Raw genomic sequence first — 56,496 nt, 5'->3', positions numbered from 1 at the left:
TTCAACGCTGGTTCTTGGCTCGTCTGCGTTTGCTGCCGATCTCGAAGACAACATGGACATCCTCAGTGAAAACCTGAAGGTGGTGCAGAAAACGGACAATGCGGCGGACATGAAAGACGCATTGACTAAAATGCGTGAAGCCGCGCTGGATGCGCAAAAAGCGACGCCGCCGAAGCTGGAAAGCAAAGCGGCAGACAGCGCCGAGATGAAAGACTACCGCCACGGTTTTGACGTGCTGCTCGGCCATATTGACGGCGCGCTGAAGCTGGCGAACGAAGGCAAAGTGAAAGAAGCCCAGGCGGCAGCCGATCAGTTTGTCGCGACCCGCAACACGTACCACAAAAAGTATCGTTAATTGGGTGCCTGAGCTGTACGTCCTCTCCCCGTATGCGGAGGCGCATGATGCGCCCCCGCATCGTTGCTCCCTACTTGCCGGAGCGACAATCCATCCGCGCTGTCACTTCAAGCGAGCCGTTACGAAAACGGATCTCGCACAGTGTTTTCCTCGTCACCAGCGTTAAGATGATTATTGTCAAAGAAATAATCATCAAAACCCCGATACTTGGGTTTCTGCGTTTCATGGATGCCTCCTTGCTTTTAAGCGGGCGAGGTAGCGAACTCCACGGTGTGACGTGTCGTTTCGAGCCCCCGCCCTGATTTTTTATCAGGCGGGGCTTTCCACTTTCCGTCCCATGCCTGAGACGGTCAGTCTCAAGCACCCGCCGCCACTCTAGCGGATCCCCATAAGAAAACCTTATCCACGTCACATTTCTACGAGCCTGCTCGTAATCTTTTCCACTCCGCTTACCAGACTAATGCCGCGTAATAGCGTGATATTCATCACGTAAATCCAGCGATTTATACAGATTCACCGCATTTATGTGGCACAGATCACTGCCGCTGCTCGCCTTTCCACTTCGAAGTGGAAAACAACTCGCTACAAACAATTCCCCCTCGACGTTAGTTTTATTCCAGAGCCATTAACGGGGTAAGACGAGTGATTAACGGAGCGGTAATGAACGACGTTGGGGAACAGGCGGTGCAAACAGAACAGCTCGCGAACACCATGCTTCAGCAGGTCTACGCCCTGCTGGCCCGGCACAACATCATTCCCAACGCGGTACAGGAGCAGATGCTGACCTCCCACGTTCGCGCAATGGCGCACCGGTCCGTGACCGGCGAGCCGCTGCCGGAGGTTGAAGCAGAGCTGTTCGACGAAATTTCACCAGATTCAATGCAACTCGCCCGTGAAGTGGTAGCGCAGTTCGGCAACCTTCCTGATGAAGAGGCCTGGCTGCTCTCCGTTCACTTCGAAGTCGCGAAAGACAACCTTTAAGGAGCAACACATGGAACAGATTACAGTCGTGATTGGCGATCGCCTGGGTAAAGGTCAGAAAGTGGCTGCGGGTGTGGAAAAAGCCGGCGGACGCGCGGTTGTCGTACCGGGCATGGCAGCGGATATGAAGCTCGGTGACGTGATGAAAGCAGAAAACGCCACCTTCGGGATCTCCTTCTGCGGCAGCGGCGGCGCGGGCGCCATCACCGCTCAGACCAAATATGGCTACAAGGCCAAATACGGCATGCGCTCCGTGGATGAGGGGGTGACCGCCATCAACGAAGGCTGCAACGTGCTGGGCTTTGGCTTTATGGATAAAGAAGAGCTGGGCGAGCGTCTGGTACAGGCGTGGCAGAAGAAATACGGCGCGTAAGCATGAAAGAACAGTTCACAACCACGGTGAGAGTGAAGGGGAAGGGCGACGCCAAAGCGCGCGCCTTTGCCGACGCCCTCAACCACGTTCAGGCTGCGGTGATGAAAGCCTCACCGCATATCTTACTGCGTATTGAGCCACAGGATGTGCAGGTTGTTCAGGCGCAAGAAGCGGTGCGAAAAGAAGCGTTTCTGTTCTTCTTTTTGCGCCGGGAAAGACGCACCTACAGCGTGGAGCTGGATGTGACCGTCAACGTGACCGCCATCAATCTCGACCAGGTGGATTTCGTCACGCAACGCTGATTATTCATAAAAGGGCAGACTGATGTTCTTAATTATATTAATAAAATCGCTCATCATTGGCGGCCTGGTTGGCGTCGGTGTTGGCGCCGGGGCTGCACGCATGTTTCATGCGCCTACCACTCAGGGTATGGGCGCGTTTCGTACGTTGGGGGAACTGAACTCCTGCGAAGGGGATCCGGCGTCCCACTTCTCCTTTGGGTTAGGTTTCTTCTTTAACGCCTGGGCCTCTTCCGTGGCCGCAGGTGCCTTCACACAGGACGTTGACCACCGCATCATCCCGAACTGGGGTGCTGCTGCACTGATGATTAAAAACCGTAACGTCGGTGAAACGCTGCATGACCCGCGCAAAATGGCGATTGCCTGCGGCATCATCGGCATGATTGTCGTGACCTTCCTTAACCTGACCGCCTCCTCCGTTCCGGCAGCGCTTCAGGTGACCGCCGTGAAGGTGCTGGTACCGGCGGCGAACCTGCTGGTCAACACCGTGATGCCGGTGATCTTCTGGCTGGCGGCCATCGACGCGGGTAAAAAATCGGGCTTCTGGGCCACCATCTTTGGCGGCGCGGCACAGCTGATCATGGGTAACGCCGTACCGGGTCTGGTACTGGGTATTCTGATTGGTAAAGGCGTTGAAGAGAGTGGCTGGAACCACGTCACCAAAGTGATGATGGCGGCGATCGTTCTGCTCTTCGTGCTGAGCGGCTTCTTCCGCGGCTTCGACATGAAGATGATCGAATCCTTCCATCTGACCGTGCCGAACTGGCTCGACATGATCCACAACTCGCTCAGCGGTAAATAACAGGAGCCTCTAAATGGAACAGAATAAAGGTTTTTGGTATGCCGACTGGTCGTTCCCGATCTTCGTTGGCCTGCTCTCCTCCGGCGTCTTTGCCGGGACGCACATGTACTACCTCTACGGCATCGGCGCGTTTAACGAAGTGGCCTTCGTGGCGATGCTGAAAGCGGGAATCGATACCGGCGTCTACGGCGCGGTGGCGGCATTTGGCGCGAGCTTCCTGTTCGCCCGTATTATCGAAGGGTCGCTGGTGGGTATTCTTGATATCGGCGGGGCGATCCAGACCGGCGTAGGCCTCGGCGTACCGGCGCTGCTGCTGGGCGCGGGGATCATGTTCCCGGTGACCAACTTCATTGCCGCGCTGATTACCGGCCTGGTGATTGGCCTGGCGATTGGCTACGTCATCATCCTGGCGCGTAAGTTCACCATCAATCAGAGCAACTCCACCTACGGCGCAGACGTGATGATGGGCGCGGGTAACGCCTCCGGCCGCTTCCTCGGGCCGTTGATTATCCTCAGCGCCATGACCGCCTCCATTCCAATCGGCGTCGGTTCCCTGGTAGGCGCGCTGCTGTTCTACATCTGGCAGAAGCCGATTACCGGTGGCGCCATCCTCGGCGCAATGATTTTGGGCTGGCTGTTCCCGGTCGCCCTTTAATACCCGCGGGCGCTTCGGTGCCCGCTTTATCAGGAGATCCTCATGTTTGATTTACTCCTGCGCCGTGCGCGCCTCGCCGACGATACCCTGACCGATATCGCCATCCAGGACGGGAAGATTGCCGCGACAGGCGACATTGATGCTCCCGCCCGCAAAACGGTTGAGCTGAACGGCGACGTGTTCGTCAGCGCGGGCTGGATTGACTCCCACGTCCACTGCTACCCGAACTCCCCGATTTACCATGACGAGCCGGACAGCGTGGGCATTGCCACCGGCGTCACCACCGTGGTGGACGCGGGCAGCACCGGCGCCGACGACGTGGACGATTTTTACGCTATCACCCGCAAGGCTTCCACTGAGGTGTTTGCCCTGCTGAACATCTCCCGCGTGGGGCTGATCGCCCAGAACGAGCTGGCCAACATGGCGAACATTGACGCCGATGCGGTGAAGCAGGCGGTGACGCGCCACCCGGATTTTATCGTTGGCCTGAAGGCGCGCATGAGCAGCAGCGTGGTCGGTGAAAACGGCATCACCCCGCTGGAGCGCGCGAAAGCGATTCAGAAAGAGAACGGCGACCTGCCGCTGATGGTGCACATCGGCAACAACCCGCCGAACCTCGATGAGATTGCCGAACTGCTGAGCTCCGGCGACATCATCACCCACTGCTACAACGGCAAGCCTAACCGCATTCTGACGCCCTCCGGCGAGCTACGCGCCTCCATTACGTCTGCGCTGAAGCGCGGCGTGCGCCTGGACGTCGGTCACGGCACGGCGAGCTTCAGCTTTGAAGTGGCGAAGCGCGCCATTGCGATGGGCATTCTGCCGCATACCATCAGCTCGGATATTTACTGCCGCAACCGCATCAACGGCCCGGTCGGCTCGCTGGCGAGCGTGATGTCGAAATTCCTCGCCATCGGCATGTCATTGCCGCAGGTGATTGACTGTGTCACGGCCAACGCCGCCGACGGCCTGCGCCTGACGCGCAAAGGCCGCATTCAGCCTGGCCTCGACGCCGATCTGACGCTGTTTACGCTCAAGCGCCAGCCGACGGTGCTGACGGATGCCGAAAACGACAGCCTACAGGCTGAACACATTCTGATGCCGCTTGCCGCGATCCGCGCGGGCAAGGGCTACATGACCGAACAAGGGAGCACGGAACATGCCTTCGATTTATGAGAAGTACAACTTAAAGCAGGTTATCAACACCTCTGGCCGCATGACGGCGCTGGGTGTCTCCACGCCGCGCCCGGAAGTGGTGCAGGCGGCGATGGACGGCATGAATCACTATTTCGAGATGAAGGATCTGGTCAATAAAACCGGGGAATACATCGCGAAGCTGCTGGAGGTGGAAGGGGCGACGGTGGTCTCCTGCGCGTCGGCGGGCATTGCCCAGTCCGTGGCGGCGGTGCTGGTGAAAGACAGCGACTGGCTGCTGGAAAACCTGCACGTCACACCGATTGAAAACAACGAAATCGTCCTGCCGAAAGGCCACAACGTGAACTTTGGCGCGCCGGTGGGCACCATGGTGGCGCTGGGCGGCGGCAAGCTGGTGGAGGCGGGCTACGCCAACGAATGCTCTGCCGATCAGCTGGCGGCGGCGATCACTCCGCGCACGGCGGCGATCCTCTACATCAAATCGCACCACTGCGTGCAGAAAAGCATGCTCAGCGTCGAGCAGGCGGCGGTCGTGGCGCGCAAGCACGATCTCCCGCTGATCGTCGATGCGGCGGCGGAAGAAGATCTGCACGCCTACTACCGCTCCGGTGCCGATCTGGTGATCTACAGCGGCGCGAAGGCGATCGAAGGGCCAACCAGCGGGCTGGTGATCGGCAAAACCCAGTACGTTGAGTGGGTGAAGCGCCAGACGGCGGGCATTGGTCGCGCGATGAAAGTGGGCAAAGAGGGTATCCTGGGCCTGACCTGCGCCATCGAACACTACCTGACGGCGACCAAAGAGAGCGGGGCCGAGATGGTGGCGAAGATGACGCCGTTTATCGACGCGTTGAACACCCTGAACGGCGTGACCGCTCGCGTGGTCTGGGACAGCGCCGGTCGCGATATCGCCCGTACCGAGATTAAGTTCGACGAAGCCGCTACGGGCGTCGGCACGGGCGATCTGGTGGCGAAGCTGAAACAGGGCGAATACGCCATTTACTTCCGTGGCTATAAGGCCAACGAAGGGATTATCGAGGCGGACGTGCGCAGCGTGAATGCTGACCAGCTGAACATCGTGTACCGCCGCATTAGCGAAGTATTAGGACAGGAGAAAAACGCATGAAACTGACCCCCAACTTTTACCGTGACCGCGTCTGCCTGAACGTGCTGGCAGGCTCAAAGGCCAACACCAGCGCCATTTACGAGGCGGCGGAAGGTCATGTGCTGGTGGGCGTGCTCTCCAAAAATTACCCGGACGTGGCGAGCGCGGTTGCGGACATGCGCGAATACGCAGCCCTGATTGATAACGCGCTCTCCGTGGGGCTGGGCGCGGGCGACCCGAACCAGTCGGCGATGGTGAGTGAAATCTCCCGCCAGGTGCAGCCGCAGCACGTTAACCAGGTCTTTACCGGCGTGGCCACCAGCCGCGCGCTGCTGGGGCAGAATGAGTCCGTGGTCAACGGTCTGGTCTCCCCGACCGGCACCGTCGGCATGGTGAAAATCTCCACCGGCCCGCTGAGCAGCAACGCGCCTGACGGCATCGTACCGGTTGAAACGGCTATCGCCCTGCTGAAAGATTTCGGCGGCAGCTCCATCAAGTACTTCCCGATGGGCGGCCTGAAATGCCGTGACGAATACCAGGCGGTGGCGGAAGCCTGCGCCCGTCACGACTTCTGGCTGGAGCCGACCGGGGGAATCGATCTGGAGAACTTCGAGGCGATCTTGCAGATCGCCCTGGATGCGGGCGTGAGCAAAATCATCCCGCATATCTACAGCTCGATTATCGACAAGGCCAGCGGCGACACGCGCCCGGAAGATGTGCGCACGCTGCTGGCGATGACGAAGAAGCTGGTTAAGTAGAACCTGCCCCTCACCCTAACCCTCTCCCACCGGGAGAGGGAACCTTTACCCCCTCTCCCTTTGGGAGAGGGCTGGGGTGAGGGGAAACAAACCGCACACACCCGAAGGAGCCACCATGCACACCCGTACCCTGCTTGTCGCTTCACTCTCTTTACTTGCTACCTCTGCAATCGCTCAAACCCAGTACGCCTGGGTGGGCACCTATAATCCGAACGGTGAAGGGCTGTACCGCTTTACCGTCGATCCGCAAACCGGTGCGCTGAACGATAAAACACTGGTGAGCAAACTGCCGAACGCCGCGCAGTTAACCGTCTCACACGACGGCAAAACGCTGTATCTGGCAAGCGAAGTGGAGCAGGGCGTGGTGCAGGCGCTGCGCATCGGTGATAACGGCGCGCTGAACGAGCTGAATCAGGTGTCCTCCGGCGGCGCGGGGCCGGTGTATCTTTCCCTGACGCCGAACGGCAAACATCTGCTGGTGGCAAACTACATCAGCGGAACTGTCGCGGTGCTACCCGTTAACGCAGACGGCAGCCTGGGCGATGCTACGGACACCCATCAGGACAAAGGCGAACCGGGCGCGGCGAAGCCGGAAGCTGCCGTCGAGGGCAGTTTCGCCATCAGCGATCATAACGGCCCACATGCGCACATGATCGCCGCCGATCCGGGCGGGAAATACGTTTTTTCCACCGATCTGGGGCTGGATCGCATCTATCAGTACCGTTTTGACGATCAAACCGGGAAGCTGACTCCGAACGATCCGCCATTTATCAGCGCCTCCTCAAAAGGGGCCGGGCCGCGCCACTTCGTCTTTACGCCGAAAGGCGATGCCCTGTGGCTGATTAACGAAGAGGCGTCTACGCTCACCCATTATGCGCTGGACAGTAATGGCAGGCTGAAAGAGGGTAAAACGGTTTCAGCCTTGCCGGACGGTTATAAAGGCACCAGTTTTGCTGCCGGGCTGGCGCTAAGCGCCGACGGGAAACAGCTGTATGTCGCTAACCGTTTGCATAACAGCATCGGGCACTTTACCGTAACGGCGGAGGGTACGCTGACGCATCAGGATGATGTCTGGACGCGCGGCGACTATCCGCGCACCCTGACGCTCGATAAGCAGGGTCGCTGGCTGTACGTCATGAACCAGCGCAGCGACAACATTACCCGTTTCCGCGTGGCGCCGGACGGCAAGCTGAGCGCCGAGCCAGACTATACCCCGGTCGGCAGCCCATCCCAGATGGTCATTTCACCCTGAGCAGTAAGAGGACAACGACGTGCGATTTCCGAACCAACGTTTAGCGCAACTTTTCGATCTGTTGCAAAACGAGACGCTGCCACAGGACGAGCTGGCGCAGCGGCTGTCGGTCTCCACGCGAACCGTCCGGGCGGATATCACCGCCCTGAACGCGCTGCTGGCCAGCCACGGCGCGCAGTTCATTTTGAGCCGGGGCAACGGCTATCAGCTCAAAATTAATGATGTGGTGCGCTATCAACAATTGCAGGCGTCCCACCCGCGCGCGCTGCGTATTCCGCGAACCGGACCGGAGCGCGTGCACTATCTGGTGGTGCGTTTTCTGACGTCAGCCTTTTCCCTCAAGCTGGAGGATCTGGCCGATGAGTGGTTCGTCAGCCGGGCCACGTTGCAGAGCGACATGGTGGAAGTGCGTGAGTGGTTTCACCGTTACAACCTGACGCTGGAAACCCGCCCGCGCCACGGGATGAAGCTGTTTGGCAGCGAGATGGCGATCCGCGCCTGCCTGACCGACCTTCTGTGGGAGCTGGCGCAGCAGGACAGCCTGAACCCGCTGGTGACCGACGTGGCGTTGAACGCGGGCGTGGCGGAAAAGATGGTGCCGGTGCTGCACGATGCGCTGACGCGCCATCACATTCGCCTGACCGATGAAGGCGAGCTGTTCCTGCGCCTGTACTGCGCGGTGTCGGTGCGGCGCATCAGCGAGGGGTATCCGCTGCCGGAATTCCACGCGGAAGACGTGGAAGAGAACGTGCGTGAGGCGGCGAAAGATATCGCGGTGGCTATCCAGGAGCTGGCGGGCAAAGCGCTGTCGCCGTCAGAAGAGAGCTGGCTGTGCGTGCACATTGCGGCGCGGCAGATCCAGGAGATCGCCCCCAGTGCCATTAACGCCGACGACGACGAAGCGCTGGTCAACTACATTCTGCGCTACATCAACACCCACTATAACTACAACCTGCTGAGCGATGAGCAACTGCATGCAGATCTGCTCACGCACATCAAAACCATGATTACCCGCGTGCGGTATCAAATCATGATCCCCAATCCGCTGCTGGATAACATCAAGCAGCACTACCCGATGGCGTGGGATATGACCCTCGCGGCGGTGTCGAGCTGGGGCAAATACACCCCGTATGTGATCAGCGAAAACGAAATTGGTTTTCTGGTGCTGCATATCGGCGTCGGGCTGGAGCGCCATTACAATATCGGCTACCAGCGCCAGCCGCGGGTGCTGCTGGTGTGCGACGCCGGTAACGCGATGGTGCGCATGATCGAGGCGGTACTTCAGCGTAAATATCCGCAGATTGAGGTGACGCGCACGCTCACCCTTCGTGAGTACGAGCTTGCCGATGCCATTGGCGAAGACTTCGTGATCTCCACCGCCCGCGTGAGCGAAAAATCCAAACCGGTGGTGATGATCGCCCCGTTCCCGACCGATTATCAGTTAGAGCAGATCGGCAAGCTGGTGCTGGTGGATCGCACCCGCCCGTGGATGCTGGAAAAATACTTCGACGCGGCCCATTTCCGCATTCTCGACAAGCCTGTCGACCAGCAAACGCTGTTCCGCGAACTGTGCGGGCAGCTTGAAGGGGAAGGTTTTGTCGGCGCGGAGTTTCTGGAATCGGTTATCGAGCGTGAAGCCATCGTCAGCACCATGCTCGGCGACGGCATCGCGCTGCCGCACTCCCTCGGGCTGCTGGCGCAAAAAACGGTGGTCTACACCGTGCTGGCGCCGCAGGGCATTCAGTGGGGAGATGAAACCGCTCATGTCATCTTCCTGCTCGCCATCAGCAAAAGCGAGTACGAAGAGGCAATGGCGATTTACGACATCTTTGTCACCTTCCTGCGTGAACGCGCGATGGCGCGCCTGTGCCAGTGCGAGAATTTTGCGGCGTTTAAGGCTGAGGCGATGGAGAGTTTGAGTCGGTTTTGACGTTCAGGCGGACAGAGGATATCCGCCTTCATTCAACGCAGATGATGCACAACCTGGTTGCTGCTGCCGCGCCAGATAAGCATAGGATCTTTTAGATCCTGCACGAACTTGCCGTCGACCAGGACGTTAATCAGATCCACCACTTCCATCTGCTGCGCATTCAGTTCATCCAGCTTATAGCCCGTCCAGACCCAGATGTCTTTTCCCGCGCACTCGCGGCGGATGCGTTTTACCAGCTTCAGGATCGCCGGCACGTTTTGCGGATGGAGCGGGTCGCCGCCGGAGAGCGAGATCCCCTGGCGTTTGATGCGCGTGTCGTTCAGGTCGTTGATGATGCGGTCTTCCATCTCAGCGGTAAACGGCATACCCGAGTTCAGGCGCCAGGTGCTTTTGTTGTAGCAGCCGGGGCACTCGTGAACGCAGCCTGATACAAACAGGGTACAGCGGGTGCCGGGGCCGTTGACGATGTCGACGGGGTAGTACTGGTGATAGTTCATCGCGAATAACCACGCCGGGTGGCGCTGCGCTTACCCGGCCTACAAAAGAGAGCGGTCCGTAGGCCCGGTAAGCGCAGCGCCACCGGGCATTAACGTGGCAGCGGATTACCCGATCTGCCCATTCCCCAGATGTTTCACCCTGCGCTTCACCTCTTCCTGCTTACCGGCGTTAAACGGACGGGCGTCCGGGCTGCCAAGGTAGCCGCACACGCGGCGGGTCACGGAGACGCGGGCTGCGTCGTGGTTACCGCATTTCGGGCAGGTGAAGCCTTTGCTGGTGCACTCGAACTCACCGGTAAAGCCGCACTCGTAGCACTCGTCAATTGGCGTGTTGGTTCCGTAGTACGGCACGTGCTGATAGCTGTAATCCCACACGTCTTCCAGCGCCTTCAGGTTATGCTGAATGTTCGGGTACTCGCCGTAGCAGATAAAACCGCCGTTCGCGATGGGCGGATAGGCCGCTTCAAAGTCGATCTTGTCGTACGGGTTCACCTTCTTCTCCACGTCGAGGTGGAAGCTGTTGGTGTAGTAACCTTTGTCGGTCACGCCTTCCACGATGCCGAACTCGGCGGTGTCCAGACGGCAGAAGCGATCGCAGAGGTTTTCGCTCGGCGTGCTGTACAGGCTGAAACCGTAGCCAGTTTCCTCTTTCCACTGGTCTACCGCATCGCGCAGGCGCTGCACAATCGCGATACCTTTCTCACGCAGGGCGTCGTTGTCATAGATGTGCTTGTCGCCAAACAGCGCGTTAATCGTTTCGTGAATGCCGATATAGCCAAGAGAGATCGACGCGCGACCGTTTTTGAAGATCTCCGACACATCATCGTCCGCCTTCAGGCGCACGCCGCAGGCTCCTTCCATATAGAGAATTGGCGCGACGCGGGCTTTCACCCCTTCAAGACGGGCGATGCGGGTCATCAGCGCCTTACGTGCCAGCTGTAAACGTTCATCCAGCAGCGTCCAGAAGGCCGCTTCATTCCCTTTAGCTTCCAGCGCGATGCGCGGCAGGTTCAGGCTGATGACGCCCAGGTTGTTGCGCCCGTCGTGGATCTGCTCGCCGTTCTCATCTTCGTACACGCCGAGGAAGCTGCGGCAGCCCATTGGCGTTTTAAACGAACCGGTGACTTTCACCACCTGGTCGTAGTTGAGGATGTCCGGGTACATACGCTTGCTCGCGCACTCCAGCGCCAGCTGCTTGATGTCATAGTTCGGATCGCCAAACTTGTGGTTCAGGCCGTCACGAATGGCGAACACCAGTTTCGGGAACACCGCCGTTTTACGGTTTTTACCGAGGCCGGAGATGCGGTTGCGCAGAATAGACTGCTGGATCAGGCGTGATTCCCAGCTGGTGCCGAGGCCAAACCCGAAGGTCACAAACGGCGTCTGGCCGTTGGCGGTGTGCAGCGTGTTTACCTCATATTCCAGCGACTGGAACGCGTCGTAGCACTCTTTCTCGGTGCGGGAACGGGCGTAACCGTCGGCATCCGGGATCTGCCACTCTTCCGCCGTTTTACGGTGTTTGTTGAAGCTCTCGGCCACGAACGGGGCCAGCACTTCATCGATGCGGTTAATGGTGGTGCCGCCATAGATGTGGCTCGCCACCTGGGCGATGATCTGCGCCGTGACCGCCGTCGCGGTGGAGATGGATTTCGGCGGCTCAATCTCGGCGTTACCCATTTTAAAACCGTGGGTCAGCATGCCTTTCAGGTCGATCAGCATGCAGTTAAACATCGGGAAGAACGGCGAGTAGTCGAGATCGTGATAGTGGATCTCACCGCGCTCGTGCGCAGACACCACGTCGCGCGGCAGCAGGTGCTGGCGGGCATAGTGCTTGGCGACGATACCGGCCAGCAGGTCGCGCTGGGTTGGGATCACTTTGCTGTCTTTGTTGGCATTCTCATTGAGCAGCGACGAGTTGGTTTGCTCCACCAGGCCGCGGATCTCCTGGTTCAGGCGACCGCGTTTCTCACGCTGGACGTCACGGTCGTGACGATACTCAATGTAGGCGCGCGCCAGCTGCTTGTACGGACCAGACATCAGCTGGTTTTCAACCGCGGTCTGGATCTCGTTGATATCCACCTGGCTGCGTTCATGCATCTGGCTGCTAACGACTTCTGCGACGGTGGCGCAGTAATCTGCGTCATCGACTCCCGCTGCTTTAGCTGCACGCAGAATGGCTTCTTTGATGCGCTCTGATTTAAACGGCACTTTACAGCCATCACGTTTCATCACATGCGGTGTCATGATCACTCCATTTTAAAAACAGGTTATCCACAAAGGTGGAGAAGTATTCACCGGACGTATTCCTCGCCGCGGCAAAGACTTCCCGCGTGCCCAGCTCGTGTTATCCACAATTCCGGCCAGCGTTCGCGCCGTCTTGTTGTTGGAATAGTAGACGATAAATACAAGATGTTGGGTCGGCGTGCATTTTAAGTGCTACATATAGTGATTTGCATCAAACAAGTTTGCGATTTTTTTGATGCAGAACAAAGTAAAAAGACGAGAGTACAAACGGCGGGCGCTGGGGCAATTGTAAAGACTCGAAGGAAAAATCTGATTAATTATTCAACAAAAACAAGCGCTCAGCAGAGCCTGTGCTGAGCGCTGCTCGATTAACTCACCCCGCAGGCCCAGCTCAACCCTGCCTGCAAAAAGGCTACGGTAACGATGCAGCCCAGTACCAACGGGATGAGAAGAGAGCTTTCGGGGGCATCGTCCTGTTTTTGAGAACCTTCATTACTCAGCGCAGACATCGCCTCTTCCCGCGTACGCGCCGCCAGCAATTGCTCACGCACCCGCTCATCCGTGAGTCTGCTGGTCAGCGTCGTCAGCAGGTGCATATGCGTACTGCCTGCTTCCGCTGGCGGAATGGCGAGCAGGAAAACCATCCTCACCTCTTCATCACCCTCCAGCCCCGGCCAGCATATCGGATCGTCAAAGAGCGCCAGACAAAATGCCGCCTGTTGCACCGCCTCGGTTTTACCGTGCGGGACGGCGAGCGCTTCACCCAGCGCGGTAGGGCCTTCACTTTCGCGTTGTAAAACGCTTTCGATAAATGCCTCTCGATCGTTGATGACATTCCGCCTGGCGAGCGGCTCGGTGAGCCAACGGATCACTGCTTCCGGCGTACGTTGGGGCGGGTTGATAAACACCAGATCGGGATGCGTCAATGCAAGCAAGTTCATATTAAACCTCAATCAAAAAATCGCAGGTTGCGGAGGGGAGGATCGCCGTTACCGGCTGCACGGACTCTTCCAGATAGTTGATCTGCCGTAACACTGCCAGACTTTCCGGGACGGGAGCCGGTTGTGTCCCGGCGTTAAATACGCGTAAGACGGTGCCATGCAGCAGCTGCGCATGGGGCAGAGCGGAAAGGATGAGCGGCTCCGGCAGGGTCATTAGCGAGAACTCTGCCGGAAGCCTGCGTTCGGGCAGACGCAACGAAAAGCGCTCAAGACGGTGATCGAGCGTGTGTAGCGTTTGCCGTTGGTAGGTGAAGGGCTGTCCAGCCGCCTGATTTTCCAGCTGGCGCAGCGTGAGGTGGTCGGCGTTGTCGGCCAGCGCGACGGTGAATGAAAAGCGCAACGGTTTCAGCAACTGGGCATCAGGAGTCTCAACCACCGTATTATTGATGCCGGAGGCCCGACCCGGTCGCCATTCGAGATCGCTGCGTCCGAGCACGCCCGTCGATTTAAACATCGTCAGGGCAATAGCAGCGGGTTCGCTGCCGATAATCTGAAATTCTTTCATGCCACGGCTAGTCACAACCAGCGCTTTACCCGGTTCCGTGACAGCGATAATGCCCTCGCTGGTTTCGATATCCACGGGCTTCTCGCGATAGCTTTCTTGCCAGTGTTCACCGTCATATCCCGTTTCGCGCTGGATGATTGCGAAGGGCTGTGAGGCGATAGCGTGACGGGTGTGAACATCGCTGCCGATCAGTAAACGTAGCCGGTGATCGCAGTGGCTGTTTTCCAGCGAAGCCTCGACATACAGATTCGGATCGTCGTGGCGTAATTCGCAGACCAGACGAATGGATAACGGCGTTCGGGCCGTATCCTGACGGCTGGCGAGATCCTGCGGAAGACGCATTGTGGCCTCGACGGTCAGCTTTTCGACAAGCGGCGTTTTTACGCCGTCGACGAGCGTAAAATGCGAACAGCGCGTCGGCGCGTCGCCCGCAAGCGGTGAGAAATCGTAGCTGTCGCCCGCGTCCGCGCAGTCTTCAAAGGTAAAGAAAGAGGGGATACGTCTGCCGCTGCGTTTGTCATGCAGGGTAAGCGTTCCGGCATCCAGCGACAGTCGATAATGCGCATTCTCAATCTCGCTGCCCTTTATCTTTTCAGACGCCAGGAAAGGCGCAGGGTCTTCTTCAACGTTAACGGTGAGATAGCCGATCGGCGGCAGAACCGGTGTCTTTACCGCAACGTGCCAGCGGTAATAAGGGAGAAGGGGCGTCTCGCACTCGCCCTCGGCGGTAAGGGAGATCGCCGTTCCGCCGGGCAGAATGTCTCTTTCCAGGACGTCGAAAGGGATGGGCTGCCCCTGATGCGTCAGGGCGATATTATCCGCCCGGCTATACAGTGTGGCTATCACCACGCGCTGCGTTGGGGTAGCCAGCGAGTTAAAAATCAGCAGGTCGCCATCCTGAACGCAGGCGGCGGCCAGGGTTTTCACCACCAGATTCCACAGGCTATGGCACAGCTGTTCGGTTTGTTCCATACGATGCAGAATGTCGCGGTTGGTGGCATCGCTATTACAGCCGCCAATGGAATCGTGGGCATGGTTTCGCAACAGCTTTTTCCAGAGGGTGTCGACTACCGCGAGGTTGACCGGAATCCCCTGGTGACGCGCCATTGCGATTGTCGGCTCCAGCTGTCGCAGGATGAATTGTTCAACCTCATCGTTTTTCTTTTTGATGTCGTAGCGCACGGAGCCGATCGTTTTATGGATGCGGGTGTAGCGCGGCGATTTCAGCTCTCCTTCCAGGAGCTCAAACTGTTCACGCTGCGCGCGAAGGGTTTCTACATAACGCTCCAGAGAGCTGATGAAGTAACGGTCCTGATCCGGGGACTGTGCGCTGGCGACCTCCAGGATTTTCGGCAGCGCCGGGTCGATGCTGACCTGATCGCCGCCGCAGGGCAGGAGCAGGTCGTTTAGACCGGCCCGTGAACGCAAAAGTGTGGTCATCGGGTAGATTTTTCTCCGGAGATGGGAGGCTTCCGAACGCATGTTTTTAGCCGCGCCATAACCGAGCGCCATCGCACAGGCGATGACGGTCGCACCTGAGGGTGCGCGCCAGAGGAACTGGCTGCTTTTGGCGTGCCTGTCGTGATCGATACCGCGCCAGAAGACGATATTGTCGATATTGCAGCCCTGCAAGATCGTGGGCATTTGCGCATTGTGGCCAAAGGTATCCGGAAGATACCCAACCTGCATCGCATGCCCCAGCGTCCGGGCAGAAAAAATGCCGTACTTCAGGTTGCGGATAATCGATTCGCCATGCACGTTATAGGTGTCCGTCTGGGTATACCATGGCCCTACGAAGATCCTTTTTTCTCTGACCAGCTTTTCCAGCCTGGCGCGATAATCAGGATTGATGGCGAGAAAGTCCTCCACTACCGCCATCTGTCCGTCAAGGTGATAGCAGGTGTAAGCGGAGTCCTGCTCCAGCGTGTTGATGACGTCCGCAAAATTATATGACGCCAGCACCATGCTGTCCTGACGGGTGAAATACCACTCCTGATCCCAGTGCGTATGGGCAATGACGTGGATCTGATTCATGACGTTCCCCTTATCTGGCGTTCTTTGGGCTGACATAGAGCACGCCCAGGGCGCAAATCAGTGCGCCAATAAAGACGCTCGCCAGGTAGCCCGCCACGTTGGTTGCCAGCGGCCAGCCCCAGACGGCTGGCAGAGGCAGCGTCTGCTTCACGCCAAGGGTAATGGCGACCAGCGCGCCGGCGACGGCACCGGTCATGAACACCGGGATCAGACGTGGGTTTTTCAGGATGAACGGGATCGCGCCTTCGGAGATCCCAATCACGCCCAGCAACAACGAGGTGCTACCGACGGTTTTCTCTTCCTGGCTAAAGACATCCGGTAATCCAAAGCGGCCGTTGAGGAACGCAGCAAAGCCGACGCCAATGGAGGGGATCACGATGGAGAGTTCGCGGGCGGTTAAATCAAACGTCTCGCTCATGCCATTCAGGCCGAGCGCGACCGAGCCTGCCGCCTTGTTGACCGGACCGCCCAGGTCGAACGCGGTGCCCGCGGCGATCATCGCGGAATAGAACCCGCGCCCGGTGTCACCTGCCGAGGTAAAAAAGACCACCATCAGCTGGTTAAGCGAGCCAAAAATCGGGTTAATCAAATATTCCATGACCATCACCAGCGTAATGCCGGTGATCAGCGGGACGAGCAGCATGGTTTTAATGGTGGTGAGCTGCTGGCGGACGTGAATCGAATCATTGAGCCAGCGCACCAGATAGCCCACAAAAAAGCCGATACCAATGGCGCCGAAAAAGCCGGATGGCATAAAGCCTTCGATATCAAAGAAGCGCTTATAGACTTCGTCTGACATGATGCCGCCAATAAGACCGGGGATGAGTGCCGGTTTACCGGCAATGGAAAACGCCAGATACATTGCAAAAACGGGATACATGAACTTAATGGTCATAAAGCCCACTTTATCCAGCACGCTGAACGGCGAATGTTCGATGTTAATAAACTGCCCGGTTATTTTGGCCGTCGCCATCATCAGCCCGCCCATCACCACCACCGGCAGCATATAGCTGATGGCCGCCATAATATGGCCAATAAAAATCTGGTAAGCCGAACGCTGAAGATCGTCTTCTTGTGCGACAGTGGTGACGTTTTTTTCCTTTGCCAGCGCCTGACGCAGATAGCGATCGGTATGTTTGATCAGCTCTTGTGTGCGGGTTTGAAGGTGAGGAATATTTTCAAAACGCTCGGCATCCTGAATGGGAACGTCGGTTGCCAGAATAATGGCCGTGGCGGAGGCGATATCCTGTTTTGTTAAGCGGTTTTTAACGCCGTCGCTGCCCTGCGTTTCGACCTTTACCTCGATATTGTGCTCGTTAGCCCATGCAATAATTTTATTCGCCGCCATAAAGGTGTGTGCGATACCTGTCGGGCAGGCCGTTACCGCGACAACTTTTTGTTTCGTCATTGTCATAATTCCCTGGATGTGAAAACAGGGGAAGTATAAAGAGAACCTAAAACAGTTTTTAATGTTTGCTAATACTAATTACGTATCGTGATACGCGTAAATGCAATGTGTGAAGCGCCTTCCAGAGGCTATTTCTCTGTTGTGTTAATATCATCTCGGGATTAAACGGGGCGTAATAGATGAATTCATTCCAGGGAAGTGAACGTTTGATATTTGAATACATTCAGCATCATGCGTGTAATATTTCTAATATATCGGCAAAAGAGATTGCCCGTGATACCTTTACCACGACAACATCCGTTAATCGTGTATGTAAAAAAATGGGCTATAAAAGCTATACCGAGCTTCGGTACCGTTTTTTACGCGACCATTTTACACCTGCACCTGCTACACCCGACGTGGGGCCGCAGCCGGATGATATTGTGACAGACGTGTCCAGGTTGCTTACGCATTCCAGCCATATCTATCTTTACGCACGGGGAGCCTCGCTCACCAGCCTCAACTACCTGTCACGCTTTTTGTCGCTGGCGAGCCTGCCGCACCTTATTTTGAATGACATGCACCAGTTGACACGCGTATCGAAGGGGACGCTGGTGTTGATCAGTAAATCCGGGGAGACGCAGTCGCTGATTGAAATGGCGCGTAACGCGCTGCGCAAAGGGTTGAAGATTATTGCGATTACCCGTCAGGGGTCGACACTGGCGTCGATCTCAACGCTATGCTGGCCGTTACCAATCGACATTAACGCGGTTTCGCTGTATCAGCGGGAAGGGCAGCTTGAACTGTTAAGCGCCGTGGACCGTATCGGCTGTAGGCTGCTACAGCACGATACGGTGTAGTCAGGCCGTCAGAGCTGCTTCACTATTCCCAGACGTACGGCATAATCATTTTCATGGTTGCCGTCATTATTGATGTACGTTTTATCCAGTGAAACCAGTTCGACGTATGGCGTCCAGCCATCGTCGAGCTTGTAGTTGAACGCGACGGTATGCTCCCAGTAGGTGTCATCCCCGGTTCCCTGATCGACGTTATCCTGCCAGCGGAAGCGCGGGTTATAGGACATACCGAATTTGCCGATGTTATACGCGAACCAAATGTCGAACTGGTGTGACTGGCGGCGAGTATAACCGCTGCCGTCGAGTTCTTTATCGCTGTGCGCGTCATTGACGGTGTTATAGCGGTAACGGGCGGAGAGATTCAGACCGTTATCGAAGGCTTTCCAGCCCTGAATGAAGGGGCGGTAATGCGTATTGCTGGCGGTGAAAACCGTCACCATGCCAGGCGCAACGGCGAAACCATTTCCCAGATCAAAACGCCAGCGCGTTTCGATTTCCTGTGCCGCTTCCGTTAACCCCTTGTCGTCGGGATTATATCTGTCGGTATCACCAAAAAACGTATCATTATGGTTTTGTGCGGCTTCAACGGAGAAGTAAAAACCGTTATTCGCCTGATGCATGACCTTAATGCGTGAATCATTTACGTCTGAGCGCGTATTATGACCAAAGCGAAGGTCGACGGACGTATTCCCGCACCATCCCTGTGTGCTCAATAATAATGCGCTAATACACGTTGCTTTAATAATTATCTTTTTCATAATATCCTGCCGAGGTTATTTAATTGGCAGGCTATTTTTATTTTGAGTGCGCCATATTGTAAAAGTTATCGTCGTACATTTAGCGTATCGCTAAACATAAAAAAAGAGATACAGCATGCTGTATCTCCTGAGGTTTATTCCTGCACCCACCAGATAGCTTCAAACGGGCGCAATAGCAACGTATCGGGTCGGAAGGGAACCTCTTCATAGTTGCTGAGTGCCACCCGCCATGCTCCCTCTACGGGGGCGGGCTGCCACTGCTGGCGCGCGTGGCTCAGGTTCGCCACCACCATCAGCGTTTGTCCCTGCCACTGGCGGCGGTAGCACCACAGGGAAGGGTGGTCAGGCAGGAGATCCTCATAATCCCCCCACGTCAGTACCGACAGGGTTTTGCGCAGGCGAATCAGCGACTGATAGGTGTAAAACACCGAATTGGGGTCGTCCAGCGCCGCGCGGGCGTTCACGGTTTCGTAGTTGTCGCAGACGCCAATCCACGGCTCGGCCTCGGTAAAGCCCGCATTATGCGAGGCGTCCCACTGCATCGGCGTGCGGCCATTATCGCGTGACTTACTCGCCAGAATCGCCAGTAGTTCATCCGTATCGCGACCGTTAGCCCGCTGTTCGGCGAACATGTTCAGGCTTTCCACGTCGCGGTAGTCGGTGATACGGCTGAAATGCGGGTTGGTCATACCCAGTTCTTCACCCTGGTAGATATACGGCGTGCCCTGCATCCCGTGCAGCACCATGCCGAGCATTTTCGCCGCCGCCACGCGGTGTTCCCCTTCGTCACCAAAGCGCGACACGATGCGCGGCTGGTCATGGTTACACCAGAACAGCGCGTTCCAGGCTTTGTTGTGCATCCCCTGCTGCCAGTGGCGGAAAAGGGTTTTTAGCGCCACGAAGTCCGGCTTCGCCTTCGTCCATTTTTCGCCGCCGGGGTAGTCTACCTTGAGGTGGTGGAAGTTGAAGGTCATCGACAGCTCGCGGCCGTCAAGAGACGCGTACTGTTGGCAGTTCTCCAGCGAGGTGGAGGACATCTCGCCCACCGTCATCAGATTACGCGGCGTAAAGACGTCGCGGCTCATCTCCTGGAGATATTCGTGGATGCGCGGCCCGTCAGTGTAGAAGCGGCGACCGTCGCCGAGGGTATCGTCCGGGAAATCCTGATCTTTTGAAATCAGGTTAATCACGTCCAGACGCAAGCCGTCCACGCCGCGATCGGCCCAGAACTCGCACACTTTTTTCAGCTCGGCGCGCACCGCCGGGTTTTCCCAGTTGAGATCCGCCTGCTCCGGTGCGAACAGGTGCAGATAATACTGCTCGCTTTCGGCGTGCCAGCGCCAGGCGTTGCCGCCAAATTTGGAGCGCCAGTTGTTGGGAAGCGTATCCGGCGTACCGTCGCGCCAGATATAGAACTGGCGGTACGGACTCGCTTTATCCAGCGACTCACGGAACCAGGCGTGCTGCGTGGACGTGTGGTTAAAGACCATATCCAGCACGATGCGGATGCCGCGTTCATGCGCCCGGGCAACCAGCTCGTCAAAGTCGTCCAGCGTGCCGTAGGTCGGATCGATGGCAGTGTAGTTCGCCACGTCGTAACCGTTATCCACCTGCGGGGAGATATAAAACGGCGTCAGCCAGATGGCGTCAATGCCGAGGGTTTTCAGGTAGTCCAGGCGCTGCGTCACGCCGCGCAGATCGCCCGTGCCGCTGCCGGTGGTGTCCTGGAAACTCTTTGGGTAAATCTGATAGATGACGCCGTTCTGCCACCAGTGAGGAAGGGTATTCATAGTACGTTCCTGCAAATGCGAAGGGGCGCAACTGCGCCCCGAAAGAGAGAATTAAACAATCTGCAACGTGCCCTGACGGAACTTACGCTGGTAAACCACAGTAGTCAGCGCCATTGGGATGATAATCGCCACCGCCATCGCCAGCGCAAATACCTGCCAGAACGCGGGCTGAATGGAGAGGATACCCGGCAGGCCGCCGACGCCAATCCCGTTCGCCATCACGCTGTTCAGGCCGCACAGCAAGCCCGCCAGACCGGAGCCGATCATCGCGCAGAGCATCGGGAAGCGGTATTTCAGGTTGATACCGTACATCGCTGGTTCAGTGACGCCGAGGTAAGCGGAGATGGCAGCCGGAACGGAGATCTCTCGCTCGTTGTGCTTACGGCTGACGATGATGATGCCGGTTACCGCCGAGGCCTGCGCAATGTTAGACAGGGCGATGATCGGCCAGACAGGCGTACCGCCGAGGCTCTGGATCATCTGCATATCAATCGCCAGCGTGGTCTGGTGCACGCCGGTGATCACCAGCGGAGCGTAGAGGAAGCCAAACAGCGCGGCACCGATTGGCGCGAAGCTGCCGGTCATCAGGTGACGGACCGCGAAGGCCACGCCGTCGCCAATCATGCGGCCAAACGGACCGATAAAGGCGTGCGCCAGGAACACCGCCAGGATCAGCGAGCAGACCGGGACCACCACCAGATAGAGGTAATCCGGCACGATGCGCTTCAGGCGCGTCTCAATAAAGCCCAGCGCCAGGCCCGCCAGCAATGCCGGGATCACCTGCGCCTGATAGCCGACTTTGGCGATGGTAAACAGGCCGAAGTTCCACACCTCTGGCGTTTGCTGACCAAGTAAGTAAGCGTTCATTAACTGCGGAGAGACCAGCGTCACGCCGAGCACGATACCGAGAATTGGCGTTCCGCCCATCTTGCGCACCGCGGACCAGCAGATCCCGACTGGCAGATAGAAGAAGATCGCTTCGCCAATCAGCCACAGGAAGTCATAGATGCTTTGCAGCGCCGGGTACATCTGCGCCAGGGTTTTGCCGTCGCTCATTGGCACATCGCCGATGACATTACGGAAGCCCAGAATTAAGCCCCCGCTGATCAGCGCTGGCAGCAGCGGGAAGAAGATCTCCGCAAAATGGGAAATCAGCTGCTCATGCCATTTCATATTCTGGCGCGCGGCCTTCTTCGCCTGCTCTTTATCGGCGGAAGAGTGCCCGGTAGTCGCCAGCAGAGCCTGATAGTAATCGCCCACTTCGGTACCAATCACCACCTGAAACTGCCCGGCGTTGGTGAAGCAGCCTTTAACCATAGAAAGCTCTTCAATGGCCTTCGGGTTGGCTTTGGCCGGATCGTTCAGCACGAAGCGCAGGCGGGTAATGCAATGGCTGACGGTGGCGATGTTATCGCGTCCGCCGACCAGGACGATCAGCTGATCGATATCTGTTTGTTTGACTTTACTCATCATGAAACCTCATGACAGATGGTGATAGGGGTTATGACCTGTGCGCAAGCCTACTCCTTCAACGTGACGGCGAAAATGGGAACGTTCCCGAAATCGGGCGAAGATCACAATAATCTATTCAAAAGAATTATGAGAGATGGGCTGGAATAACGATCTGACGGGGCTCGGTTCGCCCGGTAATCTGCTCGATCAGCTGCGCGGCAGCCTGCCGGCCAGACTCGGCGTAACCCGGATCAACGCTGATAATCTCCGGGTGTAAGAACTTCATCAGTGGCGTGCTTCCCACGCTCGCTAATTGCAGTTCCCCGATGCGCTGCTCCTGCAAATATTTGCTCGCACCCAATGCAAGGGTATCCGTGGCGCATACCAGGGCGGTGGTTTGTGACGTCAGCACGCTGGCGACCTGTTCATATCCCTGTTTCATACCCAGACCAGGCAGCGCGGCCACGGCGGGGAGATTGTGTTTTTTACAAAACGCCAGGTACGCTTCGTGGCGACGCTTGCCGGTGGTGATGTCAGCATGTGGCACGCCGAGATAGCTAATATGCCGATGGCCCTGTTCATACAGGCGCTGCATCAGGATCACGATCGCCCCTTCGTCATCGTAACAGACAGAGGCAAACCCGCTGGCGTCGCGCGCCAGCAGCACCAGTGACGGCTGCCAGGGTTTAAGCACGTCCTCTTTTAGGCCGGTAAATCCGAACAGCACCACCCCATCAATATTACGGCGCTGAAGCATGCCGAGATGCTCCTCCACCATTTGCGCGGAGAACTTGCTCTCCATCATGATCGGATCGTAGCCCTGCTCGTAGAACGCGGGCAGCATCGTCTGTACGGCGAGGTTTTCGGAGAGGGAATCCAGACGCGAGACAATAATGGCGACCACTTTATCGCTCTGCCCGCGCATGGCGCGCGCGGAGCGGGAAGGTGAAAAACCGTGCTGATTCATCACCGCCTCGACGCGCTCGCGTGTGCGCTCGCTGACACCGCTTTCGTTGTTCAGCACGCGTGAGACAGTCGATTTCCCCACGCCGCTTAAACGCGCGATATCTTTAATCGTAAGGCGGTTCTGCATGCTGTATTCCCTGTAACAACGATAAAATAATCAATTGAGCCTAATGCTATCCTGCGAATTCGCTATGGGCAAAGTCTGGTTTACGTTCGGTTTATTTGCAGGGCGTTATAATACCGCCCGATTAGTCACAAACGGTATGGATAAATCACTATACTGCGTGCCGATACCCAACTTTTTACTTACCGGAGGCCACATGGATCCCGATCCCACACCTCTCCTGACCAGGAGAAAACCTTCTTTCCGGTAAGCCAGCCTTTTGCTGTCTCACCGGCGTGAGGCAGCAACGTTCATACGTTCCTGCTTGATAAATTAAGTGCCTGACAGGTACGGCTTTGCCACGCCTGCGGGAAAACTGCGTCCGCCTTTGCGGATGCGGGGGAATGACTATGCTGAAGAATATCACCCGGCAGCTGCAAGCGCTGCTGAGCCGTCACCTGCCACATCGCCTGATTGCGCGCGATCCGCTGCCAAATGCCAACACCATGGCGGGAGCGGCAATCCCCGCTTCCCTGACCGAGCGCTGCCTGAACGTGGCGGCGATGGATGAAAACGAAGTCTGGCGCGCCTTTGGCGGCCACCCGGAAGGGCTGAACGCGCAAGAAGTGTTAAAAATCCGCGCGGAACATGGCGATAACCAGATCCCGGCGCAGAAACCCTCTCCCTGGTGGGTCCACCTGTGGCTCTGCTACCGCAATCCGTTCAACCTGCTGTTGACGGTGCTCGGGATTATCTCTTACGCCACTGAAGATCTGTTTGCCGCAGGCGTGATTGCCCTGATGGTGGGGATCTCCACGCTGCTGAACTTTATTCAGGAAGCGCGCTCCACCAAAGCGGCGGACGCCCTGAAAGCGATGGTCAGCAACACCGCCACCGTGTCGCGCGTGATTAACGACCTCGGCGAGAACGCCTGGATTGAGCTTCCCATTGACCAGCTGGTGCCGGGCGATCTGGTGAAGCTGGCGGCGGGGGACATGATCCCGGCGGATTTACGCGTCATCCAGGCGCGGGATCTGTTCGTCGCGCAGGCGTCACTCACCGGTGAGTCCCTGCCCGTAGAGAAGGTAGCGCGGACCCGCGATCCGCAGCAGATGAACCCGCTGGAGTGCGACACCCTGTGCTTTATGGGCACCACGGTGGTCAGCGGCACCGCGCAGGCGATTGTCACCGCCACCGGCGGCAATACCTGGTTTGGACAGCTTGCCGGACGCGTCAGCGAGCAGGAGAGCGAGCCGAATGCGTTCCAGAAAGGCATTGGCCGCGTCAGCATGCTGCTGATCCGCTTTATGATGGTCATGACGCCGATTGTCCTGCTGATCAACGGCTACACCAAAGGCGACTGGTGGGAAGCGGCGCTGTTCGCGCTCTCCGTGGCCGTTGGCTTAACGCCGGAAATGCTGCCGATGATTGTCACCTCCACGCTGGCGCGCGGGGCGGTCAAACTCTCTAAACAAAAGGTGATCGTTAAACACCTCGACGCCATCCAGAACTTTGGCGCGATGGACATCCTTTGCACCGATAAAACCGGCACCCTGACGCAGGACAAAATCGTGCTGGAGAACCACACCGACATCGCCGGAAAAACCAGCGAGCGCGTGCTCCACAGCGCCTGGCTGAACAGCCACTATCAGACCGGGCTGAAAAACCTGCTCGACGTGGCGGTGCTGGAAGGGGTGGACGAGGAGTCTGCCCGCACGCTCTCCGGTCGCTGGCAGAAGGTGGATGAAATCCCGTTCGACTTTGAGCGCCGCCGCATGTCGGTGGTGGTCAGCGAGCAGGCGGACGTACATCAGCTGATCTGCAAAGGGGCATTGCAGGAGATCCTGAATGTTTCCACGCAGGTGCGCCATAACGGCGAGATCGTGCCGTTGGATGAGACCATGCTGCGCCGCATCAAACGCGTCACCGATAACCTGAACCGTCAGGGGCTGCGCGTGGTGGCAGTAGCCAGCAAGTTCCTGCCTGCGCGGGAAGGTGACTACCAGCGTATCGATGAATCCGATTTGATCCTCGAAGGTTACATCGCATTCCTCGATCCGCCGAAAGAGACCACCGCGCCGGCGCTAAAAGCGCTGAAAGCGAGCGGTATCACCGTCAAAATCCTCACCGGCGACAGCGAGCTGGTGGCGGCCAAAGTGTGCCACGAAGTCGGCCTGGACGCGGGCGACATCGTCGTGGGGAGCGACATTGAGCACCTGGCCGACGATGAGCTGGCCGAGCTTGCCCAACGCACCACGCTGTTTGCCCGCCTGACGCCGATGCATAAAGAGCGCATCGTCACTCTGCTGCGTCGCGAAGGGCACGTAGTGGGCTTTATGGGCGACGGCATCAACGATGCGCCAGCCCTGCGTGCGGCGGATATCGGTATCTCCGTGGACGGCGCGGTGGATATTGCCCGCGAAGCGGCGGATATCATTCTGCTGGAAAAGAGCCTGATGGTGCTGGAAGAGGGCGTCATCGAAGGGCGTCGCACCTTCGCCAATATGCTCAAATACATCAAAATGACCGCCAGCTCCAACTTCGGCAACGTCTTCAGCGTGCTGGTGGCGAGCGCGTTTCTGCCGTTTCTGCCGATGCTGCCGCTGCACCTGCTGATCCAGAACCTGATGTACGATGTCTCTCAGGTGGCGATCCCGTTTGATAACGTGGACGACGAGCAGATCCAGAAGCCGCAGCGCTGGAACCCCGCCGATCTGGGGCGCTTTATGCTGTTCTTTGGGCCGATCAGCTCAATCTTCGACATTCTGACCTTCTGCCTGATGTGGTTTGTGTTCCATGCGAATACGCCAGAACACCAGACGCTGTTCCAGTCCGGCTGGTTCGTGGTGGGACTGCTGTCTCAGACGCTGATTGTGCACATGATCCGCACCCGCCGCATTCCGTTCATCCAGAGCCGTGCCGCGTGGCCGCTGATTGTGATGACGGGCATTGTGATGGCGCTCGGGATCGCGCTGCCGTTCTCGCCGCTGGCAAGCTACCTGCAACTTCAGGCGCTGCCGCTGAGCTACTTCCCGTGGCTGGTGGCGATCCTCGCGGGCTACATGGTGCTGACGCAGATGGTGAAAGGGTTCTATGCGCGCCGGTATGGATGGCAGTAACGGCAAGCCCGGTGGCGCTGCGCTTACCGGGCCTACGATCCGAACGTAGGCCGGGTAAGGCGAAGCCGCCACCCGGCAGCTGGCTTTCCTCCCAAATTCAACAACCTGTGATCTCCGTCGGCGCATTCGCTTGACGACAATTTGAGCGCATGTTAACAGAATGTTTTGCCTGTATTTGGCCCGTCAGATAAGGAACATTCATGTTACGGTACAGCCTCTTAACCGCCGGGCTCATGCTCGGCGCCTCCGCCTTTGCCGCCCCGGCAGGTGACCTTCCCTTAATGCCCTGGCCTGCGAAGGTTGAACGCCCGACCACTCAGGGCGCGCTGGTGCTTAACAATCAACTTTCTGTGAGCGTCAGCGGCGACGATCTGGGGGATGCGGTCAACCGCCTGCGCCAGCGCATTGCGCTGCAAACCGGCTGGACGCTACAGCCGCAGGCCGAAAAACCTGACAAGCCGACCATCCGCATCGCCATCGCCAAAAAGGTTAAGCCGCAGCCGCTGCCTGACAGCGATGAGAGCTATAAACTCACGGTGGACGCCAACGGCGTAAATATCTCTGCCAACACCCGCTTCGGCGCGCTGCGCGCCATGGAAACCTTGCTTCAGCTGATGCAGAACGGCGCCGAAAACACCTCGATCCCGTGGGTGACCATTGAAGATTCGCCGCGCTTCCCGTGGCGCGGGCTGCTGCTCGATTCGGCGCGCCACTTCCTCCCGATTCCGGATATTAAACGCCAGATCGACGGCATGGCCGCGGCAAAGCTCAACGTCCTGCACTGGCATTTGACGGACGATCAGGGCTGGCGCTTTACCTCGAAGCGTTATCCAAAATTAACCCAGCTTGCCAGCGATGGGCTGTTCTACACCCCGGAGCAGATGCGCGAGATTGTGCGTTACGCTACCGAGCGCGGCATACGCGTGGTGCCGGAAATTGATATGCCGGGCCACGCCTCGGCGATTGCCGTCGCCTACCCGGAGCTGATGAGCGCGCCGGGGCCTTACGCCATGGAGCGCCACTGGGGCGTGCTGAAGCCGGTGCTGGATCCAACCAAAGAGGCAACTTATACCTTTGCCGACGCGATGGTCAGCGAACTGGCGGCGATCTTCCCGGATCCGTATCTGCATATTGGCGGCGATGAGGTTGACGACAGCCAGTGGAAAGCGAACGCTGCGATCCAGACGTTTATGCGCGACAACAAACTGGCGGACAGCCACGCGTTGCAGGCGTATTTCAACCGCAAGCTGGAGACGATCCTTGAGAAGCACCACCGGCAGATGGTTGGCTGGGATGAGATCTACCATCCCGATCTGCCGAAAAGCATTCTGATCCAGTCCTGGCAGGGACAGGACGCGCTGGGGCAGGTGGCGCAGAACGGTTATAAGGGCATTCTCTCAACCGGTTTCTACCTCGATCAGCCGCAATCCACCGCCTACCACTACCGCAATGAAATTGTGCCGCAGGGGCTGAACGGCGTGGATGTGATAGCGGACACCGACAGCGTCCAGAGCTGGGCTTTCTCCATGCCGCGTCTGAAAGGCAAGCCGGTGGAAGGCAGCTTTACGCTGGTGAAAGGCGATGCCGGGTGGCGTGGATTTATTGATTTTGCCGGGAAATCGCGTCGGGCGGTGGATAACATTCAGTGGCGGGACGACAACCAGGTAACGTTTACCGTTGATACCTGGATGGGTGAAACGCGTCCGGTCGTTTCTGTTGAGAACGATAAGCTCAGCGGCTATTTCCTGGTGGGTAACGCCCGCTACCCGATCGACGGCACGCGTCTGGACGCGGTGCCAAAAGGCATACCGCCGGTGGTGCCGGACCCGGCGAACGAGGCCAATCTGCTCGGCGGTGAAGCCGCGCTGTGGGCGGAAAACGTGGTCGCGCCGGTGCTGGATATCCGTCTGTGGCCGCGCGCCTTTGCGGTGGCGGAGCGGCTATGGTCGGCAAAGGACGTCAACGACATCGACAACATGTATACCCGGCTCCAGGCGATGGACAGTTGGTCCACGGTGTCGGCTGGACTACAGCAGCATACCCAGCAGCAGGTGCAGTTCACGCGCCTCGCCAACAATGCGGATACCCTGCCGCTGCAAATTCTCGCCCAGGCGCTTGAACCGGCGCAGTATTACACCCGCCAGCATCTTAAGTTCCAGGCCGGAAACTATCATCAGTTTGAGCCGCTCAACCGGCTCGCTGACGCGCTAAACGCGGAAAGTGCGACCGTGCGTCAGATGAATAAATGGGCGGACCGTCTGGTGAGCGACGCGGAAGACACGGAAAGCGCCGACGCGCTGCGCCACGTCTTTAACCGCTGGCAGAACAACACCAGCGATGCGCTAGCCTTGAGTGAAAACAGCTATCAGCTGAAGGCCATTAAGCCGGTGATCCAGGAGGTGGATAAACTGGCCTCGATTGGCCTGAGGCTGACGGATCTGGTGGCGCGTCAGGGCACGCTGGACGACAACGAGATCGCGTCGATCCAGAGCGAACTGGATAACGCGGCGACGATCCAGGACGAGGTGGTAATTGCGGCGGTGTACCCGCTGGAGACGCTGCTCAGAGCGACGCGGAATCAGTAACAAATGCGCCCGGTGGCGCTACGCTTACCGGGCCTACGTGACGTGTAGGCCCGGCAAACGAAGTGCCGCCGGGCGTGAAGGCAACTCAGTTCTTCAGCACCCACGCCTCTTTCCAGTGCGCGCCCACGCCTGGCTCAAACTGGGTCGCGTATTTGCTCCACTGCACGCAGTAGCCGCTATACGGGAACGGTTTACACTCGTAGGTCTTACCGTTTTTAGGCTGTAACACCACGGTGCCCGCTTTGTAGGAGGCAATGCTGTCCGGGAAGATAAAGTCATGCGGGCCGCTGCTGTCCGCCGCGTCGCTTTCCAGCATCAGGTTTAGCACGTCCTGCGCGAACAGGGTGCCGTCTTTGTTGGTGGCGTAGTATTTCAGCATATGGTGGCCCGCCGTGACGTCAGTCAGCGTCATGGTCACGTTTTGATTGACGTTATTCATATCCTGCTTCAGGTAACCTTTTTCGGCACCGTGGTGGTTCATCACGTGCGCTTCAAAATTAACGTCACCCTGCGTGTTCACATGGAAGGTCACAATCACATTGCCATGTTCGATTTTGCTGTATTGCAGATCGGAAACGGCGATGGTCTCGCTCACCTGCGCTTTTTGCTCTTCATAAGAGATGGCAACGGATTTCAGCGTGCTGCCGTCTTTCACGAATACGCTGTTGGCGCCGTGAACCGGACTAATTTCACCGGCTTCATCTTTCACACCGACGCGGACATCGCTATGAGCGGTGTTGATCTTCTGCGCCAGATCGTAGGACCACTGGTTAGCGTCGCCTTGTTCTGAAGAGCCGATGGTCATTTCAGTACGCAGGGCGGCAACTTCCCCGTTGGCGTCGAAGAAGCGTGCAATCACTTTATCGCCCACGTTCAGGTTATTCCCGGCAATCTGTCCGCTCAGGGTTTTACTCCACTGGGATATTACCGCTGGGGTATCGTCCGGCGTGACGTTGCCGGCGTTACCGAAATCAACGTCAATGGCCTGATAGAAACTGTTTGCGGTATCCGCAATTTCCCACACGCCATAAATAACCTGGTAGCCCGTACGTTCCGGGACATTACAGGTCATGGATTTTGTCATGGACGGTGCCTGACCATTCCCGTTAATAGTACAGAACGGCGTTAATTCGAACTGGTCACGGGTCAGCGGTTTATTGGGGTCCCAGTTTTGTTTGGTAATGTAATAACGCCAGTTGGTGGTTTTATGCGGCGCGGTATGGTGCCAGACAAATTCATGCGGGCCTGCCGTCATGGGGCTTTTGGTCCAGGCGTTCAGGCTCTGCTTATCAAGCTGGGAGTAGCTGGCAATACCGGCGCTGGCAAGCTGGCCGTCAGGCGGCATTGCGCCCGTCGGGAAGCCGGAGGTCTTTTCTACGCTCTGCGGTTCATATTGTACAGAGCCACAGTCAATATTCTGGCCGAGCTTACACATATAAGCGCGGCTGGCGGGGGATTCTATATATCCGTGTGCAAGTGCGGAAGACGCAACCGCTAATGTGGCAACGGCCAGCGCGATCTTAGAGAGTTTCATTCTTCATCCATTAATTAGAATATAACAAGGCAGCGTCAGTCTATTAATGGAGTGGGGGATGCGTCATTGCCTGGAGAGAGTAAAAATGGTCGCAATAAAAAAGGCAGCCTGAGCTGCCTTCTCTTTATTGAAATAAATTAGCGACGTACGGCAATCGCTTCAATTTCAATTTTTACGTCTTTTGGCAGACGCGCCACTTCCACACAGGAGCGCGCCGGGAAGGTGGCGTTGTGCTCGGTGAAGAACGCTTCATAAGTGGCGTTAACGGTGGCGAAATCGTTCAGATCTTTCACGAACACGGTGGTTTTGACGATATCGCCCACTTTCAGGCCGGCAGATTCGACGATCGCCTGCACGTTTTCCAGCGACTGACGCGCCTGCGCCGCTACGTCGGCTGGCACTTCACCGGTTTTTGGGTTCACCGGGATCTGACCAGAAGTGATGATCATGCTGCCCAGATCAACGCCCTGAACGTATGGGCCGATAGCCGCTGGTGCATTTTCCGTCGCGAGTACTTTGCTCATTTTTTCTCCAGAATTACAGCGTTAAGAATGTTCCCGGCCATTATAACAGCCGGGATTTCATTACCAACCTCAATTAGTTGGCCAGCACCACATAATGAGAAAACTCTTTTTCGCAGTATTTGCATTTGAGTGCAATGTCATTGGCGCGTTTTTTCACTGCGAAACTGGAGGAAACCGGCTCAGCATGACTGATGCAGTTGCTGTTCGGGCAGACCAGCACGCTTTCGATGCGATCCGGCAGGCTTGGGCGGGATTTGCCCACCACGTCGTAATCGTCGATGCGGTTAACCGTGGCGTCCGGCGCGTACAGAGACAGCTGGTTGACCTGCTCGTCGGTCAGGAAAGTGTTCTCGATCTTGATCAGGTCTTTACGGCCCATTTCGCCCGACGGCAGGTTCAGGCCGATGGTGATGCGCTGGTCGGTTTCAGTCAGTTTAAACAGCGTCAGCAGCTTAAAGCCCACCTGCGCAGGGATGTGGTCAATCACGGTGCCACGCTTGATGGCTTCAACCTGGAGTTTGTTATCGTGTGTCATGGTCGTCTCCCCTTACAGAGCTAATTCGCGATTCAGAACCAGTGCCAGTAACGCCTGGCGGGCGAAGATGCCGTTTCCGGCCTGCTGGAAGTACCAGGCGTGCGGCGTTTTATCCACGTCTGTGGTGATCTCATCGATGCGCGGCAGCGGGTGCAGCACCTTCATGTTGTCGCGCGCGCCCTCGAGGTCGCTGGCGCGCAGCACGAACTGCGCCTTCACGTTGGCGTACTCGGATGGGTCAAGACGCTCTTTCTGCACGCGGGTCATGTAGAGAATATCCACGTTGCCCATCACCTCTTCGATGCTGGCGTGCAGGCTCCACGCGATGCCTTTTTCGTCCAGCATATCGAGAATGTACTGCGGCATCGCCAGCGCGTCCGGGGCGATGAAGAAGAAGCGGTTGCCGTTAAATTTCGCCAGCGCCTGGGTCAGCGAGTGGACGGTGCGGCCATATTTCAGGTCGCCGACCATGGCGATGTTCAGGTTCTCAAGCGTGCCCTGCGTCTCCTGAATGGTGAACAGATCCAGCAGGGTCTGCGTCGGATGCTGGTTAGCGCCGTCACCGGCATTCAGTACCGGAATGCCGCCGGAAAATTCGGTCGCCAGACGCGCCGCGCCCTCCTGCGGGTGGCGCATCACAATCGCGTCAACGTAGGTGCTAATCACTGAAATGGTATCCGCCAGGGTCTCGCCTTTTTTGCCCAGCGACGTGTTGCTGCTGTCCGAGAAGCCCACCACGCTCGCGCCCAGGCGGTGCATGGAGGTTTCGAAGGAGAGACGCGTGCGGGTCGAGGCTTCGAAGAAGCAGCTCGCAATCACCTTGTGCTTCAGCAGCTCCGGTTGCGGATTGGCCTTCAGTTTTGCCGCGGTTTCCAGAACCAGTTCCAGCTCTTCGCGGCTGAGGTCGTTTATGGAAATGATGTGTTTTTGATAAAGCGGATTCATGTTTATCTCCTGACGCCGGGCAAAAAAAAGCCCCTCAAATGAGGGGCTCTGGGAATAGGTTTAGCAACGGGAAGAAAAACGGCAGGCCAGCGTCTGATTTCAGACGCGGTAAGACGATATGTCGTACACGCTTGACCATGCTTCCTCCCGGCAAATTGTCGGGCATTATACGCAGCTCGCTTTTGGGATCAAGCGATTTAATGCACGCTTTACTCAATGCAAACGGTTCTTTATGAATATTAATGCGTTCTGAGTAAATAATTAATTTGCTTATGCACCAGTGCGGTGCGCTTCACCACGCGGGGGGCGACCCAGACGATACTGCTTCCGGCCACCACGCCTAAAATTTCCGGTAACTGGTGATAATCCAGAATACGCGCCACCGCGCGGCCATATCCGGCGACGGTATGGATAAGGATAAATTCGCTGTTGTGCTCCACGCTCACCACCATTTCAGAGACGGTACGCGCCGCGTCGGGGGCCGGGCGCAGCTGGGGATTCAGCGAATAAATCTTTAGCCCTTTGGCATTGCGAATTTTTATGACACCGAGCAACTTGAGCAGACGTGAAACGGTGGACTGGCTGATGGTCTCAAAACCCCGCTCCTGTAAGTCGCGGCGGATCTCCTCCTGGGAGAGATAGCTCTTTTCCGCGATCAGACGCTGGCAGACCGTTAGCTGTAGTTGCTCTTTGGGAGAGTACTCTTCGTAATCCATCATAGTTCCCATATCAGTTCCCGAAATAACCGGTGGCACCGCACCGATCCGTAGGCCGGATAAGCGCAGCGCCATCCGGCAAATTACAACAGGGCGCCCAGGCTTAACGCCACCATAATCACCACCGTTAAAATCCCCAGCAGCGGCGCGACCCATTTCAGATAGCGCACGTAGGGCACGCGGGCGATAGCCAGCCCGCCCATCACGACGGCAGAGGTGGGAGTGATCAGGTTAACGATGCCGGACGCCGACTGGTAAGCCGTAACCACCAGGTCGCGGTTGACGTTAGCGAAATCGGCAAGGGGCGCCATGATCGGCATCGTCAGAACGGCCAGGCCGGACGAAGAAGGCACAAGAAACGACAGCACCACTTCCAGCCAGTACATCACGTTGATGAACGCCACCGTCGACAATCCGGTGACCATTCCCTCGGCGCTGTGCAAAATGGTGTGGGTAATCATGCCCTTATCCATGATCACTACGATACCGCGCGCGATGCCGATAATCAGCGCGACGCCCAGCAAATCTCGCGCGCCGTTGATAAAGGTTGAGGTCAGCTCCTCTTCGCTCATGCGGGCGATCAGCCCGACGATAATCGCGCTGGCGAGGAACACCGCCGAGATCTCCGCCATCCACCAGCCCAGCACCGCCACGCCGTAGATCATCACCGCGAAGGCGAGGGCGAAGATCACCAGGATGAGTTTGCGCACCGGGGTAAACTCCAGCGACTGCTCGCCCTTGTTGCCGAGGAAGTGGGCGCGGTTCTCTTCCTGCTTATCCGCCACGATCGACAGCGACGGATCCTTGCGCACCTTGCGGGCATAGCGCATTACCCACGCCACGCAGATGATCCAGCCGATCACCAGCAGCGCGATGCGCAACATGATGCCGTTGGTGAAGGGGATCCCGGCGGCGTTGGCGGCGATCACCGTGGCGAACGGGTTGATGGTGGAGCCGAGGGTGCCGATCCCCGCGCCGAGCAGCACGGTGGACGCAGCAACCACCGGATCGAACCGCGCCGCCAGCATCACCGGCACCAGTAAGGTATAGAAGGGCAGCGACTCTTCTGCCATGCCGTAAATCGTGCCGCCTGCGGCAAACAGCGCCATCAGGATCGGGATCATCCACTCTTCGCGGCCGCGTAGTCGAGTGGTGACGCGCTCGATCCCGGCGTCTATCGCCCCGGTTTTAGTGACGATCCCGAGGAATCCCCCGATGATCAGAATAAACAGCGCCACGTCGATCGCCCCGGCCTGGCCGGATTCCGGATCGTAGAGCCCGGCAATCGGCGCCATCAGCACCGAAACCAGCCCCTGCGGGTGCGCTGCCACGTGCGCGTAGGTGCCAGCAACCGGCACTTCTTTACCGAGCGCCTCGTTCATTGCCATATGGTACTGCCCGGCCGGAACAATCCACGTCAGCACGGCAACCACGGCAATCAGAAAAAAGAGAATGGTGTAAGCGGAGGGAAACTTGAACTTGCCCATGATGTTCTCCTGAACCCGGCGCACCCCGCGGCGCGCCGGGCGGTGATTAGTCGCCGAGTGTCGCCACCATGACCGCTTTAATGGTGTGCATGCGGTTCTCTGCTTCGTCGAAGACGATGGAGTTCGGTGATTCGAAGACCTCTTCCGTCACTTCCAGCCCCTTCAGGCCGTACGCCATTTCGATTTCGCGGCCCACTTTGGTGTGCTCGTTGTGGAACGCTGGCAGGCAGTGCATGAACTTGACGTTCGGGTTACCGGTGGCCTTCATCACGTCCGCGTTAATCTGATAAGGCTTCATCAGGCTGACGCGCTCGGCCCAGGCTTCCTTCGGCTCGCCCATGGAGACCCACACGTCGGTGTAGAGGAAATCGGTGCCCTGCACGCCTTCCTCCACGTCGTCGGTGAGGGTGATGCGTGCGCCAGTCTCTTTGGCGATGGCACGGCACTGCTCAACCAGGCCCGCCTCCGGCCAGAAGGATTTCGGCGCCACAAGGCGGATATCCATCCCCATTTTGGCCGCGCCGACCATTAGCGAATTACCCATGTTGTTCCGCGCGTCGCCGAGATAAGCAAAGCTCAGCTCCGGCAGGGTTTTGCCCGGAGAGTGCTCCAGCATGGTCATCAGGTCGGCGAGAATTTGGGTCGGGTGGAACTCGTCGGTCAGGCCGTTCCACACCGGCACGCCCGCGTACTCGCCCAGCTCTTCAACGATGGCCTGGCCGTAGCCGCGATACTCGATGCCGTCATACATGCGGCCCAGCACGCGGGCGGTGTCCTTCATCGACTCTTTGTGGCCAATCTGCGAACCGCTTGGGCCGAGGTAGGTGACCTGCGCGCCCTGGTCGAACGCACCCACTTCGAAGGCGCAGCGGGTGCGGGTGGAGGTTTTTTCAAAGATCAGGGCGATGTTTTTCCCGACCAGGGTTTGTTTTTCGCGTCCGGCTTTTTTGGCGGCCTTCAGCTCGATGGCGAGATCGATCAGGTACTGGATCTCCGCCGGGGTGTAGTCCAGCAGTTTCAGGAAGTTGCGGTTTTTCAGGTTAATGGTCATGGGGAAATCCTTTTTAAAATTTGTGCTGTCTGATGCCCTCACCCCGGCCCTCTCCCTGTGGGAGAGGGGGCGTACATTCCCTCTCCCTTTGGGAGAGGGTTAGGGTGAGGGGAAAACGACTCAGTTACGAATCAACGTGCCTTTCTCGCCCGCCAGGATCTCCGCGCCGTCATTCAGCGCGCCGATCCCGGCAATGCCGTTGCAGGCCTCAACAAACTCGCGGCAGGCGGCCACTTTCGGCCCCATCGATCCGGCGTCGAACTGCATGCCTCTGAGCAGCTCCGGCGTCACCTGCGCCAGCGGGCGCTGGGTTGGCTTGCCCCAGTCGAGGTACACCGCGTCGGCATCGGTGAGGATCAGCAGGGCATCGGCCTCGATCTGGCGCGCCAGCAGGGCGGCGGAGAGGTCTTTGTCGATCACCGCCTCAATGCCGCGATAGCCGTTGGCGTTTTCCACTACCGGCACGCCACCGCCGCCGTTGCAGATCACCAGGTGGTCGCGCTGAATCAGCGCCGTGATGGCGTCACTCTCGACGATGCGCTTCGGCTGCGGCGACGGCACCACGCGGCGGAAGTAGCTGCCGTCGGCCTTAAACACCCAGCCTTTTTCCGCGGCCAGCGCTTTAGCCTGGGCTTCGCTGTAGACCGGGCCGATGTACTTGGTCGGGTTGCTGAACGCCGGGTCGGCGGCGTCCACTTCCACCTGCGTGAGCAGGACGCTGACCTCGCGCTGGGGCAGATTGTTTTTCAGCGCCTGCTGGAGCATGTAGCCGATCATTCCCTGGCTTTCGGCGCCAAGAACGTCCAGCGGGTAGGGAGTGACTTTGTCGTAGGCGCTGTTTTGCAGCGCCAGCAGTCCGACCTGCGGGCCGTTGCCGTGCACCAGCACCACGCGCCACTGTTCCGTTAAGCCGGCGATGGTGCGGGCGGCCTGCTCAATGTTCTGGCGCTGGATCTCCGCTTCCAGCGGCTCGCCGCGCTTGAGCAGCGCGTTGCCGCCAAGGGCCACAACCAGAGTGGGTTTTCGTTCCATGATGGCTCCTTTAAATTCCGTCGCGTTCCAGTGGGCAGCTCATGCAGCGCGCGCCGCCGCGACCGCGTCCCAGCTCGTCGCCCGGGATCGGCAGCACGGTGATGCCTGCTTTGTCGTACTTCTCGTTGGTCCAGACGTTGCGCTCGTAGCCGATCACCACGCCCGGGCGGAGGGTCAGGACGTTGTTAGCGTCGTTCCACTGCTCGCGTTCGGCTTCAAAGGCGTCGCCGCCGGTGGTGATCAGGCGGACGTGGTTAATGCCGAGGGCTTTCTCGATGGCGTGCAGCAGGTCGGTTTCCTGAGTGCGCAGCAGGCCGCCGCGTCCGTCCGGGGTGAGCGTCCAGCACTGGGCGTCCTTGCGCACCACTTCCGGGTAAACGGAGAAGGTGTCCACATCGATGTGGGTCATCACGGTGTCGAGGTGCATGCAGGAGCGGTGTTTCGGCAGCTCAACGGCAATCACGCGCTCGGCCTGGCGATGTTTAAACAGGCTGTTGGCGAGGAACTCCACGCCCTGCGGCGTCGTGCGCTCGGACATGCCGATCAGTACCGCCCCGCGACCAATCACTAATACGTCGCCGCCTTCTAATGTGGCGTGGTCGTAATTAATATTCTCGTCGCCGAAATACTTAATAAACTCGCCGTCGGCAAATGCGGGGTGCCAGCGATATATTGCCCGCAGGTTATTGGTTTCACGCTGGCGGGCGGGTTTCGCCATCGGATTAATGGAGACGCCGTTATATATCCAGCAGGAGGTATCGCGGGTAAATAAGTGGTTAGGCAGCGGCTTCATAATAAAATCATTCGCCGTGTGGGTATCGACCACCATATTTTTAATGGCCGCCGGAATTTCACCGTAGGTTAATCCGCCGCTTAATCTGCGCGCCAGTTCGCGGTGCGGCATATCCGCCAGCCAGCCGCGCACGTCGGCGGCAAAGGTTGGTCCCAGGCGATAGTCGGAGATTTGTGTTTCAAGAAGCCAGGCTTTTGCTTCAGCAATATCAAGCGTTTGCGTAAGAAGGTCGGTCAACAGCAGGACTTCCACACCCTGCTCGCGCAGCGTGTTTGCGAAGATGTCATGCTCTTCACCCGCCCGTTCAACCGAGAGCACGTCATCAAATAGCAGCTCCTGACAGTTTGAGGGGGTTAACCGTTTCAGACTTAAATTAGGACGGTGCAGCATAACGCTACGCAATTGACCAATTTCAGAACCGACGTAATGCTTTTCCATAATTATTCCTTTAACTTTTTTTCAGAATAAAAAGGGCATGCGCCATGTGATGTGTTTAATTTCATGGCGGCTAAGCTCAATTGATTTCGTGATTTATAGTAGGCGCTTAAATAATGGTTATTGTGACATTGCTCACGCGAAAACCGATATTGAGCAGTTTATTTTCAATTGCATGATTCGTATCAGATAATGATTAATTTCATATTATTAAGGGATGAATAGCTAAGCAGGAACGGGTGGCAATATTTGAAGTTGTTATTATTTTGTAGAATCACACGCTTTGAAATATTTAGTTATATTGTTGATTTTAATGGATAAAATGTTGTCACGGGAATAGCTATGCAATAATGACAGTTAACTATTTTTCACTTAAGAGAAATCAATAAATAATTATGGATTTTTAAAGGAAATAACCAAAGTGATAAAGTGTGATACACCAACAGGTTTTGTGAGTTATGTTTTAAATTCAGTGAGTTAGATCCTGTGTGCAAAGTGCATGAAATGAGGTTATGCATAACCACTGCATAAATGCCTGTGTGCAATTAACAGTGGATTAACACATTTCCCGATAAACATGCGCTGACGCAAATCTTGTCAAAAAAGGGCTGGTATGGAAGAGGCAATTCTCGTATAAAACATAAAAATGAAACAATGTTTTAATCTGAGGGTTGTATCATGATTATTGGCAATATTCATCATCTCCAGTCCTGGCTGCCAGAAGAGCTGCGCCAGGCCATTGAGCACGTTAAGGCCCACGTCACCGACGCAACGCCGACCGGTAAGCACGACATCAATGGCAACAGCCTGTTTTATCTGGTTTCGGAGGACATGACCCAGCCGTTCGCCGAGCGTCGCGCTGAATACCATGCACGCTATCTGGATATTCAGATTGTGCTAAAAGGTCAGGAAGGGATGACCTTCAGTACCCTGCCGCACGGTACGCCGGACACCGACTGGCTGGCGGACAAAGACATCGCGTTCCTGCCGGAAGGCGAGCAGGAGAAAATCGTGGTGCTGAGCGAAGGGGATTTTGTGGTGTTCTGGCCGGGCGAAGTGCATAAGCCGCTGTGCGCGGTGGGAGCGCCGGCGCAGGTGCGTAAGGTTGTGGTGAAGATGCTGGTAGAGTAACCCTTACCCCGGCCCTCTCCCAAGGGGAGAGGGTGTAAAAGTTCCCTCTCCCCTTGGGAGAGGGTTAGGGTGAGGGAACCAGACCGCACCCACGCATAATGTGATCCAGCTTAAACTTCCCGCACTCCCTCCTCATCTCCCATTTACCTGCGCTTTTTCTGCGTCATAGTATGATCGTTAAATTAATGAACGCTGTTCTATAATGTAGAACAAAATGATTCAGCAAGGAGATCTCATGCCGCAGTCCGCGTTGTTCACGGGTATCATTCCCCCTGTCTCCACCATTTTTACCGCCGATGGCCAGCTCGATAAACCGGGTACCGCCGCGCTGATCGACGATCTGATTGCTGCGGGCGTCGACGGCCTGTTCTTCCTGGGCAGCGGCGGCGAGTTCTCCCAGCTCAGCGCCGAAGAGCGTAAAACCATTGCCCGGTTTGCGATCGATCATGTCGATCGTCGCGTGCCGGTTCTGATCGGCACCGGCGGCACCAACGCCCGGGAAACCATTGAGCTGAGCCAGCACGCGCAGCAGGCGGGCGCGGACGGCATCGTGGTGATCAACCCTTACTACTGGAAAGTAACGGAAGCGAACCTGATCCGCTATTTCGAGCAGGTGGCCGACAGCGTCACGCTGCCGGTGATGCTCTATAACTTCCCGGCGCTGACCGGGCAGGATCTGACCCCGGCGCTGGTGAAAACCCTCGCCGACTCGCGCAGTAACATCGTCGGCATCAAAGACACCATCGACTCCGTCGCTCACCTGCGCAGCATGATCCACACCGTTAAAGGCGCCCATCCTCATTTCACGGTGCTGTGCGGCTACGACGATCATCTGTTTAATACCCTGCTGCTCGGCGGCGACGGGGCGATCTCGGCCAGCGGCAACTTTGCCCCACAGGTGTCGGTAAATCTTCTGAAAGCCTGGCGGGATAACGACGTGGCGAAAGCGGCTGAGTATCATCAGTCCCTGCTGCAAATCCCGCAGATGTATCAGCTGGATACGCCGTTTGTGAACGTCATTAAAGAGGCGATCGTGCTCTGCGGTCGTCCGATTTCTACGCACGTCCTGCCGCCAGCCTCGCCGCTGGACGAGCCGCGCAAGGCGCAGCTGAAAACCCTGTTACAACAGCTCAAACTCTGCTGAGCCGGACGATAACGATGACCATTGAGAAAATTTTCACCCCACAGGACGATGCGTTTTATGCGGTGATCACCCACGCGGCGGGGCCGCAGGGCACGCTGCCGCTGACACCGCAGATGCTGATGGAATCCCCCAGCGGCAACCTGTTCGGTATGACGCAGAACGCCGGGATGGGCTGGGATGCCAACAAGCTCACCGGCAAAGAGGTGCTGATCATCGGCACCCAGGGCGGCATCCGCGCCGGAGACGGACGCCCGGTCGCGCTGGGCTACCACACCGGGCACTGGGAGATCGGCATGCAGATGCAGGCGGCGGCGAAGGAGATCACCCGCAACGGCGGGATCCCGTTCGCCGCCTTCGTCAGCGATCCGTGCGACGGTCGCTCGCAGGGCACGCACGGCATGTTCGACTCCCTGCCGTACCGCAACGACGCGGCGATCGTGTTTCGCCGCCTGATCCGCTCCCTGCCGACGCGCCGGGCGGTGATCGGCGTGGCAACCTGCGATAAAGGGCTGCCCGCCACCATGATTGCGCTGGCTTCCATGCACGATCTGCCGACCATTCTGGTGCCGGGCGGGGCGACGCTGCCGCCCACCGTGGGGGAAGATGCGGGCAAAGTGCAGACCATCGGCGCGCGCTTCGCCAACCATGAGCTCTCCTTGCAGGAGGCCGCCGAGCTGGGCTGTCGCGCCTGCGCGTCGCCGGGCGGCGGGTGTCAGTTCCTCGGTACGGCGGGCACCTCGCAGGTAGTGGCGGAGGCGCTGGGTCTGGCGCTGCCGCACTCTGCACTGGCCCCGTCCGGGCAGGCGGTGTGGCTGGAGATCGCCCGCCAGTCGGCACGCGCGGTCAGTGAACTGGATAACCGCGGCATCACCACGCGCGATATCCTCACCGACAAAGCCATCGAAAACGCGATGGTGATCCACGCGGCGTTCGGCGGCTCCACTAATTTACTGCTGCACATTCCAGCCATCGCCCACGCGGCGGGCTGCACGATCCCGGACGTTGAACACTGGACGCGCGTCAACCGCAGGGTGCCTCGCCTGGTAAGCGTGCTGCCCAACGGCCCGGACTATCACCCGACCGTGCGCGCCTTCCTCGCGGGCGGCGTGCCGGAGGTGATGCTCCACCTGCGCGATCTCGGCCTGTTGAATCTGGACGCCATGACCGTCACTGGCCAGACAGTGGGCGAGAACCTCGACTGGTGGCAGAGCTCGGAGCGCCGTAAGCGCTTCCGCCAGTGCCTGCGCGAGCAGGACGGCGTGGAGCCGGATGACGTGATCCTGCCGCTGGAGAAGGCAAAAGCGAAAGGGCTGACCTCGACGGTCTGCTTCCCGACGGGCAACATCGCGCCGGAAGGATCGGTGATTAAGGCCACGGCGATCGACCCGTCGGTGGTGGGTGAAGATGGCGTTTACCGCCACACTGGCCGGGTGCGAGTGTTTGTCTCGGAGGCGCAGGCGATCAAGGCCATCAAGCGGGAAGAGATTAAGCAGGGCGATATCATGGTGGTGATCGGCGGTGGACCGTCCGGCACTGGCATGGAAGAGACCTACCAGCTCACCTCCGCGCTCAAACACATCTCGTGGGGCAAGTCGGTGTCGTTAATCACCGATGCGCGCTTCTCGGGCGTGTCGACGGGCGCCTGCTTCGGCCACGTATCGCCGGAGGCGCTGGCGGGAGGGCCGATTGGTAAGCTGCGCGATAACGACATCATTGAGATTGCCGTGGACCGCCTGACTCTGACCGGTAGCGTGAACTTCATCGGTACCGCGGACAACCCGCTGACGCCGGAAGAGGGGGCGCGCGAGCTGGCGCGGCGGCAGACGCACCCGGACCTGCACGCTCACGACTTTTTGCCGGACGATACCCGGCTGTGGGCGGCATTACAGTCCGTGAGCGGCGGCACCTGGAAAGGCTGTATTTATGACACCGATAAAATCATTGAGGTAATTAACGCCGGTAAAAAAGCACTCGGCCTTTAATTATTTTTTGAGAGAAAGTCGTCTGCGGAAAATATTCCGCGGACGGTTTTTGCTTGTCTTTAATTTTCTAATTTAAACAATGAATTGTGATATATCGTTGGCGTCACAAAAGCGAAATAACGTAATTCAGAAATAAGATATGACCATTGCTGGTTAATTGAGCATCTCATTACACTCCATTAACACGATGTTGTAATTCAGCACACTACATAAGGGTGTAATTCTGATGACGCAATTAACCATGAAAGACAAAATTGGCTACGGGCTGGGTGATACCGCCTGCGGCTTCGTCTGGCAGGCGACGATGTTCCTGCTGGCCTATTTCTACACCGACGTGTTCGGTCTCTCCGCGGGCATAATGGGGACGCTGTTTTTAGTTTCCCGCGTACTCGACGCCGTGACCGATCCGCTGATGGGGCTGCTGGTAGACCGCACCCGCACGCGACACGGCCAGTTCCGCCCGTTCCTGCTGTGGGGCGCCATTCCGTTTGGCATCGTCTGCATGCTGACCTTCTACACGCCGGACTTCTCCGCGCAGGGCAAAATCATCTACGCCTGCGTGACCTACATTCTGCTGACTCTGGTCTACACCTTCGTTAACGTCCCGTACTGTGCCATGCCGGGGGTGATCACCGCCGACCCGAAAGAGCGTCATGCCCTTCAGTCCTGGCGTTTCTTCCTCGCCGCCGCGGGGTCGCTCGCCATCAGCGGCATCGCGCTGCCGCTGGTCAGCATCATCGGCAAAGGGAACGAGCAGGTGGGCTATTTCGGCGCCATGTGCGTGCTGGGTCTGAGCGGCGTGGTCCTGCTTTATGCCTGCTTCTTCACCACCAAAGAGCGCTACACCTTTGAAGTGCAGCCTGGCTCGTCGGTGGCGAAAGATCTTAAGCTGCTGCTGGGCAACGGCCAGTGGCGGATCATGTGCGCCTTCAAGATGATGGCGACCTGCTCCAACGTGGTGCGCGGCGGGGCGACGCTCTACTTCGTGAAATACGTGATGGATCACCCGGAGATGGCGACCCAGTTTTTACTTTACGGCAGCCTCGCCACCATGTTCGGCTCGCTCTGCTCGTCTCGTCTGCTGGGCCGCTTCGACCGCGTCACCGCCTTTAAGTGGATCATCGTCGCCTACTCGCTGATTAGCCTGCTGATTTTCGTCACCCCGGCGGAGCATATTGCGCTGATTTTCGCCCTCAACATCCTGTTCCTGTTTGTGTTTAACACCACCACGCCGCTGCAATGGCTGATGGCCTCTGACGTGGTGGATTACGAGGAGAGCCGCAGCGGGCGACGCCTGGACGGGCTGGTGTTCTCCACCTACCTGTTCAGCCTGAAGATTGGCCTGGCGATTGGCGGGGCAGTGGTGGGCTGGATCCTGGCGTACGTGAACTACTCCGCCAGCAGCAGCGTGCAGCCGGTCGAGGTGCTCACCACCATCAAAATTCTGTTCTGCGTGGTGCCCGTGGTGCTCTATGCGGGCATGTTCATCATGCTGTCGTTTTATAAGCTCACCGACGCCCGCGTGGAGGCCATCAGCCAGCAGCTGATCAAGCACCGCGCGGCGCAGGGCGAGGCCATTCCCGACGCCGCGACAGCCGCATCCCATTAACCGGAGGCAACATGGAAATCACTAACCCGATACTCACCGGCTTCAACCCGGACCCGTCCCTGTGCCGCCAGGGCGAGGACTACTACATCGCCACCTCGACCTTCGAGTGGTTCCCGGGCGTGCGCATCTATCACTCCCGCGACCTGAAAAACTGGACGCTGGTCAGCACGCCGCTGGACCGCGTGTCGATGCTGGATATGAAGGGCAACCCGGACTCCGGCGGCATCTGGGCGCCGTGCCTGAGCTACGCCGACGGCAAATTCTGGCTGCTCTATACCGACGTGAAGATTGTCGATTCGCCGTGGAAAAATGGCCGCAACTTCCTCGTCACCGCGCCGTCCATTGAGGGGCCATGGAGCGAGCCGGTCCCGATGGGCAACGGCGGGTTCGATCCGTCCCTGTTCCACGACGACGATGGCCGCAAATACTACCTCTACCGCCCGTGGGGGCCGCGCCATCACAGCAACCCGCACAACACCATCGTGATGCAGGAGTTTGACCCGCAGACCGGCACCCTCTCGCCGGAGCGCAAAACGCTGTTTACCGGCACGCCGCTCTGCTACACCGAAGGGGCGCATCTTTATCGGCACGCGGGATGGTACTACCTGATGGTTGCCGAAGGCGGCACCAGCTACGAGCACGCCGTCGTGGTGCTGCGTGCAAAAACCATCGACGGGCCGTACGAGCTTCACCCGGATGTGACGATGATGACCAGCTGGCACCTGCCGGAGAACCCGCTGCAAAAGAGCGGCCACGGCTCGCTGCTGCAAACCCACACCGGGGAGTGGTATATGGCCTACCTTACCAGCCGCCCGCTGCGCCTGCCCGGCGTGCCGCTGCTGGCCTCAGGCGGACGCGGTTACTGTCCGCTGGGGCGCGAGACCGGCATCGCCCGCATTGAATGGCGCGATGGCTGGCCGTACGTGGAGGGCGGTAAGCACGCGCAGCTGACCGTGAAAGGCCCGCAGGTGGCGGAGCAGCCCGCCGCCGTTCAGGGTAGCTGGCGGGATGATTTCGACGGCAGCACGCTTGACCCTGAATTGCAGACTCTGCGCATTCCGTTCGACGACACCCTCGGCTCGCTCACCGCGCGCTCCGGCTATTTACGGTTATACGGCAACGACTCGCTCAACTCGACCTTTACCCAGTCGACCGTGGCGCGCCGCTGGCAGCACTTCACCTTCCGGGCCGAGACGCGGATGCAGTTCTCGCCGGTGCACTTCCAGCAGAGCGCGGGGCTGACCTGCTACTACAACAGCAAAAACTGGAGCTACTGCTTTGTGGACTACGAGGAGGGGCAGGGCAGAACGATTAAGGTTATTCAGCTCGACCACAACGTGCCGTCGTGGCCGCTGCACGAGCAGCCCATTCCCGTGCCGGAGAGTGCGAAGAGCGTCTGGCTAAGGGTGGATGTGGATGCGCTGGTCTACCGCTACAGCTACTCGTTCGACGGCGAGACGTGGCACACCGTGCCGGTGACGTATGAGGCGTGGAAGCTGTCGGATGACTATATCGGCGGGCGCGGCTTCTTCACCGGCGCGTTTGTGGGACTGCACTGCGAGGACATCAGCGGCGACGGCTGCCACGCTGACTTCGACTACTTCACCTACGAGCCGGTCTGACGGCTCAGGCCGGGTAGCCCAGCGCGCGCGAGAGCTGGAGCCCGGCCTGCTGAAGCTGCTCGCGGAAATCAGCCAGCTCTGCGTCGTCCACGCGGGAGGTCAGCGTCGACAGGCTCAGGGCGGCAATGACGCGGGACTCGTGGTTCCACACCGGCACCGCCACGCAGCGCACGCCCTGCTCGTTCTCTTCGCTATCCAGGGCATAGCCCTGCTCGCGGGTCTGCGCCAGGGCACTCATTAAGGCTTCGCGAGAGGCAAGGGTAGAAGGGGTATAGGTGGTGTACTGATAGCCCTCCAGCAGGGCGTTCAGCTCGGCCTCGCCCAGCCAGGCAATCAACACCTTGCCGATGGCGGTGGCGTGAACCGGCAGGCGGCGGCCGATGCGCGAATAGGCGATGGCAGCGAGCTTGCCTTCAATCTTCTCGATATAGACCCCTTCACGCCCGTCCAGGATCCCCAGATGGGTAGTCTGCCCGGTTCGCCGGGACAGCTCCGTCAGCCAGCCTTTCGCCTTCTGCCGAATATCCATCGAGCCCACGACAAAATGACCGCGCTCGACCAGCTTCATGCCGAGGCGATACTTACCGTTCTCCGGGTTCTGATCGATATAGCCGTGAAGCTGGAGGGTTTTCAGCAGCGAGTGGAGGGTACTCTTGCTCAGCCCCATCAGTTTGCTGATGTCGGTGATCTTAAGCTCGGTGGCCTGCTCGTTGAACAGGTCGAGGATCTGCAACGCACGTTCAACAGACTGAATAATCGGCATAATGCTGGTATGTCCACGCTGGAATTAAGGCGAAAACGTACCTTCTTCGGGGTGAAAAATCAATGAAATGGAGCCGGTTTGCTCCCTCTCCCCGTGGGAGAGGGCCGGGGTGAGGGCATCAGGCCGCATCGTCGCCTGATTCGCCCGGCGGCGCTACGCTTGCACGGGCCTACGGGCTGGGTGTTCTCTCTCTCCCCGTGGGAGAGGGCTGGGGTGAGGGCATCAGGCCGCATCGCCGCCTGATTCGCCCGGCGGCGCTTCGCTTGCACGGGCCTACGGGCTGGGTGTTCTCCCTCTCCCTGTGGGAGAGGGCCGGGGTGAGGGCACCAGCGCTCAGAGGACCCAATCACTCCCCAAGCGTCGCCACCATCACCGCCTTAATCGTATGCATCCGGTTTTCCGCCTGGTCAAACACGATGCTCGCCGCCGACTCAAACACCTCGTCCGTCACTTCCATCCCGCCGTGCAGATCGAACTCTTTCGCCATCTGCTTGCCGAGCGTGGTCTGGTCGTCATGGAACGCCGGCAGACAGTGCAGGAACTTCACGTCCGGGTTGCCGGTGAGCGCCATCATCTGCGCGTTCACCTGATACCCGCGCAGCAGCGCGATACGCTCCGCCCACTTCTCTTTGGCTTCGCCCATCGACACCCACACGTCGGTATAGATAAAGTCCGCGCCCTTCACGCCCGCCGCCACGTCTTCCGTCAGGGTGATTTTCCCGCCGTGCTTCTCCGCCAGCGCGCTGCACTCTGCCACCAGGCTCTCTTCCGGCCAGCAGGCCTTCGGGGCCACCAGACGCAGATCCAGCCCGGTCAGCGCCGCCGCTTCCAGCATCGAGTTGCCCATGTTGTTGCGCGCGTCGCCCGCGTAGACCAGCGTCATCTCGTTAAATGCCTTGCCCGGCAGGTGCTCCTGCATGGTCAGCAGATCCGCCAGCAGCTGCGTCGGGTGGAACTCGTTGGTCAGCCCGTTCCACACCGGCACGCCAGCATACTGCGCCAGCGTCTCGACGACTTCCTGGCCGTGGCCGCGGTACTGAATGCCGTCGTACATCCGCCCGAGCACCCGTGCGGTATCCTTAATTGACTCTTTATGCCCAATCTGGCTGCCGCTCGGCCCTAAATAGGTAACGCGCGCGCCCTGGTCAAATGCGGCAACTTCGAAAGAGCAACGTGTACGGGTCGAGTCTTTTTCGAAGATGAGCGCGATGTTTTTGCCAGTAAGCTTTTGTACTTCCTTGCCCTTTTTTTTATCGGCTTTGAGCTGTGCGGCAAGGTTCAGCAGAGAAGTGAACTGTGCAGGGGTAAAGTCGAGCAATTTCAGAAAGTGTTTCTTGTACAGATCAGACATTTTATCCTCACATGGCGAACGCCACTTATTGAATTAAAATTCACTTTATATGTGTAATTATTCATTTGCAACCCCGTTTCACAAATCTTTCCAACAAAGGTGGAGGCAAACCCGTCCGTGTGTGAAAATAGAAGTATCTGCCGCACTTTAAAGAGGATTGAGCCATGGCAAACCCGGAACACCTGGAAGAGCAACGCGAAGAGACGCGTCTGATTATTGAAGAACTGCTGGAAGACGGTAGCGATCCGGACGCGCTGTACACCATCGAGCACCATTTCTCTGCGGATGATTTCGACGCGCTGGAAAAACTGGCGGTAGAGGCCTTCAAGCTGGGTTACGAAGTGACCGAGCCGGAAGAGCTGGAAGTGGAAGAGGGCGACACCGTCATCTGCTGCGACATCCTGAGCGAAGGCGCGCTGAAGGCGGAGCTGATCGACGCGCAGGTAGAACAGCTGATGAACCTGGCCGAGAAGTTTGAAGTGGAATACGACGGCTGGGGAACCTACTTCGAAGATCCGAACGGTGAAGACGGCGAAGAAGGCGACGACGAAGATTACGTCGACGAAGACGACGACGGCGTGCGTCACTAAGCGTTTCAGGCGGTGGCGCGCGCCACCGCTTTTTTCAAGGCAGAACCATGGATTACCCGCAGATACTCGCCCCCGTACTCAACTTCCTCCAGTGCCCGACCCCGCAAGCATGGATTGATAAAGCCCGCGACCCGGCGAACCTGCCGCTGCTGCTCACCGACCACATGGTGTGCGAGCTCAAGGCCGCCCAGACCGCGCTGCTGCTGGTGCGAAAATACGTCGCCGACGAAAGCGGTGCCGACGCGCTGCTCGACTGGCTCAAGCCCTACGAACAGTTCACCTTCCGCGACGGCCCGGAGCCGGACTTTATCGCCCTGCACAGGCAGATTGGCAAAAGCGTGATGCCCAAAACCGACGACCCGTGGGGCCAGGCGCTGATCGACAGCATGGTGCTGCTGATTAAAGAGGAGCTGCACCACTTCTGGCAGGTGCGCGAGGCGATGCTGGCCCGCAATATTCCGTACGTCAAAATCACCGCCAGCCGCTACGCCAAAGGGATGCTGAAGGAAGTGCGCACCCACGAGCCGCTGACGCTGATCGACAAGCTCATCTGCGGCGCCTACATCGAAGCCCGCTCCTGCGAACGCTTCGCCGCGCTGGCCCCGTTCCTCAACGATGACTTACAGAAGTTCTATCTCTCGCTGCTGCGCTCGGAAGCGCGCCATTATCAGGACTACCTGACGCTGGCCCAGCAGGTGAGCGACGACGATATCTCACCGCGCATAAAGCATTTTGGCGAAATTGAAGCCACACTTATCTCGACACCGGACAACGAGTTTCGCTTCCACAGCGGCGTGCCGGTGTAAACCGGCACAACTCAAGGATAAGGATGCGAGATGAATAAAACGTGGACCCGTACCGTGATGGTTGTTGTGGTGGCCGCCGCCGTGGCGTTCTGGGTGTTCTTCGACAGGCAGCGCGCTCCGGAACGGCAGATGGATAACGCCCTCAACGCGATGCCCGCCTGGCAGGTGATTAAGGAGCAGGAGCCCGCGCTGCATCAGCGCATCCTCGACCAGATGGCCGCCCTGCAAAAGGCCGGCGAGCCGGAGCAGCAGATTATCGACACCATCCAGCCGCAGATCCTGCATTTGCAGATGTCGCGCCTGCAAAACGCCCCGGACGCCAACGTGGTGAACTACATGACCATCAACATGGAGCAGACCGCCGCCATCCAGAAGGTGAGCGACGACGCCTGCTTCCGCTTCCTCTACCCGACGGTGAAGGGCGGCGTGAATCCGATGCGCATGCTGGATAAAGACCTGATGACGCGGCGAATGCAGGCCGACGCCGACATGATGCGCGCGGCCTACGGCAAAAACCGCCACACCGTGACGCAGGCCGAACGTGAGGCGGCTGTCGAGGATGTGCGGCCGATTATGAAACAACTAGCCGATAAGTACGGCGAGGACATCCAGCTGTTGCAGATGCCGGAGAAGGCGGTGGGCAAGGAGAAGCTCTCTTGCGACATGGTGCAGGACATGTGGGCGAAGGTGCTGGCGCTGCCGGAGCAGAAGGCGGCAGGGGTGATTCGGCTGGCGGTGTCTGAGCTGGAGTAACCAGGGCGCTGGTTTTTTGGGCACTTAGCGCGGGTTTCGCGCGTCGTCGCTTGCATGGCGGCGCGCGACAGGTATAATCCACAACGTTTCCGCATCCCCTTCAGTGCCGAAGTGGCGAAATCGGTAGACGCAGTTGATTCAAAATCAACCGTAGAAATACGTGCCGGTTCGAGTCCGGCCTTCGGCACCATTAGTACTTCCAAGACCATCCGAGAAAGTCCAATTATCCCTTAAAAATCAATGATTGCAGCGAACTTTACGTCCTGAGTCGTCCGAGGTCGTCCGTTGAAATCCGGATGTCATTGGGGGCATAATTGGGGGCATCTTAACTTCGATTAGAAATGTGCCCCCAAATGAAGCTCAACGCCAGACAGGTCGAGACCGCAAAGCCAAAAGACAAAACCTACAAAATGGCCGATGGCGGTGGTTTGTACCTTGAGGTTTCGGCCAAGGGGTCTAAATACTGGCGCATGAAATACAGACGGCCCTCTGACAAAAAAGAGGATCGCCTCGCTTTTGGTGTTTGGCCTACGGTGACGCTTGCTCAGGCAAGAGCAAAGCGCGATGAAGCTAAAAAGCTGTTAGTGCTGGGCATTGACCCAAAAGCCGAACAGAAAGAAGCTCAGGCCGAGAATTCGGGTGCATATACTTTCGAAACCATTGCTCGCGAATGGCATGCCAGTAACAAGCGATGGAGTGAAGATCATCGATCGCGTGTTCTTCGCTATCTTGAGCTTTATATCTTCCCTCATATCGGTTCGTCCGACATTCGCCAGCTCAAAACCAGTCACCTGTTAGCCCCGATTAAAAAAGTTGATGTCAGTGGTAAACACGATGTCGCTCAGCGCCTACAACAGCGCGTCACGGCCATTATGCGTTATGCCGTACAGAACGATTACATCGACTCAAATCCAGCAAGTGATATGGCCGGTGCGCTATCGACAACCAAAGCGCGACATTACCCCGCTTTACCTTCAAGCCGGTTCCCTGAGTTTCTTGCTCGTCTTGCTGCATATCGCGGTCGGGTAATGACGCGGATCGCGGTCGAGCTTTCCTTACTAACTTTTGTGCGTTCCAGTGAGTTACGTTTCGCGCGTTGGGATGAGTTCGACTTCGATAAATCTCTCTGGCGAGTACCTGCAAAACGAGAAGAAATTAAAGGCGTGCGTTACTCGTACCGTGGCATGAAGATGAAAGAGGAGCATATCGTTCCGCTTAGTCGGCAGGCGATGATTTTGTTAGACCAGTTAAAGCAGATTAGTGGTGATAAAGAGCTGCTGTTTCCGGGGGATCATGACGCAACTAAGGTTATGAGTGAAAACACGGTGAACAGCGCATTACGTGCGATGGGATATGACACGAAAACTGAGGTCTGCGGGCATGGATTTAGAACAATGGCGCGTGGTGCATTGGGTGAGTCGGGGTTATGGAGTGATGATGCTATAGAGCGACAATTGAGCCATTCAGAGCGAAATAATGTACGTGCAGCTTATATTCATACATCTGAGCATTTGGATGAACGTCGTATGATGGTGCAATGGTGGTCAGATTACCTTGATGCAAATAAATCGAGCGAAGTGAGTCCATACGATTATGCTAAAAATAAAAGGGAGTAAACTATTAAGAGGTTATTTTTTGAGTCAATGTGAGTATATTGAAGCATCAATGGTCAAACGATGCCTTAATATACTCACTGTTTTTATTTCTATTCTTCTGTCATTTCATCTTCTAAATTTTTGAGTATTTCGCCTAAGGCATCATGTGGTAAAGTACTTGTATCTGATATGTATTTTATTTCTACCTGTTGAAATCGACTACGCCAATTATCAATTGTCCTAGGTGTTTTGGTTTTCCAGTTAATGTCATTGGTGAAGTATTTAATATCATTGTCATCTAAATATGCCAGCCATATCCCTCCTTCTGAAGAGAGCATTATTATCCCTTCCATATAGGTATACATTCCTCTAACGCCACCATAAAAAACTTTGGCCTCAAAAGTATCTAGATTTTCGCCTTCACCGATACCTTCCATTCTCTTTTTAAAATCAAAATAATATGAGCCTAAAACACTGTATATTCTTTGTAAGTCAAGTTCGTTTAAAAACCCTAGTTCAAAAAGGTTATCACTGGACCATTGGAATTCACCACTAAATATTACGCCCATACCTCTATGGCTTGAACAATCAGCTGTTTCATCTATAGATAGAAATTTTTTCCCATCAACTATGTTGCGTCTGAAACTGATTTCACCATATTCACCATTCTGGTTTTGTATTTTTGCATACGCCATATCTCTTGAGACAAAGACAGCTTGTGATGTTATTTTACCAGAATGAGAACCACTATAAACTGATAGGTCAAATAAAAAACCAGCTGAGGATGTTTCTCTTATGAATAAATGTCCTCCATAGCTTCTATTATGGTTGTAATTAATCCATTCGCCCCACCATACAGGGGCACTTGAACCGCTTTGTAACGAACCGACGCTTGAGTCTTTCAGTGCATATTTTAAAGCATGTTCAAGTCTGCCTTGTAATATACCTCTTACTTCAGACTTGGTATCATCTTCTGGATCGTAACTATAAGTGACAACTCTGCGCCCTCGTAAATCAAAAGGTAATTCTTCTGGCCCACCAAAAAATGTGTTTTGTATAAGAATTATTCTATCCCACCCTAATTGAGAAATAGCGAATCCTAGCTCAATTAAAACATTTGGGTTTGAAGTTTTTTTGCTACTCTCAGAAGCATTAATAATCGAAACGTCTGCTATAAAAACATCTGATGTCGATATTTTTTTAAAAATCGTATCGCTTATTGATGGCGAGCCAGGGGTTCCAGCAGTATCTCGATCCAGCACAGGTTCAACGGTTTCACTTGCATCTTTTTTTATCGCAGATAAAGCTTTTTTTAAAGCGCCCTCAATTATATTTCTATTCGATTTTGACGGTAAATCGGATTGCCAAGAGTAAAATATTATTCTTTTCATTTTTAACTCCTCAATATTAATGTTCTGATTGAATTGATGGTTATAGTATTACCAGTTTACCATTGGTTCTGTTTTTTTCATCTCATCGAGTTCTGTTTGACATCTAAGAAGAAGAACGCTACGGGTGTCAATTTTAAATTTCTCAAACTTACTTTTACTAATTTCATCTATATAGAATAAAGCCTTGCCATTGTTGCATTGTCTCAAGATGAATTTGTCTTGGTATCGTCCAACTACAACTTTTTCATCATCTGTTTGCCAAATTCCACCAGGGAAAAAACTATGGTAATTAAGTCCGAAGAAATAGGAGAAGCTAAGGAAGGCTAGGACTGCCAACATACATGGCTTAGCATTCAATGAGTAATATACAGTTTCTTGCTTAATTGCTTTTGGAATTAAGAATAACAAACATATAAAAAGAATATGACTAGTGCCAAGATTTATTACAGCCATGACATTTAAGGGCTGGTGATGGCTTAAAACAGCAATTCTTATGAATTTTGTGATAAGTGCTACAGCAACAAATAAAATAAAAAATTTGGTGGGGATGCGTATAAATAGAGTTAGTGTGATAAGCGTTATTATTACAACTGATAGTTTAAGTAAGGTGTTAATGACCTCATTTGTATCTAAATAAATATAATATGACGGATAGCCAAAAAACATAGCTTCGCCACTTTTGAAAGCATAAACTGAAATGAACATCATTATTGAAAGGATTGTGGCTGCTGAGATCTCATTTTTAATTTTCATGATTACCCTGTAATTTAATATTTAATCTATCTAATGATGAAAATTTAAGATTCATCATTTTGTTGCTTAAATTTCGAATCAGCTCAATGTAATTGTATTACAAGTGTTATAAGGCTACATCATTTATGATTGAAAGGTCATCAATTTCTAATAATGCTTCTGATGTTGGCGCGCAATGCTCTCCCCGCCACGCCTGCCCGCTTAAGGGGGCGCTTTTAATGCAGGTGCATGAACGGCCTCAGGGCCGGCCAGTGCTGGCGCTGGCGGGCGATTCAGTGTCGGTAAAACGCATGCAAAACCATGCACCTTATGCATGCATGGCTTTTTTAGGGGATAAAGGCGGGATTTTCGGGAATTTTTGAAAGGACTACTGCGCGGCCAGCTCTGCACGGCGGCGGGTGTAATTCAGGTTCTGTGCAGGCGTGAATTTTTCACGATTATCATCGCGCGAAGCCGCGTCAGGCCTGAATTCGATGGCCGTTAAAATGTCATTATCCTGCGCCGAATAATTGATTTTTTCACCGGCGGACAGCCAGAGCTGTAGCGCCTCGCGCAGATAATCGAGTGAGTGCTGCATAGCGCAGCGCTGAACGGCGGAATGTTGCCCGGAATAATTCATCAGTTCAGGGGCAAGGGCGGCGGCCAGCTCCGCGCCGTGCGCCTGCATAAAATCATTTAATCGGTCGCGGATGCTGATGCGCTGCACCTCCTCATGCGAGCGGATGTAGCGACCGGCAGCCTGATTAATTTCCCACTTTTTCACGTCGATAATCTCACTCAGCGTTTGCAGGCTCCGGCCGCTGTGCCCGCTGCCGGCAAGCTGTTCGCGGTATGCCTGTTCGGCCTGCGTCAGTTCTTCCCTGCGTTGCAGCCAGGCGGTTTTGTTTGCCTGACAGGTCTCAAAGGCTTTCTGTAGCGTCAGTGTGGTCACGTATGTTTCTCCTGATGACTGGCCGTGCTTACGCACCGGCACGGTTAACGGTGGCCGCCGGTGCGGGTACAGGGATGACCGGCTCTGTTACCGGTGAACGAATAACCCCGTCGATGGATTCAAGCGTGCGGAACGTGGCCGAGCACTCGATGTTCATGCACTGGTGATAGCGCTGTTTGACGTTATCGGACAGATAGCGACTGGTGCGGGAATGCGCGCTGGTTTTGCAGAACGGGCAGTGAAACATGCTTACCCCTCCGCTTCTGTCTCGCCATTTTCAGCCAGCTTTCTGGCAAGCATCATTCTCTTCGCAGGGCTGCGTAACAGCTCCGTATCAACGTCAGTAATCTGCGGCCGGTGCATGCCCGTCACGGACAACACCGGCTCCTGCGTCATATCGAAGTGATACAGGCTGCCCTGACGGCTCAGCGCATCGCGCAGCTCGCCAGTGGCCACGGACTGCGGGGCGCTTTCTCCCTTCATTTCGAGGGCACGAATGCGCAGCAGGAAAGCGCGGATGAGGGTGACAGGAACCGCATTGACAGCCTGAGCCCATTCCGCACCGGCATAAGCGGTAAAGGCATCTTCATGCGCTGAAAGGTATTTATTGCCGGTGGAGCAGGCAGTCAGCATGGCGCGCGTCCGGTCGGCCTCCAGCTCGGCAATCAGACCGGTGAACTCGTCGGCCAGCTCGCGGCTGGCGATACGCCTGCTGTGCTCAGCTTTCATTTCAGGGGTAAGACTGCCGCGCAGGGTGCGAAAGCGGCTGCGCCAGTCCTGCTCCGCCTCAGTGCTCTCATCGAGAGCGGTCTGCCGCTCCTGCTTACAGCGTTGAATGGACGTATCAATCTCTTTCAGTACCTGCATGCTGGCCGCGTGGGTGTCTCTGGCCGCAGTAAATACGCTCAGCTTGTCGGTGATCCGCTGGCTGTTCTCTGCGTACTGCTTGGCGGCAACGTCTTGCAGGGCGGTAATGACTGCCTCGGGTTTCATGTTCAGGCTCTCCGTTTATTCAACCTGAAATGATTCTGCCCTTCATCACACAACATCTCGATTCATTGCAGTTGTGGCAGTTCTGGCACAAACAGCACTTAAAACCCGGCTTGCCAGAGAAAGGTCTCAGCAAATCCTTACTCACCGTTTGTTTTTTTACTTATAACTATTCACCACTGTTCACCTTAAATAAAAATATAAGTAATACAGTAAGATAAAGGGTGAACAGTTGAGGGCGTGACTGTTCACCGTCTGTTCACCACTATTCACCCCCTGTTTTTTCAGCCAGTCACTTGTTTAGACTTTTTAACGATTAAAAAAAAGAAATACATAAGCAAAAGTAATCATGAATTTGCCAAAGAATTATCAAGGATTGCCAGCGATTGTCAGAGATTGCCACTGTTTGCCATTCACTTGTTAACGGTTTGTTATATGACATTTCGCTGCAAAATGACTTGTTGCCCTGAAGGAAAATATTCACAAAATAGAGAGCTACCCGAAGCCGGACGGACACGTCCGGCACTGTATGGACTTTGTGAGGTAGCCCGATGCACACTGCTTTTTCTTCTCCGTCTTCTGCCCCTGCCGCGCCACTGATGCCGGTTTCTGATGCCGTTCAGGAGCGCTTTATCCGCCTGCCCGAAGTGATGCACATGTGCGGTCTGTCGCGGTCGACTATTTACGACCTCATCAGCCGGGAGGCTTTCCCGAAACAAATCTCCCTCGGCGGTAAAAACGTGGCATGGGCGCAGTCTGAAATCACCGCATGGATGGCGGATCGCATTGCCGAACGTAACCGGGACTATGACGCATGATGTTGACCGTTCAGCAAACAGCCCCTTTTTCTGGCTTGCTTCTTTTCCCCGTTTCCAGGTATAGTTTTCCCGCTGTCGCAAAATCGGCAGCCGGGATTTGCAGCCCGTGTAACTTCAAGGCGACACAACACGCGCCGAGCGCTGATGAATCCCCTAATGATTTTGGTAAAAATCATTAAGTTAAGGTGGATACACATCTTGTCATATGATCAAATGGTTTCGCGAAAAATCAATAATCAGACAACAAGATGTGCG

General features: G+C 56.7%; 53 protein-coding genes, 1 tRNA gene and 2 pseudogenes (1 of these 56 only partly in view). 28 read left to right on the top strand and 28 right to left on the bottom strand.

Annotation, left to right across the window (positions count from 1 at the left end):
* Positions 1 to 355 carry the 3' portion of a cytochrome b562 gene (gene cybC / locus ACOTX5_RS18325; protein ID WP_045911370.1) on the top strand. 32 nt of this gene lie to the left of the window's left edge, so the window shows 355 of its 387 coding nt (coding positions 33–387); its start codon lies beyond the left edge, outside the window; its stop codon occupies positions 353 to 355.
* 70 nt (positions 356 to 425) lie between these two features.
* Here the strand turns inward: cybC and ACOTX5_RS18320 are convergent, their stop codons facing one another.
* Positions 426 to 581: a Hok/Gef family protein gene (locus ACOTX5_RS18320; protein ID WP_017383916.1), complete on the bottom strand. Its 156-nt coding sequence runs from the start codon at positions 579 to 581 to the stop codon at positions 426 to 428.
* A gap of 416 nt (positions 582 to 997) precedes the next feature.
* Between ACOTX5_RS18320 and ACOTX5_RS18315 the strand changes: the two genes are divergently transcribed.
* From ACOTX5_RS18315 to ACOTX5_RS18270, 10 genes are all read left to right on the top strand, one after another.
* On the top strand, positions 998 to 1,336 hold the full coding sequence (locus ACOTX5_RS18315; protein ID WP_026080657.1) for a PRD domain-containing protein: 339 nt from the start codon (positions 998 to 1,000) through the stop codon (positions 1,334 to 1,336).
* A 10-nt stretch (positions 1,337 to 1,346) separates the two neighbouring features.
* Complete coding sequence (locus ACOTX5_RS18310; protein WP_006810339.1) at positions 1,347 to 1,709, top strand: SFCGS family glycine-rich protein; 363 nt, start codon at positions 1,347 to 1,349, stop codon at positions 1,707 to 1,709.
* Between the two features lie 2 nt (positions 1,710 to 1,711).
* Positions 1,712 to 2,011 carry a DUF4312 family protein gene (locus ACOTX5_RS18305; protein ID WP_006810338.1) on the top strand — a complete coding sequence of 100 codons (300 nt, stop codon included), beginning with the start codon at positions 1,712 to 1,714 and terminating at the stop codon, positions 2,009 to 2,011.
* Positions 2,012 to 2,033: 22 nt separating this feature from the next.
* Positions 2,034 to 2,810 (top strand): DUF4311 domain-containing protein, encoded by a 777-nt coding sequence (locus ACOTX5_RS18300; RefSeq protein ID WP_006810337.1) that lies wholly within the window; start codon positions 2,034 to 2,036, stop codon positions 2,808 to 2,810.
* 13 nt (positions 2,811 to 2,823) lie between these two features.
* A complete protein-coding gene (locus tag ACOTX5_RS18295) occupies positions 2,824 to 3,465 on the top strand; it encodes a DUF4310 family protein (RefSeq protein ID WP_015572508.1) in 642 nt (213 codons plus the stop codon).
* A gap of 42 nt (positions 3,466 to 3,507) precedes the next feature.
* Positions 3,508 to 4,641 carry an amidohydrolase/deacetylase family metallohydrolase gene (locus tag ACOTX5_RS18290; RefSeq protein WP_017383915.1) on the top strand — a complete coding sequence of 378 codons (1,134 nt, stop codon included), beginning with the start codon at positions 3,508 to 3,510 and terminating at the stop codon, positions 4,639 to 4,641.
* Positions 4,625 to 5,743: a DgaE family pyridoxal phosphate-dependent ammonia lyase gene (locus ACOTX5_RS18285; protein WP_015572510.1), complete on the top strand. Its 1,119-nt coding sequence runs from the start codon at positions 4,625 to 4,627 to the stop codon at positions 5,741 to 5,743. Before ACOTX5_RS18290 ends, ACOTX5_RS18285 begins: the two co-directional genes overlap by 17 nt.
* Entirely contained in the window at positions 5,740 to 6,480 is a 741-nt protein-coding gene (dagF, locus tag ACOTX5_RS18280; RefSeq protein ID WP_045911371.1) for a 2-dehydro-3-deoxy-phosphogluconate aldolase, read from the top strand. The genes ACOTX5_RS18285 and dagF overlap by 4 nt, the downstream gene beginning before the upstream one ends.
* Positions 6,481 to 6,595: 115 nt before the next feature.
* Positions 6,596 to 7,732, top strand: coding sequence for a lactonase family protein (locus ACOTX5_RS18275; RefSeq protein ID WP_045911372.1), 1,137 nt, complete (start codon positions 6,596 to 6,598; stop codon positions 7,730 to 7,732).
* 19 nt (positions 7,733 to 7,751) lie between these two features.
* A complete protein-coding gene (locus ACOTX5_RS18270) occupies positions 7,752 to 9,662 on the top strand; it encodes a BglG family transcription antiterminator (RefSeq protein WP_017383912.1) in 1,911 nt (636 codons plus the stop codon).
* A gap of 32 nt (positions 9,663 to 9,694) precedes the next feature.
* Here ACOTX5_RS18270 and nrdG read toward each other — a convergent pair whose 3' ends face one another.
* The 5 genes from nrdG to ACOTX5_RS18245 all read right to left on the bottom strand — a co-directional run bounded on the left by nrdG (position 9,695) and on the right by ACOTX5_RS18245 (position 17,351).
* On the bottom strand, positions 9,695 to 10,159 hold the full coding sequence (nrdG, locus tag ACOTX5_RS18265; protein WP_023302982.1) for an anaerobic ribonucleoside-triphosphate reductase-activating protein: 465 nt from the start codon (positions 10,157 to 10,159) through the stop codon (positions 9,695 to 9,697).
* Between the two features lie 105 nt (positions 10,160 to 10,264).
* Complete coding sequence (gene nrdD, locus ACOTX5_RS18260) at positions 10,265 to 12,403, bottom strand: anaerobic ribonucleoside-triphosphate reductase (protein ID WP_015572514.1); 2,139 nt, start codon at positions 12,401 to 12,403, stop codon at positions 10,265 to 10,267.
* Positions 12,404 to 12,771: 368 nt separating this feature from the next.
* Positions 12,772 to 13,344, bottom strand: coding sequence for a PTS sugar transporter subunit IIA (locus tag ACOTX5_RS18255; RefSeq protein ID WP_045338909.1), 573 nt, complete (start codon positions 13,342 to 13,344; stop codon positions 12,772 to 12,774).
* 1 nt (position 13,345) lies between these two features.
* Positions 13,346 to 15,943, bottom strand: a complete 2,598-nt coding sequence (locus tag ACOTX5_RS18250) for a glycoside hydrolase family 38 C-terminal domain-containing protein (RefSeq protein WP_045911373.1) — start codon at positions 15,941 to 15,943, stop codon at positions 13,346 to 13,348.
* A gap of 10 nt (positions 15,944 to 15,953) precedes the next feature.
* Positions 15,954 to 17,351 (bottom strand): PTS fructose transporter subunit IIC, encoded by a 1,398-nt coding sequence (locus tag ACOTX5_RS18245; RefSeq protein ID WP_071842881.1) that lies wholly within the window; start codon positions 17,349 to 17,351, stop codon positions 15,954 to 15,956.
* 179 nt (positions 17,352 to 17,530) lie between these two features.
* On the opposite strand from ACOTX5_RS18245, the gene ACOTX5_RS18240 reads away from it, so the two are divergent.
* On the top strand, positions 17,531 to 18,190 hold the full coding sequence (locus ACOTX5_RS18240; RefSeq protein WP_015572516.1) for a MurR/RpiR family transcriptional regulator: 660 nt from the start codon (positions 17,531 to 17,533) through the stop codon (positions 18,188 to 18,190).
* An 8-nt stretch (positions 18,191 to 18,198) separates the two neighbouring features.
* On the opposite strand, the gene ACOTX5_RS18235 is transcribed toward ACOTX5_RS18240, so the two are convergent.
* From ACOTX5_RS18235 to treR, 4 genes are all read right to left on the bottom strand, one after another.
* On the bottom strand, positions 18,199 to 18,945 hold the full coding sequence (locus ACOTX5_RS18235) for an oligogalacturonate-specific porin KdgM family protein (protein WP_017694639.1): 747 nt from the start codon (positions 18,943 to 18,945) through the stop codon (positions 18,199 to 18,201).
* A 134-nt stretch (positions 18,946 to 19,079) separates the two neighbouring features.
* Complete coding sequence (treC, locus tag ACOTX5_RS18230; RefSeq protein ID WP_045911374.1) at positions 19,080 to 20,735, bottom strand: alpha,alpha-phosphotrehalase; 1,656 nt, start codon at positions 20,733 to 20,735, stop codon at positions 19,080 to 19,082.
* 51 nt (positions 20,736 to 20,786) lie between these two features.
* The gene (gene treB / locus ACOTX5_RS18225) at positions 20,787 to 22,205 is read right to left on the bottom strand and encodes a PTS trehalose transporter subunit IIBC (RefSeq protein ID WP_020480548.1); all 1,419 of its coding nucleotides are present in this window, start codon (positions 22,203 to 22,205) and stop codon (positions 20,787 to 20,789) included.
* 127 nt (positions 22,206 to 22,332) lie between these two features.
* The gene (gene treR / locus ACOTX5_RS18220; RefSeq protein WP_017383908.1) at positions 22,333 to 23,280 is read right to left on the bottom strand and encodes a trehalose operon repressor TreR; all 948 of its coding nucleotides are present in this window, start codon (positions 23,278 to 23,280) and stop codon (positions 22,333 to 22,335) included.
* Positions 23,281 to 23,666: 386 nt separating this feature from the next.
* Here treR and mgtA point away from each other — a divergent pair, with 386 nt between their 5' ends.
* Entirely contained in the window at positions 23,667 to 26,375 is a 2,709-nt protein-coding gene (gene mgtA / locus ACOTX5_RS18215; RefSeq protein ID WP_047726888.1) for a magnesium-translocating P-type ATPase, read from the top strand.
* A 200-nt stretch (positions 26,376 to 26,575) separates the two neighbouring features.
* Positions 26,576 to 28,960 carry a beta-N-acetylhexosaminidase gene (locus ACOTX5_RS18210; RefSeq protein ID WP_045911376.1) on the top strand — a complete coding sequence of 795 codons (2,385 nt, stop codon included), beginning with the start codon at positions 26,576 to 26,578 and terminating at the stop codon, positions 28,958 to 28,960.
* 85 nt (positions 28,961 to 29,045) lie between these two features.
* On the opposite strand, the gene gbpA is transcribed toward ACOTX5_RS18210, so the two are convergent.
* The 5 genes from gbpA to ACOTX5_RS18185 form a co-directional block, all read right to left on the bottom strand.
* Positions 29,046 to 30,494: an N-acetylglucosamine-binding protein GbpA gene (gene gbpA, locus ACOTX5_RS18205; RefSeq protein ID WP_045911377.1), complete on the bottom strand. Its 1,449-nt coding sequence runs from the start codon at positions 30,492 to 30,494 to the stop codon at positions 29,046 to 29,048.
* A gap of 137 nt (positions 30,495 to 30,631) precedes the next feature.
* Positions 30,632 to 31,018 (bottom strand): 2-iminobutanoate/2-iminopropanoate deaminase, encoded by a 387-nt coding sequence (ridA, locus tag ACOTX5_RS18200; RefSeq protein WP_003863373.1) that lies wholly within the window; start codon positions 31,016 to 31,018, stop codon positions 30,632 to 30,634.
* Positions 31,019 to 31,091: 73 nt separating this feature from the next.
* The gene (gene pyrI, locus ACOTX5_RS18195) at positions 31,092 to 31,553 is read right to left on the bottom strand and encodes an aspartate carbamoyltransferase regulatory subunit (protein ID WP_003863370.1); all 462 of its coding nucleotides are present in this window, start codon (positions 31,551 to 31,553) and stop codon (positions 31,092 to 31,094) included.
* Between the two features lie 12 nt (positions 31,554 to 31,565).
* On the bottom strand, positions 31,566 to 32,498 hold the full coding sequence (gene pyrB / locus ACOTX5_RS18190; RefSeq protein ID WP_003863368.1) for an aspartate carbamoyltransferase: 933 nt from the start codon (positions 32,496 to 32,498) through the stop codon (positions 31,566 to 31,568).
* Positions 32,499 to 32,532: 34 nt separating this feature from the next.
* Entirely contained in the window at positions 32,533 to 32,637 is a 105-nt protein-coding gene (locus tag ACOTX5_RS18185; protein ID WP_071524139.1) for a pyrBI operon leader peptide, read from the bottom strand.
* Here ACOTX5_RS18185 and ACOTX5_RS18180 point away from each other — a divergent pair.
* A pseudogene (locus tag ACOTX5_RS18180) lies at positions 32,617 to 32,734 on the top strand (hypothetical protein). The gene ACOTX5_RS18185 and the pseudogene ACOTX5_RS18180 overlap by 21 nt on opposite strands.
* 3 nt (positions 32,735 to 32,737) lie before the next feature.
* Here the strand turns inward: ACOTX5_RS18180 and ACOTX5_RS18175 are convergent.
* The 5 genes from ACOTX5_RS18175 to arcA form a co-directional block, all read right to left on the bottom strand.
* The gene (locus ACOTX5_RS18175) at positions 32,738 to 33,217 is read right to left on the bottom strand and encodes an arginine repressor (protein WP_003863366.1); all 480 of its coding nucleotides are present in this window, start codon (positions 33,215 to 33,217) and stop codon (positions 32,738 to 32,740) included.
* Positions 33,218 to 33,297: 80 nt separating this feature from the next.
* Positions 33,298 to 34,701, bottom strand: coding sequence for a YfcC family protein (locus ACOTX5_RS18170; RefSeq protein ID WP_003863365.1), 1,404 nt, complete (start codon positions 34,699 to 34,701; stop codon positions 33,298 to 33,300).
* Positions 34,702 to 34,747: 46 nt separating this feature from the next.
* Positions 34,748 to 35,752: an ornithine carbamoyltransferase gene (argF, locus tag ACOTX5_RS18165; RefSeq protein ID WP_003863360.1), complete on the bottom strand. Its 1,005-nt coding sequence runs from the start codon at positions 35,750 to 35,752 to the stop codon at positions 34,748 to 34,750.
* Between the two features lie 120 nt (positions 35,753 to 35,872).
* Positions 35,873 to 36,784: a carbamate kinase gene (arcC, locus tag ACOTX5_RS18160; protein ID WP_017383904.1), complete on the bottom strand. Its 912-nt coding sequence runs from the start codon at positions 36,782 to 36,784 to the stop codon at positions 35,873 to 35,875.
* Between the two features lie 10 nt (positions 36,785 to 36,794).
* Complete coding sequence (arcA, locus tag ACOTX5_RS18155; protein ID WP_017383903.1) at positions 36,795 to 38,015, bottom strand: arginine deiminase; 1,221 nt, start codon at positions 38,013 to 38,015, stop codon at positions 36,795 to 36,797.
* 675 nt (positions 38,016 to 38,690) lie between these two features.
* On the opposite strand from arcA, the gene ACOTX5_RS18150 reads away from it, so the two are divergent.
* From ACOTX5_RS18150 to ACOTX5_RS18130, 5 genes are all read left to right on the top strand, one after another.
* The gene (locus ACOTX5_RS18150) at positions 38,691 to 39,143 is read left to right on the top strand and encodes a YhcH/YjgK/YiaL family protein (protein WP_045911379.1); all 453 of its coding nucleotides are present in this window, start codon (positions 38,691 to 38,693) and stop codon (positions 39,141 to 39,143) included.
* Positions 39,144 to 39,378: 235 nt separating this feature from the next.
* Positions 39,379 to 40,287: a 2-keto-3-deoxygluconate aldolase gene (yagE, locus tag ACOTX5_RS18145; RefSeq protein ID WP_045357370.1), complete on the top strand. Its 909-nt coding sequence runs from the start codon at positions 39,379 to 39,381 to the stop codon at positions 40,285 to 40,287.
* A 14-nt stretch (positions 40,288 to 40,301) separates the two neighbouring features.
* Positions 40,302 to 42,269: a xylonate dehydratase YagF gene (gene yagF / locus ACOTX5_RS18140; RefSeq protein WP_045911380.1), complete on the top strand. Its 1,968-nt coding sequence runs from the start codon at positions 40,302 to 40,304 to the stop codon at positions 42,267 to 42,269.
* Positions 42,270 to 42,495: 226 nt separating this feature from the next.
* A complete protein-coding gene (locus ACOTX5_RS18135; RefSeq protein ID WP_045911381.1) occupies positions 42,496 to 43,878 on the top strand; it encodes an MFS transporter in 1,383 nt (460 codons plus the stop codon).
* A gap of 11 nt (positions 43,879 to 43,889) precedes the next feature.
* Positions 43,890 to 45,500 (top strand): glycoside hydrolase family 43 protein, encoded by a 1,611-nt coding sequence (locus ACOTX5_RS18130; protein WP_045344404.1) that lies wholly within the window; start codon positions 43,890 to 43,892, stop codon positions 45,498 to 45,500.
* 4 nt (positions 45,501 to 45,504) lie between these two features.
* Here ACOTX5_RS18130 and xynR read toward each other — a convergent pair whose 3' ends face one another.
* The 3 genes from xynR to argL form a co-directional block, all read right to left on the bottom strand.
* Positions 45,505 to 46,263, bottom strand: coding sequence for a DNA-binding transcriptional repressor XynR (gene xynR, locus ACOTX5_RS18125; RefSeq protein WP_032670692.1), 759 nt, complete (start codon positions 46,261 to 46,263; stop codon positions 45,505 to 45,507).
* A 346-nt stretch (positions 46,264 to 46,609) separates the two neighbouring features.
* Entirely contained in the window at positions 46,610 to 47,614 is a 1,005-nt protein-coding gene (gene argF / locus ACOTX5_RS18120; protein ID WP_045911382.1) for an ornithine carbamoyltransferase, read from the bottom strand.
* A complete protein-coding gene (gene argL / locus ACOTX5_RS18115; RefSeq protein WP_213014347.1) occupies positions 47,584 to 47,679 on the bottom strand; it encodes a putative translational regulatory protein ArgL in 96 nt (31 codons plus the stop codon). Before argL ends, argF (ACOTX5_RS18120) begins: the two co-directional genes overlap by 31 nt.
* Positions 47,680 to 47,778: 99 nt before the next feature.
* Between argL and rraB the strand changes: the two genes are divergently transcribed.
* The 5 genes from rraB to ACOTX5_RS18090 all read left to right on the top strand — a co-directional run bounded on the left by rraB (position 47,779) and on the right by ACOTX5_RS18090 (position 51,379).
* On the top strand, positions 47,779 to 48,204 hold the full coding sequence (gene rraB, locus ACOTX5_RS18110) for a ribonuclease E inhibitor RraB (RefSeq protein WP_029739283.1): 426 nt from the start codon (positions 47,779 to 47,781) through the stop codon (positions 48,202 to 48,204).
* A gap of 47 nt (positions 48,205 to 48,251) precedes the next feature.
* A complete protein-coding gene (gene miaE / locus ACOTX5_RS18105; RefSeq protein ID WP_045911383.1) occupies positions 48,252 to 49,010 on the top strand; it encodes a tRNA isopentenyl-2-thiomethyl-A-37 hydroxylase MiaE in 759 nt (252 codons plus the stop codon).
* Between the two features lie 30 nt (positions 49,011 to 49,040).
* On the top strand, positions 49,041 to 49,763 hold the full coding sequence (locus ACOTX5_RS18100; RefSeq protein WP_045911384.1) for a hypothetical protein: 723 nt from the start codon (positions 49,041 to 49,043) through the stop codon (positions 49,761 to 49,763).
* A 105-nt stretch (positions 49,764 to 49,868) separates the two neighbouring features.
* Positions 49,869 to 49,953, top strand: a tRNA-Leu gene (locus tag ACOTX5_RS18095).
* A gap of 163 nt (positions 49,954 to 50,116) precedes the next feature.
* Complete coding sequence (locus ACOTX5_RS18090) at positions 50,117 to 51,379, top strand: tyrosine-type recombinase/integrase (RefSeq protein WP_023302998.1); 1,263 nt, start codon at positions 50,117 to 50,119, stop codon at positions 51,377 to 51,379.
* Between the two features lie 89 nt (positions 51,380 to 51,468).
* Here ACOTX5_RS18090 and ACOTX5_RS18085 read toward each other — a convergent pair whose 3' ends face one another.
* A complete protein-coding gene (locus ACOTX5_RS18085) occupies positions 51,469 to 52,749 on the bottom strand; it encodes a hypothetical protein (protein ID WP_115257880.1) in 1,281 nt (426 codons plus the stop codon).
* Between the two features lie 48 nt (positions 52,750 to 52,797).
* The gene (locus ACOTX5_RS18080; protein WP_023303000.1) at positions 52,798 to 53,502 is read right to left on the bottom strand and encodes a hypothetical protein; all 705 of its coding nucleotides are present in this window, start codon (positions 53,500 to 53,502) and stop codon (positions 52,798 to 52,800) included.
* Between the two features lie 125 nt (positions 53,503 to 53,627).
* Between ACOTX5_RS18080 and ACOTX5_RS18075 the strand changes: the two genes are divergently transcribed.
* Positions 53,628 to 53,864 (top strand): hypothetical protein, encoded by a 237-nt coding sequence (locus ACOTX5_RS18075; RefSeq protein WP_223832642.1) that lies wholly within the window; start codon positions 53,628 to 53,630, stop codon positions 53,862 to 53,864.
* Between the two features lie 5 nt (positions 53,865 to 53,869).
* Here the strand turns inward: ACOTX5_RS18075 and ACOTX5_RS18070 are convergent, their stop codons facing one another.
* From ACOTX5_RS18070 to ACOTX5_RS18060, 3 genes are read right to left on the bottom strand one after another with little or no spacing between them, the layout of a single operon-like run.
* Positions 53,870 to 54,433, bottom strand: coding sequence for a phage polarity suppression protein (locus ACOTX5_RS18070; RefSeq protein ID WP_063945155.1), 564 nt, complete (start codon positions 54,431 to 54,433; stop codon positions 53,870 to 53,872).
* 28 nt (positions 54,434 to 54,461) lie between these two features.
* Complete coding sequence (locus ACOTX5_RS18065) at positions 54,462 to 54,680, bottom strand: ogr/Delta-like zinc finger family protein (protein ID WP_015570058.1); 219 nt, start codon at positions 54,678 to 54,680, stop codon at positions 54,462 to 54,464.
* 2 nt (positions 54,681 to 54,682) lie between these two features.
* Positions 54,683 to 55,426: a hypothetical protein gene (locus tag ACOTX5_RS18060; protein WP_063945156.1), complete on the bottom strand. Its 744-nt coding sequence runs from the start codon at positions 55,424 to 55,426 to the stop codon at positions 54,683 to 54,685.
* A gap of 548 nt (positions 55,427 to 55,974) precedes the next feature.
* On the opposite strand from ACOTX5_RS18060, the gene ACOTX5_RS18055 reads away from it, so the two are divergent.
* A complete protein-coding gene (locus ACOTX5_RS18055; protein WP_063945158.1) occupies positions 55,975 to 56,241 on the top strand; it encodes a helix-turn-helix transcriptional regulator in 267 nt (88 codons plus the stop codon).
* Positions 56,238 to 56,378 (top strand): annotated as a pseudogene (locus ACOTX5_RS18050) (host cell division inhibitor Icd-like protein); the annotation flags it as partial. The gene ACOTX5_RS18055 and the pseudogene ACOTX5_RS18050, both read left to right, overlap by 4 nt.
* Positions 56,379 to 56,496 lie beyond the last annotated feature (118 nt).

Source organism: Enterobacter cloacae complex sp. IR5441 (assembly GCF_049238215.1).
Taxonomy (GTDB): Bacteria; Pseudomonadota; Gammaproteobacteria; order Enterobacterales; family Enterobacteriaceae; genus Enterobacter; species Enterobacter hormaechei_C.
This window is presented reverse-complemented; position numbering and strand designations above follow the sequence as displayed.

Bases quoted from the DNA above. Each gene is read 5' to 3' on its own strand.
- pyrI (WP_003863370.1), bottom strand. From the start codon at position 31,553: ATGACACACGATAACAAACTCCAGGTTGAAGCCATCAAGCGTGGCACC.
- nrdG (WP_023302982.1), bottom strand. From the start codon at position 10,159: ATGAACTATCACCAGTACTACCCCGTCGACATCGTCAACGGCCCCGGC.
- treB (WP_020480548.1), bottom strand. From the start codon at position 22,205: ATGAGTAAAGTCAAACAAACAGATATCGATCAGCTGATCGTCCTGGTC.
- ACOTX5_RS18320 (WP_017383916.1), bottom strand. From the start codon at position 581: ATGAAACGCAGAAACCCAAGTATCGGGGTTTTGATGATTATTTCTTTG.
- ACOTX5_RS18245 (WP_071842881.1), bottom strand. From the start codon at position 17,351: ATGACGAAACAAAAAGTTGTCGCGGTAACGGCCTGCCCGACAGGTATC.
- miaE (WP_045911383.1), top strand. From the start codon at position 48,252: ATGGATTACCCGCAGATACTCGCCCCCGTACTCAACTTCCTCCAGTGC.
- treR (WP_017383908.1), bottom strand. From the start codon at position 23,280: ATGCAGAACCGCCTTACGATTAAAGATATCGCGCGTTTAAGCGGCGTG.
- ACOTX5_RS18210 (WP_045911376.1), top strand. From the start codon at position 26,576: ATGTTACGGTACAGCCTCTTAACCGCCGGGCTCATGCTCGGCGCCTCC.
- treC (WP_045911374.1), bottom strand. From the start codon at position 20,735: ATGAATACCCTTCCTCACTGGTGGCAGAACGGCGTCATCTATCAGATT.
- ACOTX5_RS18055 (WP_063945158.1), top strand. From the start codon at position 55,975: ATGCACACTGCTTTTTCTTCTCCGTCTTCTGCCCCTGCCGCGCCACTG.
- ACOTX5_RS18065 (WP_015570058.1), bottom strand. From the start codon at position 54,680: ATGTTTCACTGCCCGTTCTGCAAAACCAGCGCGCATTCCCGCACCAGT.
- xynR (WP_032670692.1), bottom strand. From the start codon at position 46,263: ATGCCGATTATTCAGTCTGTTGAACGTGCGTTGCAGATCCTCGACCTG.
- ACOTX5_RS18100 (WP_045911384.1), top strand. From the start codon at position 49,041: ATGAATAAAACGTGGACCCGTACCGTGATGGTTGTTGTGGTGGCCGCC.
- pyrB (WP_003863368.1), bottom strand. From the start codon at position 32,498: ATGAATCCGCTTTATCAAAAACACATCATTTCCATAAACGACCTCAGC.
- ACOTX5_RS18075 (WP_223832642.1), top strand. From the start codon at position 53,628: ATGATTGAAAGGTCATCAATTTCTAATAATGCTTCTGATGTTGGCGCG.
- rraB (WP_029739283.1), top strand. From the start codon at position 47,779: ATGGCAAACCCGGAACACCTGGAAGAGCAACGCGAAGAGACGCGTCTG.
- ACOTX5_RS18175 (WP_003863366.1), bottom strand. From the start codon at position 33,217: ATGATGGATTACGAAGAGTACTCTCCCAAAGAGCAACTACAGCTAACG.
- ACOTX5_RS18130 (WP_045344404.1), top strand. From the start codon at position 43,890: ATGGAAATCACTAACCCGATACTCACCGGCTTCAACCCGGACCCGTCC.
- ridA (WP_003863373.1), bottom strand. From the start codon at position 31,018: ATGAGCAAAGTACTCGCGACGGAAAATGCACCAGCGGCTATCGGCCCA.
- argF (WP_003863360.1), bottom strand. From the start codon at position 35,752: ATGACCATTAACCTGAAAAACCGCAACTTCCTGAAACTGCTGGACTAC.
- ACOTX5_RS18275 (WP_045911372.1), top strand. From the start codon at position 6,596: ATGCACACCCGTACCCTGCTTGTCGCTTCACTCTCTTTACTTGCTACC.
- ACOTX5_RS18080 (WP_023303000.1), bottom strand. From the start codon at position 53,502: ATGAAAATTAAAAATGAGATCTCAGCAGCCACAATCCTTTCAATAATG.
- ACOTX5_RS18185 (WP_071524139.1), bottom strand. From the start codon at position 32,637: ATGGTCAAGCGTGTACGACATATCGTCTTACCGCGTCTGAAATCAGAC.
- ACOTX5_RS18170 (WP_003863365.1), bottom strand. From the start codon at position 34,701: ATGGGCAAGTTCAAGTTTCCCTCCGCTTACACCATTCTCTTTTTTCTG.
- ACOTX5_RS18295 (WP_015572508.1), top strand. From the start codon at position 2,824: ATGGAACAGAATAAAGGTTTTTGGTATGCCGACTGGTCGTTCCCGATC.
- nrdD (WP_015572514.1), bottom strand. From the start codon at position 12,403: ATGACACCGCATGTGATGAAACGTGATGGCTGTAAAGTGCCGTTTAAA.
- argL (WP_213014347.1), bottom strand. From the start codon at position 47,679: ATGAATAATTACACATATAAAGTGAATTTTAATTCAATAAGTGGCGTT.
- ACOTX5_RS18305 (WP_006810338.1), top strand. From the start codon at position 1,712: ATGAAAGAACAGTTCACAACCACGGTGAGAGTGAAGGGGAAGGGCGAC.
- dagF (WP_045911371.1), top strand. From the start codon at position 5,740: ATGAAACTGACCCCCAACTTTTACCGTGACCGCGTCTGCCTGAACGTG.
- ACOTX5_RS18090 (WP_023302998.1), top strand. From the start codon at position 50,117: ATGAAGCTCAACGCCAGACAGGTCGAGACCGCAAAGCCAAAAGACAAA.
- yagE (WP_045357370.1), top strand. From the start codon at position 39,379: ATGCCGCAGTCCGCGTTGTTCACGGGTATCATTCCCCCTGTCTCCACC.
- ACOTX5_RS18150 (WP_045911379.1), top strand. From the start codon at position 38,691: ATGATTATTGGCAATATTCATCATCTCCAGTCCTGGCTGCCAGAAGAG.
- ACOTX5_RS18235 (WP_017694639.1), bottom strand. From the start codon at position 18,945: ATGAAAAAGATAATTATTAAAGCAACGTGTATTAGCGCATTATTATTG.
- argF (WP_045911382.1), bottom strand. From the start codon at position 47,614: ATGTCTGATCTGTACAAGAAACACTTTCTGAAATTGCTCGACTTTACC.
- ACOTX5_RS18240 (WP_015572516.1), top strand. From the start codon at position 17,531: ATGAATTCATTCCAGGGAAGTGAACGTTTGATATTTGAATACATTCAG.
- arcC (WP_017383904.1), bottom strand. From the start codon at position 36,784: ATGGAACGAAAACCCACTCTGGTTGTGGCCCTTGGCGGCAACGCGCTG.
- arcA (WP_017383903.1), bottom strand. From the start codon at position 38,015: ATGGAAAAGCATTACGTCGGTTCTGAAATTGGTCAATTGCGTAGCGTT.
- ACOTX5_RS18250 (WP_045911373.1), bottom strand. From the start codon at position 15,943: ATGAATCAGATCCACGTCATTGCCCATACGCACTGGGATCAGGAGTGG.
- ACOTX5_RS18060 (WP_063945156.1), bottom strand. From the start codon at position 55,426: ATGAAACCCGAGGCAGTCATTACCGCCCTGCAAGACGTTGCCGCCAAG.
- ACOTX5_RS18290 (WP_017383915.1), top strand. From the start codon at position 3,508: ATGTTTGATTTACTCCTGCGCCGTGCGCGCCTCGCCGACGATACCCTG.
- ACOTX5_RS18310 (WP_006810339.1), top strand. From the start codon at position 1,347: ATGGAACAGATTACAGTCGTGATTGGCGATCGCCTGGGTAAAGGTCAG.
- ACOTX5_RS18285 (WP_015572510.1), top strand. From the start codon at position 4,625: ATGCCTTCGATTTATGAGAAGTACAACTTAAAGCAGGTTATCAACACC.
- ACOTX5_RS18300 (WP_006810337.1), top strand. From the start codon at position 2,034: ATGTTCTTAATTATATTAATAAAATCGCTCATCATTGGCGGCCTGGTT.
- mgtA (WP_047726888.1), top strand. From the start codon at position 23,667: ATGCTGAAGAATATCACCCGGCAGCTGCAAGCGCTGCTGAGCCGTCAC.
- ACOTX5_RS18135 (WP_045911381.1), top strand. From the start codon at position 42,496: ATGACGCAATTAACCATGAAAGACAAAATTGGCTACGGGCTGGGTGAT.
- yagF (WP_045911380.1), top strand. From the start codon at position 40,302: ATGACCATTGAGAAAATTTTCACCCCACAGGACGATGCGTTTTATGCG.
- ACOTX5_RS18255 (WP_045338909.1), bottom strand. From the start codon at position 13,344: ATGAACTTGCTTGCATTGACGCATCCCGATCTGGTGTTTATCAACCCG.
- gbpA (WP_045911377.1), bottom strand. From the start codon at position 30,494: ATGAAACTCTCTAAGATCGCGCTGGCCGTTGCCACATTAGCGGTTGCG.
- ACOTX5_RS18085 (WP_115257880.1), bottom strand. From the start codon at position 52,749: ATGAAAAGAATAATATTTTACTCTTGGCAATCCGATTTACCGTCAAAA.